Below are 57,288 nucleotides of genomic sequence, written 5' to 3' on the forward strand. Positions count from 1 at the left end.
GTTCGCTTTCGAACCGCACGGCCCCCGAATCGTTGCCGGCGAGTTCGGCGAAGATGCGCCGGCGCTCGACGTCGGCGGTGTCGCCGGCCAGGTCGAAGCCGTCGAGTCCCCGTAGCTGGTCGAGCGAGTACCCCACCAGGCGTTCGAAGGCCGGATTGGCGTCGATGATGCGGCCTCGGGCGTCGCCGATGGACATGGCCACCGACGCGTGGCGGAACGCGATCTCGAAGCCGTCGGCGGCGTGCGCGGTCACCGACTCGGAGGTGAGACTGCGCCCGACGCCGAGGCCGAACCGCGAGGCCAGGCTCGTCAGAACCTCGGGTGGCGCTCCGGCGTGCCGGCAGACCTCACGCAGGGTCGGCAGCGAGGCGTCGATGACAGCGGGGGAGCGGAAACCGAGATCGGCGACGGCGATCCCGAGGTTTTCGCCGATGGCGGGATCCCACGCGGGGTTGGCCAGCGCGACCAGCACTCGGGCCAGGAGATCTTCGAGGACGTCGACGAGCTCGTCTTCGCCGCGTACCGGGATGTTCACCGCAGCCAGGCGCGCGGCCCATTGCCGGGCGAATCGTCGAGCGGGCACCGTCGATGACACCTCCGTAGACTCCGATATCTCCTTCGAGCAGTAAAGCAAGGATCGCCTCACCGCATGCGAACATCGGATCAGCCGGGCGTCATCGTGTGCAGCGGACATCGGTTCGGGTGGCGGGCTCGCGGGTTCGTCACCGGCCCGTGGTGGTCGGTGGAGCAGGGCTGGTGGGCGCGGTCGTCGCGCCGGTGTTCGGCGCGGCCGGGCTGCCCGGCACCGCCTCGTTCCCGTAGAAGGTCGGCAGCATGCCCTTGACCAGCACCAGTGCCGACCCTTCGCCCGACGGCACCGTCGCGAGGTTCGTGGCGACCACGATCGTGAGGTCGGACTCCGGGTCATGGCCCATGAAGGTCATGTACCCCGGAATCTGACCGTCGTGTCCGAACAGATGCAACCCGAATCGGACGATGCCGAGACCGTATCCGGCGACATCGGGGGCGGCCGGATCGATCGGCTGGATGCTGTCCATCCGCACTCGCTGCATCTGCTCGTCCAGCAGGTCGCCCTCGACGAGTGCCCGCACGTACGTGGCCACATCACCGACCGTCGAGATCGCGGCACCCGCGGTCCACGTCCACGACGGGCTCTCGTCGGTCGCGTTGTTGGGTTGCAGCGTGCCCGCGAGCGCGGCGGCCTGCTGCTCGGGCGGCAGGGCGAAGGTGTCGATGGTGGAGACATTGGTGCCGAACGCGTACCCCTGAGGGTGCGGATCGGGGATCGAGTGGTCCGCCGCCGCGGGCAGCGAGGTGTGCTTCAGGCCGAGTGGTTCGAAGATCCGCTGCTGGAAATTCTCGGCGGCCGTCATCTTCGTGATCTTCTCGATGACCAGGCCGAGCAGGATGATGTTGGTATTGCTGTAATCGAATTTCTCCCCCGGTGCGAAGTTGACCGGATGGGAGAAGGCGATGGCGAGCAACTCCTCGGGCGTCCACACCTTGTTCGGGTCACTGTCGAGCATGGCATTGAACTGTGGGTCGAACGTGTAACTGTAGAGCCCGCTTCGCATTTCGGAGAGCTGGGCGATGGTGATCTCGTCGCCGTTCGGCACATCCGGCCAATATTTGGCAATCGGGTCCTCGAGTGCGAGTTTTCCCTCCTGTACCAACTGCAGAATGACGGTCGACGTCATGGTTTTGGTGTTGCTGGCGATGCGGAAATAGTCGTCCACCGACATGGGGTCGTCGGCCCCGATGACCCGGGTGCCGAATGTCTCGGTCCAATCGCCCTGCTTCGGCGATTTGACGACCACGACAGCGCCGGGAATGACGTTGTCCTTCATGAGCTGGGTGATCACCGGCCTGAGGGTGGTGGCGTAGGCGGGCTCGGCCTGCGCGCCGGCCGACGTGCTGGTGGCATCGCCGCCGGAATCCGACGATGTCGCGCAGCCCGTGGCAATGAACAAACTCGCGGTCGCGACAAACACTGCGAAACTCGTCCGGTGTCCCATGATTCTCCGATCAGCGTGTGCTCGAAGGGGTGATGTCGCGCTGTGTAACGCAACTCTGCTCCCTGTGCGCCGAGGAATCAATCAGCAACCCGGTAACAGTGGAATGGCGAGCCGAGAGCTCGCCATTTCCGGCGATCGAGGGTGGGTTCAGCTCCGGAAGTCCTCGAAATCGAAGCCCGGTGCGACGACGCAGCTCACCAGTACCTCCTCGCCACCGCACGGCCGGGCCGCCTGCCAATTACCCGCTGGGACGAGTTGCTGCACGCGGTGCCCCGACTCGATGGCTGGGCCGAGGATCACGGTCTCGGTTGTGGTGGGAGTGTCGCTGTCGCCGCCCAGCAGGAGTTCCAGTGGTCCGCCTCGATGCCACATCCACAATTCGTCGGAGCGCACGGCATGCCAGATCGACTGTTCGTGCTCGGGGAGCAGGAACAGGATGCCGGTCGCCGCGGCGCGTGGGCCCGGATAGTCAGTCGGCGCGAAAGTGTGCGCACTGCGCCAAGTTTCGCGAAACCAGCCGCCTTCGGGATGCGGCAGCAGGTCGAGGGTCTCCGCGGTCGAGGGCCGGTGCAGCAGTTCGGTATGGCGGCCTGCCGGGCCGCGCCGGGCCCACCGCACCTTCCCGGCGGGTAGGTGTCCCGCGGTCGGCGATGCCGCGCGCGGGGTGACGACGAGGATCTGCGCGGTCGGCGCCAGCGCATCGGCAACCAGAAGCGCCGACTCGTCGTCTGCCGCCCAGGCGGTCCGGTCGTCGTCGACGGGCAGCTGATCACCTCCCGACCGCCAGGCATCGAGGGTGGTCACCAACATCGGTTCGGTGTCGGTCGCGTCAGACACGAGTGGTTCCATGACATCGAGTGTTCCCCAAGATCGTGGAATGACGTGGTGCCGGCGTCGCTCGAGTCGGCGGTCGCGGATCGGAACCGGGGCACCCGCAACCCGGAACCAGTGGTGCCGACCGGGGTGCGCGACGGTCGCCGACGGATCTTGCCGTCGCGACTGCGGTCCCCTACTCTGCGAGCTGTACGAGTATTCGAAAGGCTGAGTTCGAGTATTTGTTTCGAGGCGGGTTCGCTCTGGCGAGCGAGCGCGTCGATGGCAGGAATCAGGGAGTCGCCCGTGTTCGCAAGAATGGGTCGCATCGCCGCGACCGCCGCGCTGTGTCTGACCGTGTCGCTCATGGTCACCACCGGAACCGCCGCCGCGGAGTTCGGTTCGCTACCGCCCGCGAATCCGCACCTGGGCCCGCCGGGAACCGCGACGATGCACGGGGATGCCGAGTCGTCCGACGCCACGCCTTTCGCGGGTCCCGGAACCGGAAGCATCGACAGCGACTTCCGCGAACTCGCTGCTGCGTGTCCGACCATTCTGCAAGGCGCGGACGGGATTCCGCAGGCGCTGTGCACCAAGATCATCGACCGGGCCCCGAAGGTGTTCCTGCTCGACCCCGGCAGCGGGCAGCCGCTGGCCTCCCTCGATTTGGCCAAGGGCAGCCTCCTCGGTGGTGTGTACGCCTATCTCGACAGCGACGACCGCATGGTCACCGTCGACGGCAGCGGGCAGCTGCTACGGATCGGCCACCGCAAGGACGGCGACGACTGGAAGCTGTTCGTCGAGACGAGAACCGATATAGCGCAAGCCGTCACAGGCCACTGCGGTGGTAGCGACTGCGACGCTGTGAGTTCGGTGATGCCCGACTTCGACGGCCGTGTGTGGTTCGCCACCGACAACGCGGTGGCGGGTTACTCCGATCCGGCGACCGGCGCGGCCCGGTCGATCGTGCTCGGTCCGGGGGAGAAGGTCGCCAACAGCATTTCCACCGCGCCCGAGGGCGTCTCGATCGCCACCACCCACGCGCTGTACCTGGTCGATGTCGACGAGACCGGCGGTCCCCGCATCGTGTGGCGCCAGGCCTACGACCGCGGTCCGGCCCGCAAGCCCGGTCAGCTCTCCTGGGGGACCGGTGCCACTCCCACCTTCTTCGGCCCCGGTAGCGGCACCGAGTACGTGGCGATCACCGACAACGCCGTGCCGAAGGAAAATCTGCTCGTGTTCGACACTGCCGGCGGCAATCCGGTGTGCTCGGTGCCGACGGTCAAGGGCACCGAGAACTCGCCGATCGGTTCCGGCAACAGCCTTTTCGTCGCCAGCACCTACGGGTACCCGTATCCCGCGGTGCCGGAGGGGGCGGGCGACAGCGACCCGGCGGATGCTTCGTTCACCGGGGGCATGGTCCGCGTAGACGTCAGCGGTTCCGGCTGTCAGGTGAAGTGGACCAATGATGTTCTGTCCGCGGCGGTTCCACGTCTGTCGGTGGCCGACGGCAAGATCTACACCGTCGCGCGCCACAGCATCATTTCGACCGGCAGCGCCGGGTTGACCGATACCTTCCGCTACACCGTGATCGACGCCGCTACCGGGCGCGTCGACACGGAGAAGGTCATCGGGGCCACCGCCGTGCACAACACCCTGCAGATGGTCGGCACCATCGCCCCCGACCGCACCCTCTATCAGGGCACGATGAGCGGGTTGTTCCGGATCGCACCTCGCTGAGCGGCGGGAACTAGCGCTCGGACGAACCGCTCGCCGATCCACTTCCCAGCAGGCACAACGGATTCGCCACCATCGCCGCCTGTGCCGAACCGGACGACGAACCGGTGATCCCGGAGTCGACCGGTGGCGTGCTCGGCGCGGGTAGTGCCGGGTTGCCCGAACCGCCCGTCATCATCGACTCGCCGTCGAGGTTCGCGGGCGCCGGGACATCGAGCAGATCCAGCACGGTCGGTGTGATGTCGGCGAGGGTGTAGCCGTTGTTCTCTGTGCCCGCCGCGAACCCCGCTCCCCGCGCGATCACGAAACTCGCTGTCTCGTAGGCGCTCTGACCGCCGTGCCCCCCATCCGGCTTGTGTCCGTGGTCGGTGGTGACCAGGATCGTCCACCGCTCGTTCGAATGCGCCGCCGCCCGCGCGTCCACCGCGGCGGTGATCTGCCCGACCAGGCTGTCCACGCGGCCGATGGCATCGCGATAGGCCTGCGGCCAGATTCCGCGCAGCGTGTGTCCGACGATGTCCACCTGATCGAGGTGCGTGAACAGCAGGTCGGTTCCCTGCTCGGTGATGGCCGAGACAACCTGCGCGGTGGCCGCGGAATCGGCGGTGGTCTCACAGACGCCCGCGCCGGTGGGATCGATCTGCGTGACGGTCACCCGATCGGCCTGCGGGCTGCCGGTGCGCGCGATCATGCCGATCTTGTCCCAGGTCCCGATGGAGGCCGTCGACAGCGCCGGACGCTCCCGCTCCACCTGCGTGAACACCGTCGGATATTGTGCGAAAGGTCCTGCGTTGCAGGTGGATCCATTGTCCTGAATCCCGTGCTTGGTATCCCATACGCCGGTCAGCGCCGTGGCCCACGAAACGCACGACATGGTGGTGTGCGGGGCGATGGAGGTGCGTGCCAGGGTGCCCTGCGCGGCCAGGCGGTCGAGGTTGGGGGCATCGGCCGCCGTCACCTCACTCCACAGGGTGCCGTCGATGCCGATGACCACGACCTTGTTCACGACCGGAGCCGCGGGGGCAGGCGCTGCCGTGGCGAAGGGGACAGCGGCCAGGGCCGCGGCTGCGAGGATGCGGTGAGTGCGAGACATGCGCGGCACCGTAATTGCCGAGCGCCGACGACAACCAGCGAATTGGACAATTGACCGGTACAGTCCCGCCCACTGGGACCGACGTCAGAACGCTTGCGGGCCGATCCGTTCCACCGCGACGAACACCGCCAATGCCAGCAGCACCACGGTCATCACGACATTCGACCATTCGCCGCGGCGCCCGTGCGTGACGATCGCGCCGACCATGATCACCGCCAGACCGATGGCGGCCGTGGGCACCAGCCAGGTGGCGATACCGAACACGCCGGGCAGGATCAGGCCGAGTGCGCCGGCGACTTCTGCCACGCCGATGAACTTGATCAGGCCTTCCGGAAAGGGCTCGGCCCAGCCCATTTTCGGGTCCGCGACGAGCTGTTCTTTGGATTTGGCGAGTTTCATCGCACCGGCCAGGAGAAAGACTGCGGCCAGCAGGCCGGAAACGATCCAAACGACGACATTCATGCCGCGACTCCGGTGTGCGAGGGCAGCGGGGCGCCGACCCAGGCCTCGACCTGATCGAGTATCAGTTCGCCCACTCATCGTACTGCGGCGCGGGACGGCAATCGGTGAACTTCCGGCCATTGCCGTGTGACGCGCGGTTGATTGCCATGGATTATCGCTGCGGGTCGACGCGGAAAACGACCGTAGGGTCGTCGAACATGAGCATTCGTCTCGGATATCAGATGCCCTACTTCGGCTACGCGGGCTCTGCGCGCGAACTGTTCCCGAAGGTCATCGCGCAGGCGCAGGAGGCGGAGGCAGCCGGATTCGATGCCGTGCTCTTCATGGACCACTTCTATCAGGTCTATGGGCAGCCCGACGATTGGATGCTGGAGGCCTACACGGCCCTGGCCGGGCTGGCCACCGTCACCGAGCGAATCCAGCTGGCCACCCTGATGACCTGCAACACCTACCGCAATCCGGCGCTGCTGGCCAAGATCGTCACGACGCTGGACGTGATCAGCGGCGGCCGCGCGGCCCTCGGCATCGGTGCGGGCTGGTTCGAGCTCGAGCACCGCGGCTACGGCTTCGACTACGGCAGCTTCACCGAGCGGTTCCAGCGGCTGGACGAGGCGCTGCAGATCATCTCGCCGATGCTGCGCGGGCAGCGGCCCACCTTCCAGGGCACGTGGTACCGCGCCGAGAACGCGATCAACGAGCCGCAGGTGCGCGACGACCTGCCGATCCTGCTCGGTGGCGGCGGTGAGAAGAAGACCTTCGGCCTGGCCGCGCGCTACGCCGACCACCTGAACATCCTCTGCCACACCAGCGACCTGCCCCAGAAATTGGCCACCCTGCGGCAGCGCTGCGAGGAGGCCGGGCGTGACCCACAGACTCTGGAGACCAGCTACCGCGCTGTCGTCGTCATCGACGAGAACGGCGACCGGGCTCGCAAGCTGGCGCAGGAGTTCATGCAGCGCGATGTCGTGGTGGCGATCTCGGCGGACAGCGTGTTCGCCGGAGCCCCCGACGATGTGGCGGAGCAGATCCAGCGCCGCATCCTGGATCACGGGGTCGACGGCATCATCGTGAACATGGTCGCCAACGGTCACGAGCCGGGCATCCTCGAATTGGCAGGCAAGGCCCTGAGTCCGCTGGTGCACCACTGATCAGCGACTGTGGCCGGCTGACGTCGGCGAGGGTGAATCACCGCACCGACCTTCACACTTTCGCCGGAATCAAGGGCTACAGATGGTGGTGGATGGGGTCGATCCAATGGACGGCGTCGGGCTTCTCGATCGGCTCGATGTCGAGATTGACCACGACGGCTTCGCTGTCGCTGCGCACCAGCACGCATTCCAAGGGTTCGTGGGTGCTGGCGTTGATTTCCTGGTGCGGGACATACGGTGGCACGAAGATGAAGTCGCCGGGCCCGGCCTCTGCGACGAATTCCAGCCGCTCGCCCCATCGCATCCGGGCGCGGCCGCGGATCACATAGATGACACTTTCGAGTGCGCCGTGATGGTGTGCGCCGGTCTTGGCGTCCGGATGGATCGTGACGGTCCCGGCCCAGATCTTCTGCGCGCCGACACGGGCGAAATCGATCGCGGCCGCCCGCTCCATTCCGGGTGTCTGCGCAGTGTTCGAATCCAGCTGATCGGCCTTGATCACCCGGACACCGTTGTGCCGCCAATCTTCGGCAGTCATGGTGCGCTCCTCCACGTCGATCGGTTCGAGCTGTATCGCCGAATGCGAGCGGGCCGGGGGACCGTCGCGCGCGGTTGAGGCTACGCAATCATGATTCGGCTGCCCGGTAGACGTTTTCACTCGGCGGGATCGAAAGAGGACCGCCACGCGCGGTCGCGGGGCTCGCTACAGGGTGGTGGGCTCGCCGAACACCGCTCCGCTGTCGTCGACTTCGGGTGTTTTGGTCAGCACGTAGGTGTATTGGCGGATGGTGGCAGGCCCGATGCAGTTGTCGACTTTGATGTGGAAGTCGCGGGTCACGATCTGCACGGTCTTGCCCGGGATGAGCGGTTTGCCGTCCCCGATGTCGACGTTGGTGATGTCGCCGGGTTGCAGGTCCAATTCCAGGAAGAGACCCGGGTCTATCGCGATGGAGGGCAGGATGCCGCTGAACTCCTGCACCTGTCCCGATTCGAACTCTTGTACTTGCCCGGACTCCTGGGTCTGGGACTGCACCGATTCGCCGGAACTCGACTGCTCGACAGTCTGCGACTGCGCTTGCTCGGTCGCCTGCCGCTGTACCTGTTCCGTCGCGGAGTTCTGCTGCGGCCCCTCCAGCCCGAATTCGGTGGTGGGATCGATGCCGGGGAGCACGGCACCGATCCTGGCCGGACAGCCCACGGAGTATCCGGTCTTGAGCAGGCCCTCGGCCTGCCCGTCGAGCCGTCCGTAGGCGACTGTGGAGACCAAGGCTTCACGGCTGGTGGGGGTGCTGTTCAACGGCGCGATTCGATTGATGACTTCGTCGTGCGTGCCGACGGTAAAACTGCCCATACTCGACTCGAAAGTCTTCTCGTGCGGTGGCAGATTGACGATATCGGCATGCGCGGTCGGCTGCGACAGAATGGCCAGCGCTGAGACGGCGTAACTCACTCTCCGGATGATTCGCAACATGACCCCGGACACTAGTGAATCGGCCGCCGTTTCCCTGTCGTCACGCGGGCGCGTGTCCCGACCGATGCGGCTTCTTGTTCGCCCGTTCATCCGCCGGTACACCGGTTCGCCACTGTGTGCACGCTCGAATACGGGGACGAAACGGCCCGAATCCGGCGACACAAGAAGATTTCGATATGGGTCGGATCTTTTCCACGGTGCACCGGCAGGTGCAGGATAGGAATTTGCCAGGCGAGGCCATATGCGAGGGAGGCGTTGTGAGCGTATTGTCCAGCGATCTGAAAACCTTGAGCTACGAAGCGTATGTCTACCTGTACTCCCTCGTCACGATGGACGTCACTCGCGAGCAGCAGACCAACTCCCCGGCGGACTCGACTCCGGGGTTCGGGCCCCCGAACCAGTTCCACCACATCCACGAGTTCCCTGATGTCCATTTTCGGGCGGTGGTTCGCCCGAATTTCGACACGCTCTACTCCTCGGCCTGGCTCGATCTGACCCGCGGTCCCGTGCAGATCCATGTTCCCGACAGTGGCGACCGCTATTACATGCTCCCGATGTTGGACGCGTGGACGGATGTTTTCGCCAATCCAGGCAAGCGCACCACCGGCACCGGCGAACTGGACTTCGTCGTCGTCGGCCCCGGCTACACCGGTGATCTTCCGGCTGACCTGCCCGTGATCCACGCGCCGACTCATCATGTGTGGGTGATCGGGCGCACCCAGACCAACGGGCCCGCCGACTACGTGGCGGTCAACAAGTTCCAGGCCGGACTCGAGATCACCGAGCTGGCCGCACCGGGACCGTTCGTGGCCGATCCGAGTTCGGCGAGCGAGACCGAACCGCTGCGCCAGGTCAACGCGATGTCGGCGACGGAGTTCTTCGTCCGTGCCGCTGCGGCGTTGCAGGTCGACCCGCCGCACGGCACCGACTTCTCCCAGCTCGCCCGCATCGCCCGGCTGGGTATCGTTCCCGGCCGGGACTTCGACGCCACCCGATTCTCCACCGATGAGCTCGCCGACATCGAAGCCGGTGTGCAGGCCGCGCGAGCGGCGGTGATGGCCGCACCGAAAAAGCTGGCGCCACCGGTCAACGGGTGGATCAGCGTGCTCGCCGACATCGGGGTGTACGGCAACGACTATTTCCGGCGTTCGGCCATCACGTTGGCGGGCTTGGGCGCCAACCCGCCCGAAGACGCGATCTACCCGTTGCTGGTCGCCGACGCCGACGGCCGGCCGCTCGACGGCGATACCGACTACGTGATCCACTTCGACGCGGGCGAGCTGCCGCCGGCGGCCGCGTTCTGGTCGGTCACCATGTACGACGACGAGGGGTTCCAGGCGCCGAACGAGCTCAACCGCTTCGCCATCGGCGACCGAGACGCACTGGTGCAGAATTCCGACGGCTCGCTCGACATCTACATCTCCCACACCAACCCGGGACCAGAGCGCGAATCGAACTGGCTGCCCGCGCCGAGCGGGCCCCTCGGTATCACCATGCGGCTGTATGCCCCTCGTACGGAAGCGCTCAACGGCACATGGGCGCCTCCGCCGGTCCGCAGGGCCTGATCAGCTGGTTCCGTAGAGCTCGATATGCCACATCTTGGCGATCACCCGCTCGATGCCCTGGGTGAGGTGGCGTCGGTAGGTCGAGAACGGCAGCCCGAGTAGTTCGGCGGCCCGTTCCTGGGTGGGCGCCGGACGCAGGTAGGTGCGGTCGAGGACGCGGTAGAGCTTCTCACCGCGCGAGTCCTCGCGCACCGACTCGACGATCGTGGTGAGGAGATCGCGCAGCGCGGCACCGGTGGCGGGGCCCGGTCGGTCGGCGACCACTCTCGAGCGCAGCAGCGGATTGCGTTCGAGGCCGTCGCCCCGTCCTATCCCGCGCAACGCGGAGCGGACGGCGTCGGCGAATTCGGGCTGGGACAGCACGAGTTCGGGCGTGGGCGGCACGGGTCGCGCGGGGACCCCGCCGACGACACGATCACTGGTCAGGTCGAGCCATTCGGGGATGCCCACCCGGCGCCAGTCGTGGGCGTACACCGCGTACCGCCGGCCACCGACCTCGTATTCGGCATCGTGGGCACGATGGAAATCGATGTGGGTCATGAAGGGTTCCCAGGCGTCGGCGGCCTCGAACGCGCCGATGAAGTCCCACGTCAGATCCGGACGCGACAACCAGAACTGCGTCGAGCAAGCCGTCACCACATTGATGGTCGGCGACGGACGCTGGTTGAGTTCCGCGTCGATGAGGAACCGTCCCGCGTGCACCGGTTCGCCGGGCCGTGGCCTGCCGTACCTGGTCGCGTAGTCCCACATGGCGTGGGTGCCGGGGTCAGCGGCCAGCTCGGCCTCCGTCGCGTCGTGTAGCGCCAGCCGACAGAAGTAGCCGATCGGTGCGCTGCCCGAGCCTTGCACCACGACGAACTGCTCGGGCTGACGAGCCAGCCAGAAGTCCACCAACTCGGCTTGCTCGGGGCCCTGGTGCCGCTTCGTCATCGCCAGGATCGATTCCCGATACTCCGCGCGGTATCGGTCGGGGAAGGCCCGGCCGAAGGTCGACCAGTCCCAGTACGCCGAGATCGACGGGTTGTGGCGGTGGAGGAAGACGAGGTCGGCCACCGGCCAGCGATTCTGTTGCGCGGTGGCGTCGAGGACCTCGATGAGGTGCGCGCGCACGCGGCGATGCACGTCGAGGTAGGACTCCGGATCACGCCAGCGCAAGTCGGCGTCGAGAACGTCGCGGGCGATCTCGTGCGGCGCGAGCCCGAGCGGCCCCGGCTCGATGATCGCCAGCTCGCGCAGCCACTCGAACACGTCGGCGCAGTCGGATTCGCCGAGCGCGGCCCGCAGCAGCGCCTCGGTGGTGAACCGGACGTGCGCGCACACCTCCAGTGCGGCCCGGTGACGTTTGCTCGGCACCGAATCGACGAACCGCGCGAGCAGGGCGCGCACCGCGTCGGGGGCCTCGACCAGTGCGGCGGGCAACTCGCCCGCGGTCTGGGCGAGCACGTCGACCAGTAGCGACAGCGCCAGCGGGTGGCCGTGGGTGAGCGCCAGCATCCGCTCGTGCTTGGCTTCGGGCACCTCGGCGATCCGCAGATAGGCGCGGGCGTCGTCGGGTGCGAGGTTGCGCAACGAGATCGTGCGCAACAGATCCCGCCAACCGGGGTCGTCCGACCACGCGCGGGCAGGCGGATGACGGCCGGCGATCACCACGAGAACAGTCGTGGCCAACACCGGCAGAAACGTCTCGCGCAGCCAATCCTCCAGCGGCGCGAGACGTTCGAACGTGTCGATGAACACCACCGAGGACATCGCGGGGCCCAGCGCGGTGCGCAACGACTCGGGCGACGGCTCGACCGTGCGTCCGTCGACCCGCGTCGTCGTCGCGCCCGCGAGTTCGGCGAGTTCGAGCATTTCGGCCAGCAGCGCGGACTTGCCGATGCCGCCCGGCCCGTGCAGGAACAGCACCGTGAACGGTGGTTCGTCCGCGTCGAGCGCGGTGCGGAACAGTTCCACTTCGCCCGCCCGCCCGACGAACCGCCGCCTGCGCGCCGATCGGAGCCGGTCGGCGACGGTCCTCGCGTCGTCAGTCATCTCTCAGTTCCGTTCATCCACGGTGCCCGCTGGCGATCGTCACCGGGCGAGCACCCGCGGTGGTGGCGCCACCGAGTCGCCGCGTCTGCGCATCCCGACCGATACCCGCGCGAGGGTACTCGGCCGCATCAGCCACGCGGGAGGGTCCAGCAATGCCGAGACGCGCAGGAATCGCGCGGCGACCACGGGGTCGTGCCTGCCCACTTCGAGCAGCCGACGAACGTAGGCGTTGACCAGCCGGATCTGGAGGGTGCGGGTGCCTTCCACCAGCGGTTGCGTCAGGTCGGCGCCGACAGCGAGTCGCCAGGCGACGTTCACCGGAATCGCAGAGGCACGGAAGTACCGGCGTTCCACGTCGTCCCCGCCGGTGTGCAGGCACTCGCGCAAGGCCATGGCCTGCAACGCGGCCACCGACATGCCCTGTGCGTAGATGGGATTGAAGCCGCACAGGGCGTCACCGAGCGCTATCAGTCCCCGGGGGAAGCGGCTGACCAGGTCGTAGCGGCGACGGCGGTTGGCGTCGTACCGGTAGGTCGTCACCGGGGACAGCGCCTCCGCGGCGCGCAACGCGTCGAGCACGTGCGGAGGCGCGAACGGCGCCACGAACTCGACCAGTTCGTCGAAACTCGTGCCGGGGTGATGGTCTCGATACCCGGTCGCGGTGAACAACCACGTGCCGTCCTCGGTCGCGAACAACGCCATCCCGATCGGCCGGTCGGGGGCGGGGCCGATCAGTACCAGCGTCTCCGGTTCGCTCCCCGGGCGCAGCCGCAGCGCCACGCTCGAGTACCCGATGTGCACGGAAACCCTTTCCTCGGCGGGCATGTCGAAGCCGAGCTCGGCCACCCAGGCCGGCGTGCGCGTGCCACGGCCCATGGCGTCGACGACGAGATCAGCGGCGAGTACTTCCTCGGCACTGCCTGCCGTGCGGGAGATGATCCTGACACCGGTGACCGCGGCCTCATCCGCGACCAGGCCGACCACATCGTTGCCGTCGGCGAACCGCAGGTTCGGCAACACCCGAACACGGTCCCGCACACGACCTTCCAGATGCGGCCTGGTCGGCAGATAGGTCGTGACATCCGGTTGGACGGCGGCCGAGAGCCGGTTGCCCCCGATCGAGAAATAGAAGTCGGTGTAGTCCTCGATCACCTTCGTACCGGCGCGGACGAGCTCGTCGAGCAGGCCGGGAAACAGCCGCTCGAGCGCCTGGGATCCGCTGGGCAGCAACGCGTGCACATGCTTGCCCTGCGGCACCCCACGACGCGGGGCGTACTGACCGTCGAGACGGTCTCGTTCCACCACGGTGACCCGGTCATAGGAATCGGACAGCACTCGGGCGGCGAGCAGACCTGCCATGCTCGCGCCGAGTACCACTGCGTGTTCACCTCTGCGAACCATCGCGCACCTCCTGGAGTCTCAGCGATGGTGCGAGCGTGCGACACGCGACTGCTCGATTACCAGTCCACTTCCCTGCTCACCTCGACGGGCGAGTGCCACGAAGTATCCACGGCGGTCCGATGGCGGACCCGGCTCACCGAATCGGCCACCGAGGACACCACGATCGGAGCGTCCCACGCGACCATCGCGGTCAACCGCGCACGCGACCGGTGGCCGGTTTGGTTCGCCACAGCTCGATTCCGATGTCGACGAGGTCGACTCGGTCGAGGTGCTCGATGTCGGTGAGCGGATGCCAGGCGGCGAGGTCGGTCGATCCGTTGGTTTCGTTGCGGAGTTCGCCGGCCCGAATGTGGCCTTCGTACACGATTCGTAAGCCGTGGAAGTCGGCGAATTCACCACGCGGGCGCGGGTATCGGCGGTTGATCGAGTCGATGCCGAGGAGTTCGACGAGTTCGACGGTGTACCCGGTCTCCTCGGTGACCTCACGGACGGCCGTCGCGATCGGATCCTCGCCGTGTTCCATTCCGCCGCCCGGAAGCGTCCACTGCCTGTCACCGTCGGGTGACACCCATCTGGCGAGCAGGATCTCGATCGCTCCACGGGACTCCCGAACGCAGATCGCGTAGGCAGCGACTCGAAGCTCTTTCCTCACCGGGCGAGCCTACCGGCGACCAGCGGTCAGCTTCGTGGGGCCGGGTTACCCGTGACTGTTAAATTGTCGTCGGGCAGACGAAAGGGCCGCTGATGGCGACACGCGCTGAACAGAAGGACGCGACGCGGGCGCGCATTCTGAACGCCGCGACTTCGCTGCTGGTCGAACGCGGCTATTCGGCCTTGACCACCGTGGGCGTGCAGCAGCGGGCGGGCCTGAGTCGCGGCGCGCTCCTGCACCATTTCCCGACAGCGCGCGATCTGTCCGAGGCGCTGGTGGCGAATCTGGTCGTGCTCAACGAAGCGGCGACACAGGCGGCGGCGGTGAAATTGGGCGACACGGTGGACCCGGTCGAGCGCGCGCTGACCGCGTTGTACTCGGCGATGACGCAACCGCCCGCGCGTGCCGAGTTCGAGCTGTGGGCTGCGGCGGGCACCGATCCCGATCTTGCCGCAGCACTGCGGGTGGCCGAGCGCAAGGCGGGGCGCGATCTGCACCGGGTGATCGATGGGCTGTTCGGGGCGGGGATCGTGGCGCATCCGCGTTATCCGGCCGTCCGTGACCTGACCGTCGCCATCCTGCGGGGACTCGCCGGCACGCGTGCACTACAGCTCTCAGATCAGGCGAACCGCGTCGTGCTCGAGCAGTGGGCTGACACAATTCGCATCCTGGTGGGTCACGTCAGCGACGCCGACGGATAGGGCTCGACATCCACCCGGGCACCGCGCCGATTCCGCTGCCTCCGCCGGGGACAACCGCGGTTCGTCCATGCAGTTGCATGATTCATTCCTGCTCGGTGTGGCTGCGGTCGAACCGGGCTCGTTTGTAGTCGCCGAAGGGTTCGTCGCGTTCGCGCACTGCTTCCCGGAAACCGACTGTGGCGGCGCGCATTTGGAATTCGTAGCCTTCCCGGGTGTGACGGGAGATGCCGTCGAAGACGGTGCTGACCATGCCGGAGTTGGCCACGCCTTGTGACAGCAGTGCCGAGTTGAGAGCGAGCTTGGCCATCATCAGCTGATTGACCGGCATGCGGGCGATCCGGCCGACCAGTTCCTCGGTGCGTTCGTCGAGTTCCTCCGCCGGGCACGATTCCACCGCCAGACCCCATTCTTCGGCTTGTTTGCCGCTGATGCTGTCACCGGTGAAGAGCAGCCGCTTGGCGCGGGCGTCGCCGATACGGTGGGCCCACATACCGGCTGCGGGAATACCCCAGGTGCGGGTGGGCGGGTAGCCGATCTTGGTGTCGTCGGCGCAGATGATCTGGTCGCTGAACAGGGCGATATCGGTGCCGCCCGCGATGGCGAAGCCGTGCAGTTTCGCGACGGTGGGCTTGTTGGCGTGCAACAGGCTGGCGAAGCCCTTGTTGCAGCGGCTCATCATCGCGTAGTCGATCATCGGGTCCCAGGTACCCCACGGATTGTGGTTGAGCGCATTCACCACCGGGTCGAGCACAGTGCCGTTGACATCGTCCGGGCCTTCGGCGGTTCGGAAGCTCTTCTCCGCGAACATGTCCAGGTCGTAGCCGCCGCAGAAGCCCTTCCCGCGGCCACTGACCAGGATCACGTGCACGCGCGGGTCCAGATCGGCGCGCTCGACGGCGTGGGTGAGGTCGCGTGGGGTGTCGGGGGTGATCGAATTGCCCTTTTCCGGGCGGTTGAAAGTGATGCGGGCGATGCGTCCGTCGCGCTCGTAGGTGAGAGTCGAGTACTCGTGGTCGTAGTCGGGCGCGGGTCGGTCTCGCCACGGGGAGTCCGGACCTTCGGTCCAATTGTCGTACCAGCCGGCGGGACGATGGCCTGCGTGAGGTCGGTTCTCGGACATCGACGGTCCCTTCGGATGCGATTCGGCGGACGGCAGCTCACGGGGAGGTGGTCGGCGCGTGGTCGGACCAGCCTGACCCATTCGATAGTTCACAGTCAAGTGTGACTGTGAAATTTCGCCGCGTCGTCGGCGACCGGCCGCAGTCCATGTCCGCATGACGATGAGAGTGCTGCCGCAGCAAGAGTTTCCTCACTCCGGAGGAGACCGTCGCACGCCGGACAAAGGTGTCTGCCAAGCTCCGGGGTCGGCAACAGGAAACCGGCGACCGGTCACCAGGGTGGGTACGAGTCGGATGAAGAAGTTCTTCTCCCCGGGCTGCCACGGAGAGAGGGGCAGATCCACGGTGTCCATCAGGTCACCGATCTCACGGATCCCTTCGGCTCGCCCCTTGATCACGACGCTCCAGGCTTCGTGAGACTCAGGGAGGTAACCGTCGACTTCCAAGGCGACGCGCGCATCGGACAACGCGGCGGACACCTTCGTACCTCGCGCGGATCGGAACACAATGGTTCCGTGATCGACCGCGTAGTTGAGGGGGAAGATATCCGGATGGTCATCCACCCACACGGCGAGGCGGCCTATTTCCTCGGTACGGAGTAGCGCCCAGCTTTCGTTGACAGCAAGCTCCTTGACACTCGGGTCGTCGCTTCCCATCTTTTTCCCTTCCTGTCGTGGATATCCGCCTGTCCTCCCAAGCACCTTTCCGTCTATGTTCGGGCACCTTCGTCGTATTCCTCCAAATCTAAACGCTGTGTCCCCCCCGGAACCGTCATTTGTCCTGATCCTTTCTGACAGCAGTAACCTCGCTGCTTGCGAACCGCGCCCAGAACAGCACTGCCGACACGGTGTGTGCGGGTCGCCGCCCGTCCGCAACCGGGGCCGAGGTTGGGAAGCGCTGCCCTGGGTCTGTCAGGCAGATCGCGAAGCCGATTACCGGACGACCGTGTCGGACTGGTCCGCCGACTGGTAGTCGCGCACGATCAGCGCGGACTGAAGCAACCAAATGAGCTTTGGATCATGGGCACTGAGACCCACGAGGTCGTAGATACGCCGGAGCCTGTAGTCGACGGTGTTCATATGGATATGGGTTTCACGTGAGGTGAGTCGGCGATTGAGACCGTTGCCGAGATGTGCGCGCAGCGTGCTGATCAGGTCCGGAAACTCGGCAACCGGATCGAGAAACGATGCGAGACGATCCCGCCCAGGCCCTGGCCGAGTCAGTTGGTACTCGACAGCGAGGTCTCCGATCTCGTACATGCCCGGCGGGCGATGGAGTCGTGTCGCCACATCCAAGAGTTCGTGCGCCTCCTCGGCGGCCGAGGGAATCCGATCTCGGTCGGCGGCGATCCCCACCACGGTGAGTGCGGTCAGTCCGACCGTGCCGCGGATCTTCGCGGTGGGAAATGATTCCGGCACCAGAATCGTCGCGCCGAACCGGGACTCCAAACCCGGCACAGGATGCCCGAAGCTTGTCGACAGCATCGCCCGGAAGTCGCGCGGTGATACCGCGTCGCGCGCGGACCGATCCGCTGCCACCGCGAGCACGGTGTACCGCTTATCGGGTGGCGCCCCGTGCTCACGGGTAGCTCTCGTCGTATGCCGGCCCCTGAGCAGAGTGCGCGCCACATACCCACCGCGATCGCCGCTGGGCGGTGCGACCTCCAGATAGATCGTCGATATCGTGGCGGTCACCGAGCTCAACGCATCCATCAGTCGGCGCACTTCGTCGAAGGGCGCGCAGCGGGCTTCGAGATCGTCCATGTGTAGCCGGAACCCTGCGTGAACATGGTGCTGCACAGTGTCGATCGGGACGCCGATGCTCGCCCACCGCGCAACAACCGGACGAAGACGCGGCGTCCCGAGGCCGCGGTGTGTCCGGGCTGTGTCGGACACCAGTACCAGACAGTCGGCAACGATGGCGCTGATCTCCTCGCGCAGAACGTTTCCTCGTCGGCTGCGACGCGGGATGGTTTCGAGGATCTTGTGCGCGATCCGGGCGGTCGCCGGCGAGAGTTGCGCGGGCGACCCGAGTTCGGTGTGGCTGGTCATCGGGGGCTCACAGTGTTTCGCCCTCCAGGTCAGGTTGTGGCTTCAGTCCATCGGTGATCGCGTCGGCGAGCGACGGCGAGTCCGAGGTCACGCCGGGCTCCGCGCCGGCAGATGTCGCTCCGAGTGCGTGCCCGACGGCAACCCCCACGATGAGCGCCGGGGCCACGGCGGACCGGCGCATGTGCTGCTTCATTGCAAGCATTTCCTACAAGTCCTATCTGATCGACCGCGCACCACGGATACCGGTGACTGGGACCACAATCGAGCGATCATGTGATGTAGGTCGCTGCGCAGCGGCGGCAAGCAAAGTCTGTACCCATCGGTATGTGCCGTCACTGCACTGAGGTCCAGAGTCGACAGAGGTGACCTTGTCCTCGGCGCCAAACCCTGATCAGCCTTCGTCCTGTCGACTGCTCCGGGCCCGGAACCCGAATTCCCTTTTCAGCCGAGTTATTAGGGAAATTCGCGTTATTGTTATTGTCGGAGCGGACTGTGTTATCGCAGCCCTGCATTTAACTGATCGTTCAGGGTTCGGCTACCCGGGGCCTTTGTCATACAGCAATGACATCGTCCGTTCCGGGCCTGACGCTGCACCAGCGGCTGGCCGAGGTCGCGACCGCGCACTCGCAGGTCCGCACCACGTTCTGGTCATTGTCGCAGTCGACCCTCACCTATGCCGAACTCCGGGAACGGTCCGTTGCAGCCGCTACGGCGCTGGTCGCGCGCGGCGAGCCGGTCGGCCTGCTATGCCCGCACGGGCGCCGAGGAACCGTTGCAGGGTCGGACGCACGGTTTGGTCGGAGGTGCGTTTGGGTCGTCGGGTGGTGGCGGGGGCCGGTTTGGCGGCGCGGGTGAGGTCGTCGAGTTGCAGCGCCCGGGCAAGGGCGTGGACGATCTCGTCGGAGACGCCGGTGAGGTTGCCGCGTTCCATGCGCGCGTAGTAGTCGACGCTGATCCCGGCCAGGTGTGCACGCTACGTACTTCACGTCGCCTGAGCAGCGCAAGGAACACCTCAGAATCCTCGCTCAGTCCCACCACCGAGCCGGTCAGCCGATCAAGGCTGCGCGCAGCCGGCATTGCAAGTGTCGGAGAGGCTGGCCGGTCGCGCGGTAGGCGGCAATTGACTACGTTCGCCAGGTTCGATCGTGGCATCATGTTCGACATGATCTCCAGCCGAAAGGCCCATGCCGCGTAACCGCCCATCCGAGGTCCGGGCCGCCGCTGCGTTGAGGCCCCGACCCCATGGCGCCGCCTTCGCTATCGACGGACTGTCGTCGTCGGCGAGTTCCGAGATCGCTCGCCTCGAGCGCACCCGGAACTACCTGCGGACAGGGGATGTCGGCAATGCAGTTCGTTTGTGGAAGAACCACGTTCGCCGTCCGACCCGCGAGCTGCGGCATTACTACGAGTTCGGGGATGTGCACGACTTCTGTTGTGGCAGTCCGGTGGAGGCCCGCGACCTGCTCGACATCGTGATCTCAGCGATGTCACCCCGCAGCGCGCGCGAGCTTCGCGCGATCATCGGTCGACTCGATGCCCAGTTGGAATTCTGACCGCCCACGGGCTCATGCCATTCGTCATTTGCAGGCGTTGGCCGGTCATCGGCCCGGCCCGGCCGCTTGCCCTTCCGGGGCTCCGCACTGGCCGGGTCGGTCAGCACGGTAAGCGGCATTATCGTGCGTTCCACTAGGGACGCACGCCATGGTCGCTATCCGGCCCAGAACCCGATGAGGTCTTTTCCGGCTTTCTTCGATGCGCGAAGCCATTCGACGATCGGTGTGCCGAAACCGTTGTAGCAGTTCGGATCGTCGGCAACTGCGCTCTCCCAGTGCTCGAGCTCTTCGGCGCAGTCCTCTCGGCTCATGTGGCCCCAACCATGGTCTTCGGCGAAGCCGAAGCTCTCAGCCAACGACGGAGTACCCGGAAAGGGGTCCTCCTCCATCATGCCGGTGGTCAGCATTTCGATCGGAGTGGGCAGGTCATCCCTGAAGTAGAAGCCGACGTCACCTATGTAGGGGCCCAATTGGTCGCATATCAACTTCAGTGCCACGACGTAGCCCTCGGCATGTTCTTCGTCGAACGGCCCGCCAGCGAAGATCGCTCGAAGCGCATGAGTGTTCAGCTCGCCGGGATTGACATCGTCGTCCCGGTCGCAGGTCGCTGAGAGCTCTTCGGGCTTCAGCGCAAGAATCCGGTTCAGAAGGTTCTCGTCCCTGGAACTGATCTCTGCTGCGAGCTCGGCTAGGTCGACCAGGTAGACATGCAATATCCGTGACACGTCGCGAATCCTAGCCAGCTACAACGACAACCGAGCCTGTCAGAATCGAAGGCGGTCCGGTTCGCCCCATCCGAGACCACAGCCATCGTTCATCGACTCGCTCCACCTGCTGGCTTGGAATCTCACAATTCGGCATGAGCGGACGTTCGACCGCGCGGGCAACTCGCCTGGCGACGCTCACCGGCCGTGCCCCATTCGTGCCCTGAGCCAGGGTCAAAGGGGGTAAATCCGGGTACCTCACGCGCAACCGGTTGCCAGTTCAGGCCGTTTTTCCTGGCTATTCGCCTGCTTCCCAAGCAGTGAGATCTGCCGTCGGCAGATGCGGACGTTTGTGACCGCGCGGTATGCGGCATGTGCGGATCCTCGCAGCACATGATTCGGACGGACAGACCGAACGCCCGCACAGCGATGTGAACAGTCGCAGGGGCTTCGTGTGACGATGGTGTGGTGGCTGAGGCTGATCTTTACGCTTTGATGAGTTCGCATATCCCCGAGGAACTGCACCCTGACTTCCAATTGACGATCCGGGAAGGTTTGCGGCTCCGTCACGGCAGCCAGGGAGACATGCTCATCGGATACTTCGGCGGACTTCCGGAGCTCCCGGACGGGTTCGACTGGCCCGGAGACGATCGGGGCCACTACGAGCACGTGGCCACAATCGATTTGGCGAGATTGCCCGCGTTGGATCTGGGCCTTCCAGCATCTGGCAGGATCACGGTGTTTGGCGACACCGGTGGATGGTCGGGCGCGCTGCTGTACTTCGCCGACGACGTAGTACTCCAGAAAACAGCACTGCCCGAGGACCTCGAACGTCAAAATCGACTCTTCCGACACGTTCCGATGACGTACGTGACTGTTCCGACAATTCCTTCGCGCCAGTGGCTCGAGGAGTACCTGCTCGGGGACGGCGACCACGACGACAGCGTGCACGAACGCCTGGAGTCCTTCTCCGACATTTTCTTCTCCCACTCATCGTCGTGGCATCAACTCGGTGGGTGGGCCAACGAGATCCAGGGTGAACGCGACCGCGGCCTCCTGCCTGACACGACGGCCGAGCGGCACTTCTTCCCCGACTATCCACCGCTCGGACCTGTTCTGATTGCCCAGTTCGACACCGATCACGAACTCGGTATGGGCTGGGGCGATTTCGGAACCCTCTACTGCTTCATCGATATCGAGCATCTCCAGGCTCGCGACTTCACCAACGTCGAGGTTTACTGGGAAAGCTACTGATACGAGGGTCGGACTCGTGCCGTACTCATCCGCAAATCGGCATGAGCGGACGTTCGGAGCCGGGCAACTCGCCTCGGCGACCCCGAGCACACGGTTCGCGACAACAACGATAGACAGCTGGTGACAGATGTTGTGGTCAGCCACACGGGGTACGCCAGTGTCACCACGTTGTCACAACTAGGGCAGTCCGCCCCGGATACCAGCGGACGAAACCGGCAGGCTACGGTACGTCGGAAACATCAGCAGGACTTGGCCGGACGGGCCGAAGCTGCCTCTGGAGCAGACGCGCGCCCAGCGGCATTTGCGGTTGTTTGCCGCACCTGGTGAGCAACAGTGGAATACTGCCGCGGGTGACAACCCTCGACCATTGCTTGCCACCCGACGACGCCGATAGCCGGAAGTTCAGTGATGGCGCGGCCCGAATCACCGACCATCGTGAACTCACTAGTGCCCACCGGCGTGTGGTGGTGGACGCCGCAAAGCGAGGTGACCTCACCACAGTTGAGCAGCTGCTGAGATCTTTGGACAGCGCCTTGCACTATGCGCTCCACATCGCAGCTACGAGCGGACAACCTGAGCTGGCCACTGTTTTGCTTGCCGCACACAGATTCTCGGACGAAGCGCTTGAAGAGTGCGAGGGGACGGCCTGGCAACACGATCACCATGACGTAGCTGACCTTATTGGTTTGGCAAAGATCGAGATCGACTGAAGAGCATCGGCCTATCCCAGCCGTCTCGCGCGGATTGCGGCATTACAGCGCGTTTCAGGCGAGCGGTATAGCCGCGGTTGCCCATTCAGGGAGCAGCTCGCAGCTCGCGAACCATTCGGGCGGCACGACCTCGCGGACGGGGCCGGCACCGATAATTCCACCGATGATCGCGCAGGTGGTGTCACTGTCACCACCCGCGGAGGCGGCTGTCCAGCACGCGTCAGCGAAGTCATGGCCGTGGTGAGCCGCGACCCAGAGACAGAACGCGACGGTATCGAGCGCGGAGGTGTCGTGTCCGACTCCCAATTCCGCAGCCGCAGTGACAGCATCGCGAATATCCTGGGCATCAGTGATCTTGTCTCGGACCGGGCCGATAGGCGTCCAGGCTGCGACCGTTTCGAGAAACTGACTACGACTTTGCTGCGGTTGCGTCGAGAACAAGGCTGCAGCGACAGCTACCGCGACCGCACCGGCTACAGCATCGGGGTGGGTATGAGTGACCACCGCCGACGCTGTCGCCTCTTCAACAACCCGGTCCAGGTCGTCAGCGAACCACGCACCCACCGGCGCCACCCGCATAGACGCACCATTGCCCCAGGAACCCCGACCCTCACGTGCCTGTCGAGCGAGTTCACGCCAGTGATAACCCTTTTGGCGCATGAGCCGCAGGATCCGGCTCGTCCCGGGCCCGTATCGGCGATAGATGTCGTAATGCTCGGCGAAGGAACGGGCCAGCACTTCCTGATCGATTCGACCGTGGGTACTGAGCACAGCGAAGATCGAGCACGCCATCTGCGTATCGTCGGTCCACAACCACGGCCCGGGCAACAGGGTTCGCGACCGCAACGCGCCATGATTGATCGCGTCGTCGAAACATGCCCCGAATGCGTCGCCTACCGCCAAACCACGCAACGAGGACAGTGCCCGCGCCTGTCCATCAGGTTTCATCCAACCAGTCTGACAGTCGCCGCGACCACCGGACCAAATCCGACGTTGCCCGAACGTAACGTAGACCACGTTCATGATGCCCTTGAGCCGCAACGGATCTAACCCGCCACTGCGGTCTCTGGCCAGCACCGTCAGCGCGGTATGCGGCAGAAGAGTGCGTTCGATCCGAAGCACTCTCGACGATGCCCTGCCGATCGCTCGCAGATCCGTCAGTCTCGGATGCCCGGAGGGCGGCGAAAGCGATCACGGCTTGCCAGGCGCCGAAGCCTGCGGAAGTACTGGCCGCGGAACCGACGCTGCATCGTCTCCTGATGAACGTAGTCAGGGTCAGCACACGCTTCGTAGTACGAATTCTCTGCTTCGTCCCGTCCACCGTCGGCATCGACGATTCGCGCGAGTGAGTCCTTGGACTGCGGATAGTCGGGGAACGTGACGATCCAATCGGTCTTCGATGCTTCGTCGTCCGCCACTTGATCAGTATGGCGGCACGTTCCGGGGTCACTCGTCCATCGGGTCTACTTCGGCCCTATCCTCATACCACGCACAATCATCGTCCCATTTCCGATATCTGGGATTCACGACCTCAAGGTGGATGCTCATGGCGCCGCCCATTAGGGCAATGATCCCGCTGGGCGTTGACCATTCGATCTTTTCGCCTGCGATCTTCTCGTCCGGCTCACCTAGCTCCCGGGTCAATCGGGCCGAGAATTGATCGAACAGCTGTCGAAGGTGCTCTACCTGATCCTTCGCTATGTCGGTGACATAAACCGAGATCTGCAGAATCGACTCGCGATCTCCTCCGTACTTCCTGAGCAGGAACCCGTCGCACGATACGTCGGCGTGAGGGATGTTTACATCAAGATCGGTAGCGAGAGAATAGGATTCGCGATTCCTCCCGAGGAACTCCCATCCAACTACGCTCCGGAACCGCTCGACGTCCTCGTCTGCCCAGGTCCAAGAAAAAGCCTTGGCGGCTTTCGCGACGCGAACCGCCCCTTCGATATCACCATTCAAGCCCACAGATTTCCTCAGCCTCGTCACACAGTCGGCTAGCGAGTGTAGCTCTCCAGCACCACCGCCCGGCGGTACAGACGGGCACCCCTGAAACACCTGTACCACCGGGCGCACGACCCTCAATTCGGTATTTCAGGATGCTCCGGCCGGCTCGGTGGTAGCGATGTGGTCGAGGGCTGATCCGCAGATAGTAGCGGCGACGTTGTTGTCTCCCTCCCGTTCTCTGGTCTGAGGAGTGTGTAACGGACATCTCACCCCAGCCAGGTGTGCACGCTACGTACTTCACGTCGCCTGAGCAGCGCAAAGGACACCTCAGAATTTCTCGCTCAGTCTCACCACCGAGCCGGTCAGAGATCAAGGCTGCTCGTAGGCGGCATTGCAGGTGTCGGGGAGGCTGGCCGGTCCCGCGGTAGGCGGTATGTGCGGATGTTCAGGCGTTGCTTTCACGTTCCGCAAGGAATCGATCGAGCAGGTCGAACAACACCTCGAGGATGCGGACTTCCTGCTCGGGAGTGAGATCTGTGTCGGTGTCCCGCTCGGGCAGTGCAATCTGCGTGATCAGACTCGGCCAGGAGAGGCTGCTCTCGCGATGAAGGTGGTTGGTGAGAAGCCACTCGCGAAAGCCATCCAGTCCTCGACCTCCAGACCGGCGTGCGGCGTAGTCGTAACCGTTCAGGAAGCATGTCACACCACGAACGGTGGTGAAACCGATGAACATGCCTGGGCGCGCTGCAAACTGCAGTAGGTACTCGCGTTCGGTTGGGTGGTTCGGGTCCAACGCCTTCCACCCTTTGGTGCGCCCCCACGCGGCGAAGCGTGCATCGAGGTTCGCAGGTTTCTCCACCTCGCTACTTCACCGTGTCGACGGCGACTGGGCGTAGACGAACTCACCTGTGCCAGTCCCGCCCTGACACTGCACACCGAACTCGGCGCGAGCGCGTACTCCAACGGCCCAAGATCGTCTCGGGAAGAGTGAGCGCTGCGACCGCGTCGAACCGCGCGCCTCGCGGCGGGTGCGGATTCCCATATCCACCGTCGCACAATAGATCTTGGTAGACCTGACATGTGGACATTCAGGATCTTCAAGCACGCGCCATCGAAGTGCACGACCTCTACGACGACTTGAACCTCGTCGAACGGGGCCGTACATGGACTCGGCAAGACTTCGTGCTCGGTTTCGTAGGCGACGTAGGCGACCTCGCGAAACTAGTGATGGCAGCGGAGGGTACGCGATCGATGCCAGGTGGTCGTGAAGCACTAGAACATGAACTCGCCGACTGTCTTTGGTCGGTTCTGATCTTGGCCCATCGGTACGAGGTAGATGTCGAAACCGCCTTCTCGAAAACGATGAGTGAGCTGAAGGAAACCATCTCCGCGCGGCTGGCCGAACTCCCTACTCAGCAGTGACCGCCCCGGAGAATGCGGGCCATTCGGCATTTCAGGATGCTCCGACCGACTCGGTGGTCTCGGTTGCTGGAAGATGGACGACGAGTAGCAGACCCGCTGGTTTGTGCGAAGACGGAGGGATTCGAACCCCGGTCGCTCCCGTGACGTTCGCTTCAAAGTCGAACTCCGGGTGTCTGTTCAGGTCTCTCGGTCGCCCGGGTATTCCTTCGCGAGGTGGCAAACGCCTTAGTCGGAGCTTCGTCATGTCCGGGATGTACGCGCGACTGTGACAAGGCGGTGACATCGGCACTGGGCGGCGAAGTTCACCCGCATCGGATGAGTCGGTGTGGCGGGGTGCGGCTTACCGTCCGGTTGGGTGCTGTCGTCTGCGAGGAGAGGAAGCCGTGATGTCGGGTATCGGCGGGTTCGATGGTCCGAAGATGACGCCGGAGTACGCGAGTGCGATCGGTCGTACCGCGTATCTGTGGGGATGGCCGCTGGTGAACCTGCACAACCGGCGCGTGTTCATGGAACAGCTACCCGCGCCCGGCCTGCTCGCCGGAATCGTGCCCGCCGGTCCACCCGGAACGATCGGGATGCTGCGTGACTACATCCGGCCCGAGGAACGAGTAGTAGCCTGCCCGAACCAGGATGTGGTCTACGGGTTCGGCGTGCTGGACGCCCACCACGGCCCGTCGGTGGTGCAGGTACCCGATTTCGGTGACCGGTTCTGGGTGTATCAGGTCGTTGATCAACGCACCGACTCGTTCGTCGAGCTGGGCAAGATGTACGGGACCCCTCCGGGGTTCTATCTCCTTGCGCACACCTCATGGGACGGCGAAGTACCTGCCGGAATCACGGGTGTGTTCTGCCACGACACCCGTTCGGGTGTGGTGATACCTCGGGTGTTCCTCGATGACACCGAGCAGGACCGGACCGCTGTCGCGCCGCTGGTCGATCGCATAGGGATGTATCCACTCTCGGAGTTCGACGGCACCGCCAAGGTGTTCGACTGGGCGAACGCACCATCCTACGGTGGTGATACCGCAACCGGTGATCAGGGCGAAACCCAGTGGGTGGACCCCGAAGCGTTCTTTCCCGCGCTGGGTGAGGTACTCGAGGAAGTACCGCCGCGTCCGGGTGAGGAAGCGCTCTACAGCTGGTTCCGATCGCTGCTAGAGGCCGCCGACCGGGATACGACGATCGCCGACACGCTACGTCGGACCGCTGTCGAGACCGATGCCGTGGTCACGCAGTTGTTCGAGTTCCGCAATATCGGACTGCCCGCGCCGCATCATTGGACCACTCAACGCAACGGGGCTGCGTTCGGCACTGATTATCTGTCGCGTACCGCGATCGGTAAGTCCAACATCTTCGTCAACACGCCGAACGAAACCGCCTACTACTACCAGGATTTGGACGAAACCGGTCAACGGTTGCAAGGCGCGAACACCTACACCGTGCGGTTCCCGGCCGGTGAGCTGCCCCCGGTGCAGGGGTTCTGGTCACTGACCGTCTACAACAGGCACCACTTCTTCCACCCCAACGACCTCGATCGGTACTCGCTGGGCACCAAGAACCAGGACCTGAACTACAGCGATGACGGTTCGCTGACCCTGACCGTCGGCGGCCCCGCACCCACCGAGGCCAAGTTGCTGGCGAACTGGCTGCCCGCACCCGACAACGAATTCTCGATCTTTCTGCGCGCGTATTGGCCGGACCAGACCATCCTCGACGGCACATGGCAGCCACCCGCGGTAGGAAGTAGCGAGAGGTGACATCGTCATCTCCCTCCACCGTATGCGGACAGTCGAGGAGTGTGTAACCGACATCTCACCCCGGCCAACAGGGCGACTTCCTCCCGGCGCAGCCCGGGCACGCGGCGATGCCCGGTGCTGGTGGGTAGGCCGGCTCGAGCAGGGGTGATGCGGGCTCGCCGGGTCCGCAGGAACTCACGCACCTCGCTCTGGTTGTTCATGACGTCCACGGTAAACCGCAGGTCGGTCGGGAAGCAGTGACTGCCAGTACACGGAACAGCGGTCACTTCCAGCCATGGTCGGGTCGGCGTGCAATGGGTGCATGACCGACACGATCCTCACCGGCCTGCCCGCTCGCGGTCGGGCTCGGGTTCGGCCAGGCCGGCGGGGCGTGTCAGCGCCGCCTACCCGGGTGGGGCGGCGATGCTGGCGGTGGCGCTGATCTCCGTCGTGGTGCTCGTCCGTCCCGCCGAACACGCGCGTACCCGCACTGTTGCCGCGCACCCCAGCTGATCCACCTGTTCGACCCTGTTTCCTCCATCGAAAGGAGTACTGCTGTGCAGACTGTGACCCTCAACAACGGTGTCGAGATGCCGATCCTGGGTTTCGGGGTCTTCCAGATCCCCGATGCCGATACCGAAAAAGTTGTCACCGAGGCGATCGCCACCGGCTACCGGCTGCTCGACACCGCTGTCAGCTACGGCAACGAAGAAGCCGTCGGCGCCGCGATCGCCGCGTCCGGCGTGGCGCGGGAGGATCTGTTCGTCACCACGAAACTGTGGATCCAGGACTCGCGTGACGGGTCTGCGGAGGACGCGACGAAACGCTCCTTCGAGGACTCGCTGAATCGCCTGGGCTTGGACTATCTGGACCTGTATCTGATCCACCAGCCCTTCGGCGACTACTACGGCGAATGGCGCGCCATGACCGACCTGTACCGCCAGGGCCTGATCCGCGCGATCGGGGTGGCCAATTTCTACCCCGACCGGCTCGTCGACCTCATCGAGCACAACGAGATCACGCCCGCGGTGAATCAGATCGAGACCCACCCGTTCTTCCAGCGCGCGGAATACCAGACCGAGATGGCCGAGCTCGGTGTGCAGATCCAGTCGTGGGGGCCGTTCGCCGAGGGCCGCAACAACCTGTTCGCCGACCCGACCCTGACCGCGATCGCCGACGCGCACGGCAAGTCCGTGGGCCAGGTGGTGCTGCGCTGGCTCACCGAACGCGGCGTCATCGCGATCCCGAAATCGGTGCGCCCCGAACGCATGGCCGAGAACTTCGACAGCCTCGACTTCACTCTCACCGACGCCGAGATGACCGCGATCGCCGGCCTCGACACCGGAGAGTCCCTGTTCTTCGACCACCGTGATCCCGAGGCCGTGCGCCGCCTGTCCGGCCGCAGCTACAACTGACCCGCACTGCCCGCGCCCACGCATGACGGGCGTGGGCAGGCCCTGATCGACGAGGAGTACTACGACGCCACCGCGATCACCGACAACATCGACGCCCTGTTCGACGGGATCTTGTTCACTCACTTCCCAGGGCGGCGGCCCCGACCGGCAGACCGCGATCAAGAACCCCGGTGTGCAGGGCATTGTCGCGTTCGAACCCGGCAGCGGGTTCGTCGTCCCCGAAGGTGAAGCACCACAACCGATCCCGATCCCGATATGTGGCTGCCGCCGAAGGTCGATCGGGGCGGCGCGGGGCCGACCGGTCCAGATCACTCGGATGCGTGACCCGACTTCGTGTCCGGATCGACCTTGTCCGCGCGCTCCCATTCCTTGTCCAGGTCGGCTCGCGAATCCGCGGCATCATCGCGATGCGCATGTGCCTGCTGGGCAAGCTGCTCGGCCTGTGCGGACTTGGCCTCGGCTTCGGCCTTGGCGGCGCGGCTGCGGGCGGCGATCTCGTCGGCCCGCGCCTCTCGCTGACCGACCTCGAACTCCTGTTCCGTCGCGCGGGCGCGGATGTCCTCGGCCTCTGCCCGCCGGTGTGCACGCTGTTTACGCATCAACATCAAGGCGCCGGCCACGAGCGCGACAACGACAACGACCGCGACGACGATGATCACAATCACACTGGTGGTACTCATCGTTCTGCTCCTCGCACCCCCCTCGATTCTAACGCCACCGACGGTCCCGAATTCGAGCCGGTGAAGCGTCCGTCTCGCGGCCGATGATGCGAGATTCAGACGTCGATGTGGGAGCCCATGATGACGGTGCGGTCGCGGGGCAGGCCGAAGTAGTCGGCGGCGTCGGCGGTGATGTGGGAGGTGGCGATGAACAGTCGTTTGCGCCACGTCGCCATGGTCGGCTGGTCACCGCGGCGGAGTTCGATCTTGGAGACGAAGTAGGAGGCGCGATCGAGGTCGAGCCTTCCCTCTGTCGCCGTGGCATCGAGATGCCGCAACGCCGCGGGGATATCGGGACGTTCGGCGTAGCCGTAGCGGGCGGTGACGTGAATGATGCCGTCGTCGCCGTGGCCGAGAGGGTCGACGGTGAGCCGTTCCGCGAACGGGACACGGGGCACCGGGTCGGTGGCGATGCTCACGATCGCGACGTGCTGGTGGCGGACGTGGTTGTTCTCGACATTGGCGCGCATGGCCAGCGGAGTAGTTTTCTTGCCCCGGTTGAGGAAGATCGCCGTGCCGGGAACCTCGAAGATCCTCGGTCGCCCTTCGCCGAGTTCGTCGACGAATTCCTGCAGTGGGCCTTCACGCTGTTCGCGCGCTGCGGTGACGATGTCGCGACCGCGTTCCCAGGTGGTCATGACCGTGAACGCGATGACGCCGATCAGCAACGGCAACCACGCACCGTGCACGATTTTGGTGAGGTTCGCTCCGAGGAACAGCAGATCGATACCGAGCAGCGGCACCGCACCGAGCCCGAGCAGCCAGTACGGGGTACGCCATCGGGCGCGGGCGACATAGAAGAACAGCAGCGTGGTGATGGTGATGGTGCCCGTGACCGCCATCCCGAACGCGTAGGCGAGGGCGTGGGAGCTGCGGAACGCGAAGACCAAGGTCAGCACCGAAACCATGAGCAGCCAGTTGATCCACGGGACATAGATCTGACCGATGGTGGATTCGGAGGTGTGCACGATCCGCAGTCGCGGCAGGTAGCCGAGCTGAGCGGCTTGGGAGGCGACGGAGAACGCGCCGGTGATCACGGCCTGAGCGGCGATCACCGTCGCGGCGGTGGCCAGCAGCACCATCGGGAGCCGACCCCAGCCCGGGACGAGCAGGAAGAACGGGCTGGTGATGTTGGCGGGGTCGGACAGGATCAGCGCGCCCTGGCCCATGTAGCTGAGCATGCATGCCGGGAACACCAGAAGCAGCCAGCCTCGGGCGATCGGGCGTCGCCCGAAGTGACCCATGTCGGCGTAGAGGGCTTCGGCGCCGGTCACCGCGAGGACCACGGCGGCAAGCGCGAAGAACGCGATGTGGAAGTGGCCGAACAGGAATCCCAGCGCGTAGGTCGGTGAGATCGCCTTCAAGATTTCCGGGTTGTCGCTGATGCCCGCGATCCCGGCCACCCCGATCGCGGTGAACCACGCGATCATCACCGGCCCGAATACGCGCCCGACGACCGCGGTTCCCTTGCGCTGCACCAGGAACAGGACCACGATGATCACCGCGGTGATCGGGATGATGAACTCCTCGAGCGACGGCTCGACGATCTTCAATCCTTCGACAGCCGAGAGCACCGAGATCGCCGGGGTGATCATCGAGTCGCCGAAGAACAACGAAGCACCGAAGATCCCCAGTGCCGCAAGGAAAGTCGCCGTCCGCTTGCCGCCCGGCGCGCTCCAGCGCCGCAGCAGCGTGATGAGCGCCATGATGCCGCCCTCGCCGTCATTGTCGGCGCGCATCGCCAGTGTCACATAGGTGATCGTCACGATCACCGTGACCGACCAGAAGATCAGCGAGACGATCCCGAACACGTTGTCCTGGCTCACCGGCACCGGGTGCGGGTCGGCCGGATTGAACACCGTCTGCAGGGTGTAGATCGGGCTGGTGCCGATATCGCCGAACACCACACCCAGTGCCGCGACGATCGCGGCAAGGCGCACGACCTCGCGACCTGTCCCCTGTCCGGGTGGGGTCGAGGTGGCGTGGGTGGGTGTTTCAGTCACAGGTTGTCCTTCCGTGGCGAGCACCCGATGGATGGCGCTGCCGTGACGATATCGCCTGTGGTCGCGATCGGATGGTGCGAGGCATGGCCGACCTCTACGAGACCAACCCCGACTTCCACCAGACCTTCGGCAGCCCGGCGGCCGCGGAGTTCGCCGCGAACGCCCTGCGCATCCACGTGCGGCACCTGGCTTGACGGCGTGATCGGCTGCCCGAGCGCGCGCTGCGGCCCGGCCGGCCAACTGTCGACATGAGGCACGCTCTTATCGAGGACAGCTGTCATCTAGGAAGGATTCATAGATTAGCGCTATATAAGTTACGAACTATGGCGCGCCTGCCGTGGATGCGGAGTGCTTCGGTGTATTCATCCAGAAATAGGATTTTTGGGATGAAATACCAGCTCATCGCCAATGTAGATACCTGGGATCTCCTGCGCTGAACCCTGTGTGTACGGTCTATCCCAGTCAGCAGCGGAGTGCGACACGTCACAGGGGAGGTTCAGTGTTGAGGAGGCGGGTATGCGGGCGACCGGCAGCTCTGTCAGGAGCGGTCGTCGCGGTCAGCGCCGGGCTGGTATCGGCGCCGGTAGCATCGTCGGTGCCGACCGCTGAGGTAGCCGTCGGCGACTTCTACAGCACGTCGATGCCATTGCCCGATGTGGCGGCGGGGGCGGTCATCCGGACGGAGCCCGCGCATCTGGCCCTGTCAGCGCCGGGGCAGCCGGAAATGATCCCCGCATCGGCGGCGTTGGACGCGTCGCAGCGGTGGATGACCGACAGGCTCGCGGGTCAGCCCGCACCCACGAACTGCGCGAGGCTGCCTTGACCCCAACGTTTCGATGAGGATGTCGATGCGGGTGCCGCGGCCGCGGCACCTGCTCGAGCGGTACTTGGTGCCGACGGCGGATCCGAAGCGATATCTCTGGGCATTCGGATTGGTGGCGCCGGTTTGCGCGTTGCTGCCCTCACAGCTGGTGATGCGTACCGGACTGGCGATCTTCTGGTGGATCGAACCGATTGTCGTGCTGTTCGTGATTCCGGTGCTGGATCGCCTTGTCGGTGAAGACGGCCACAATCCCAGCGACGAGGATTACGAAGAACTCGGTGCCAACCGCTACTACCGGTGGTGTACCTACCTGTTCCTTCCGGTACAGGTCGCTGCCCTGGTGATCGCGTGCTATCTGTGGACCGATTCGCAACTTCGATTCGTCGACAAGCTGGGGTTGGCTGTGACAGTCGGTTTCTTGGCGGGGATCGGTATCAACGCCGCGCACGAGCTCGGTCACCGGGTCGAGCGGCTCGAGCGGTGGCTGGCGAAGGCGGCGCTGGCGCAATCCGGGTACGGGCATTTCTACGTCGAGCACAATCGGGGCCACCATGCTCGGGTCGCCACGCCGCAGGACCCGGCCAGCGCGCGGTTCGGTGAGTCGTTGTGGAAATTCTTGCCCCGCAGCGTGATCGGGGGGTTTAGGTCAGCGCTCGAACTGGAGCGGGACCGGCTGCGACGCCAGCAACGTTCGTGGTGGTGCCCGCGCAACAATATTCTGCAGTCGTGGGCGATGACGGTGGTGCTGTTCGGCGGACTCGTCGCGACGTTCGGGTCCGGTGTCCTGCCCTATCTCGTCGTTCAGGCGGTGATAGGCATCTGGCTGCTCGAGACGGTGAACTATGTCGAGCACTACGGCCTGCTGCGAAGTCGATTGCCCAACGGTCGCTGGGCGCGCTGCTCGCCGGCCGACAGCTGGAACTCCGACCGCCTTGTCACCAACATCTTCCTGTTCCACCTGCAGCGGCACAGCGATCATCACACCAATCCCGGGCGCCGGTATCAGACCCTGCGCAGCGCGTCCGAGGCACCGCAGCTGCCCGCGGGCTATGCCACCATGATCGTCGTCGCGTCGGTGCCGGTGCTGTGGCGGCGCACAATGGATCATCGCGTCCTGGCGCACTACGACGGGGACCGCACTCGCGTCAATACGATGCCCGGCCGAGTTCGGCGTGCAGGTCGCGGGTCGAGGCGATCGCGAGGAAAGCTGGGCAGTCGTCTCGCGGGGCGATAAAAGTGCGATGAACGGCGTTGTCACCGAGTCGGCGAGGCCGTTGCTGATTAGGCTCTGCTGGTGCTGTTCGTTCGGGTGCTGGGCCCGATCGCTGTCGAGGTGGACGGCCGGCCCGTCGACCTGGGCGGCCCGGTGCCGCGCCGATTCCTGGCAGCGCTGTCACTGACGGTGGGAACCCCGGTATCGGACGGTGTGCTCACCGAACTGGTGTGGGGCGAGGATCGTCCGCGGCAGGCGGCCGCAACCCTGCGAGTCCTTGCCTCGCGGCTGCGTTCGGCGTTGGGGCCGTCGGCCCGAGAGTGCCTGCAGCGCAGCGCGTTCGGCTATGCGCTGACGGTGCACCCGGAATGGATCGATCATGGCCGGTTCGCCGACATGATCACCGATGGGGTGCGTGTGCTCGCGGCTGGGGATGCCGGGTCGGCCGCGCGGTTGTTCGAGAATGCGCTCGTGCTGTGGCGAGGGGATCCGTGGCCGGAGTTGGATCAAGCGCCGGACCTGCCCGCCGAGCGGGCCCGGTTGACGGAGCTGCGTGCGACAGCGGTCGAGGAACTGCAGGCGGCTCGATTGGCGTGTGGTGAGACCGCGATGGCGGTGGCCGATCTGAGCGAGGCGGTGTCGGCGGCGCCGTTTCGGGAGCGGCGCTGGGAACTGTTGGCACTCGGCCTGTACCGCAGCGGACGTCAGGCCCAGGCGTTGGCCGAAATCCGGCGGGTGCGTGAACTTCTCGTCGAGGAGCTCGGAGTGGATCCCGGGCCGGCGCTGCGCACTCTCGAGCAGCGAATGCTCGACCACGACCCCGGGCTGTTGCTCGTGGAATCCCCGCGACCGCGCGGGATGCGCACGGAGACCTCGCCCCGTACGCCACAGCGACCGATCGGGCGCGTGTTGTCGTCGTTTGTGGGTCGTGATCGAGAACTGAGCCTGCTGTCCGTATTGCTTGCCGAGCGGCGCATGGTCAGCCTGGTGGGTCCGGCCGGAGTCGGCAAGACAAGACTCGCCGTCGAATACTGTGCCGGGGGAGCGGATTCGCCGGATCGCTGGATCGTGCGGCTCGGCGATGTCCACCACGGTGACGGTGTCGTGACCGCCATCGCGACGGCACTGGGTCTGGTCCAGATCACCGGCGATCCCGTGGACCTGGTGCGGCGTGCCCTGACCCTGCGACCGGGGCAGTTGGTACTCGACAACTGTGAGCATCTGATCGAGCCCGTGGCCGAGGTGACCATGATGCTGCTCGCCGCCTCTCCGGACCTGCGGATTCTGGCGACCAGCCGGCAGCCGCTCGGGATCGACGGCGAACAGGTACTGGTCGTCGAACCCCTGCCCGTGTTCGACGCGGCCGGCGGCGACGGTGCCGCGGTGCAGCTGCTGATCGAGCGGGTACGCGCTGGTCGGCCCGGCTGGCAACCGACTGCCAGCGACCGGGAAACCGGACGCGCGATATGCACGAGCCTGGACGGGTTGCCGCTGGCGATCGAGCTGGCGGCGGCCCGGGAACGCGCGTTCGGCCTGCACGGTATCGCCGCTCACCTGCGCGACCGGCTCGACGTGTTAGGAACCACGCCACGCGGGTCACTGTCGCGGCATGCGAGCCTGGAGGCCGCAATCGGCTGGAGCGTCGAGCATCTCACCCCCGCTGATCGCGCAATGTTGTTGCGGCTGTGGCCGTTCGAAGGCGGGTTCACCTGGCAGGGTGCTGAAGCCGTGCGACCCGTGGGAACTGACGCCGGTGTGCTCGCCACCCTTGCATCACTGCTCGACCGCTCGGTGATCGCCGCCGACGTCACCTCCGGGGGGACCCGCTATCGGCTGCTCGAGACCATCCGCCGCTACTGCCGCGACACCGACCCTGACCCACCTGCCACCCGCGCCGCACACGCCGCCTGGGCCCGCGGATTCGTCGCCGACCAGGCCGCGCTGCTGACCGGGCACCGTGCCGGCGCGGCCTACCGTTCGCTCGCCGCCGAACTGCCCAATATCCGCGCGGGAATCGACTACGACCTCGCACACCATCCCGTGCACGCGCTCCGAAGCGCGGCGGCGCTGCAATTCGCATGGCCGGTCCTCGGCGTGCTGGTCGACGGCCGCGATGTCATCCGGACCGCGCTCGACACCGCCGCCGACGCCGGCACCGAGGATCGCGCGCGCGGACTGCTGGCCTTGTCGATTGTGTCGTTCCATGCTGGTGACGCCCGCGAGGCGCTGGGGCGGGCGGAGGCAGCCATGGAACTACTCGCCGACCCCGAGCCCGACCGAGACCTGTGGCTGCACGCGCTGATGTTCCGTGCGCTCGCGCTCACCGCGCTCGGCGATCGGGCCTCGACCCGGAGCGCGATCGACCGGCTGATCGCCGAAGTCGACCGGCTCCCGACAGCGGACTGGATCCGTGGCTGCGCACAGTTCGGGCAGGGCATCGCACTACTGCTGGAGGGCAATCTCGCCGACGCGATCGGCTGGTTGGCCTCGGCGCGGGAACTCAGCGCCGAATGCGGTCACCTGTGGTGCCAAGGCATGGCCGACGTGGTGCTCGCCTGTTCGTTGCTCACTCCGGCCGCGGACGCCGATACGGCCGCGTCGGCCCTGACCGCCATCGACCGCGCGCTGCGCGCGTTCGGCGAGCAATCGAATATTTCCGACGCGCTGGGTGCGGTCTACATTGCCGCCTACGCGCTGATGGCGCTGTCGTCGCCCGAGTCCGCTGTCGGGCTGCGGGCGGCAGCGATTCAGCATTCCGAGCGGATCGGGGCTGATCCGCGGCGCTACACACAATTCGCCCACCCCGTAGTGCTGGATCGGATGGAACGGCTGCTGCCCGCCGGTGAACAACGCGCGGCCGAGCAGCTGGGCAGGCAGATGAGCTGGACGGCCATGGTCGCTCTGGTCCGTGACTCGGTCGAGGGCATCTCAGCAGACTGAGAGGCCGATGTTCGGCGGCTTCGTCGGCGCGCGAGTCTCGACGGTCGTTGTAGCGGTATTGAAACACCTGCGCGCGATCGTTGCGACGAGCCGGCACATACCGGCGTCCGTGCCAAGCACTCACCGCTACGTCTGCGAGGACAGTCCTATGTCACACCCCACTCTCGACATCATCGCGGAGGTCTACCGGGCCTTCGACAGCCGCGACTTCGGCATGATCGAACGCCTTTTCGACCCCGACATCGACATCGACCAGGCCGCCGATTTGCCCTGGGGCGGCCGCCATCACGGGCATGTGGGCGCGGTCGGCTTCTTCACCACGCTGCTCGCGCACATCGACAGCAAGGTGATCTCCGAGCACATGTTCGCCGCAGGCGAGGACGTGGTGCAGGTCGGCCGCACGGTCGGGACGACCATCCCCGGTGGCGTCGAATTCGACCTTCCCGAGGTGCACATCTGGCACCTGCGTCAGGGGCGGATCGTCGGCTTCGACGCCTATATCGACACCCCGGCCATGCTGGCCGCCCTACGGCAGGCGCAGGCACGATGACCGGCTTCGACCTGGCCGCGGAAACGACAGTCGAACGGGCGGCTGCCAGCGTGTGGGCGCTACTGGCCGACTACGCCACCGACACGGCATGGCGCACCGGCGTCGTCGCCATGTCCGCCTCCCCGCCCGGGCCTGCCACTCCCGGCGCTCGCACCGTCGAACAGCTCCGGTTCGCGGGCCGGACCTGGCACAACAATGGTGAAGTCGTCACGGTCGAACCAGGCACCCGTATCACCTGGCGCACGCTCACCGGGGCCGACGCCGAAGGCTCTCGCACCGTAACCCCGCTGACCCGAGACCGATGCCGCGTCCGCCTCGAGCTGCGCGTCGTTCCGCACGGCATACAACGGCCGTTCGGGTGGCTGCTGGCTCGCATGCTGCAACGCAACCTGGATCGAGATATCGCAGCACTGCGCAAACTGGCCGAATCGTCGACCGACAGTGAACGAAACGTGCGGTGATGCCACGCACTTCACACCGCCGATGATTCGAGGAGTCGAAAGGCCGTTGTCCGCCAACGAAATTGCCGTGGTCGAAGGGTTCTACTCGGCTCTGGCCCGACACGACATGGACCGGGTCAGGGCGCTGATCGCACCGGAGTTCGTGTTGGACTACCCGGTCAGGTCGTTGCCGTGGCGTGGACAATACGACGGTCCGGACGGCTTCTTCGAGTTCTTCGGACTTCGGCACACTCGACTCGACACCCACCTGACTATCGAGCGAACCTTCCAGGCGGGCAACCGAATCGTCGTGATCGCATGGTTCGAAGGGACAGTCCGCGGAACCAGGACGATCATCCACGGTCACGAGGTCGCCCTCCTGGAAGTGCATGACCACAGAATCGCCCGATTTTCCCTCTTCGAAGAAACGGCAGCCATTCTCGCCGCACTCGAGCAAACTCGATAACCGGGTGCGCTCGGCGCTGCCGAGGTGTGCCTGTACCGGGGGGTCTGCACCTTGCTCAGTTTCTTGGGGCGGTCGCCTTTGCAGGATTCGCCGCGCGCCCGGTGACCACGGCCGTGTCCGGCCCGAGGAATCGGACGTCGTGTTGTTTACCGCGCGGGTGTCGCTGTAGTCACCCGGAGACGGCGATCTGCGAGCGAAGGGATTTCGATCATGGGCTCGTCGCCGGCGCGGGCTCGATACTGCGCCGCTTCACCAGCAGCACGATCGCCAGCACCGGGTAGAGCAGGATCGGTAGCAGGGTGCCGAGATAGAAGGTCTGATCGATCAGGATCGACGTGCCGGTGAGCAGGGTGAAGTCGAACAAACCGTGCAGCACCGAGTTGGCCGTGTTGCCACGCGTCACTCTCCGGGTCAGGTAGAAGAAGTAGCCGGCCAGGCTGACCATGACCGCCTGCGGCAGCGCGCTCGCGCCGTGGGTGATGCCGTTGGTCAGATGCACCGCGCCGAACACGATGCTCGACCATAACGCGACTTTGCCCTCGGTCAGCCCGTGATCGCGCAGCACCACGACACCGATCCCGCGGAACATGCCCTCCTCGCCCCAGCCGACGAACTGGGTCGCGATCAGCAGCATCAGGGTGTACAGCAGACCCTTGTTGCCCAGCGCGCTGTAGTTGATACCGAAGACGATCGCGACGAGGAACACGATCGGCACGATCCGCACCCACGGCCGGGTCGGGCGATCGTCGTGCAGGACCGGCCGTATCCAGCCGAGGTAGGCGATGACACCGTAGGTGAACGCCAAGGCGACACCGAGCGGGATGATCATGCCGTAGAACACCGCGCGCGTGGACAGGAAGTCGTCTTCGCCGGTCAGCGCGGTCATCAGCAGACCACCGAGCTGGATGATCGCCAGATACGCGATCACGACCAGCGCGAACACCGGATAGGACAGGTGTCGGCGGCCGGTCGGGGTAGCCGATAGCGCAGTTTCAGGACGGCTCATACGGGCAAAATATCCGCTGGGAGAGCTGGACGCTTGATATTTGGGGCCGTGTCGTTCACCGCTGTGGCCGCGACCAACGGAACGCTCGGTCGCTGATCGATCCGACCAGCGACCGAGCGTTGCCTTCCTCGGAAGGGCCGTCGCAGGTTGTGAGCGCTACGGAAACCAGCCCTTCACCCAGGAATTCGACGGCCGGACCCCTTTGGATGACTCCGCCTGCCCGGTCGGTCGGGCGTCGATCTGAAAAGAGCTGAAGGTGGCTGCGAAGCGGGAAGACGGCGCAGGCGCGCCGGGAGTTCAGACCGCGAGGGGGACTTGGTCGTCGGTGGTCTGCGCACGCAGATCACCCAGCAGTCTGGTGAGCTTGCGAGACACGCTCATCTGAGAGACACCGAGGCGCTCGGCGATCTCACCTTGGGTGAGTGTGTCGTAGAACCGCCAGATCAGCAGCTGGCGGTCTTCCGGCGGCAGCTGTGCCAGCAAGGGCGCGACGGTGATCGTGTCTTCAGCCAGTTGGTAGCGAGGGTCTTCATCGCCGAAGGTGTCGGCGATGGTCATGCTGGGATCGCCGTCGGTATCACGTGCGGGGGTATCGAGGCTGCGCGTCTGGAACGCGTTGGCCGCCACCAGAGTACGGGCGATATCGGTAACCGGAACATCGAGTTCGGTCGCGATTTCTTGCGCGGTGGGGGAGCGGTGGAATCGACGGGTCAACTCGTCGGTCGCCACCCTGACTTTGCCCTGTAGCTCCTTTTCGCGACGCGGCACATGCAACGGCCAGATGTGGTCGCGGAAGTGTCTGCGCACTTCACCCATGATGGTGGGGACCGCGAAACCCAGGAACGGCGATCCGGTGGTCACGTCGTAGCGGTCGACTGCCATGACCACGCCCAGCCGCGCGGTCTGGAGCAGATCCTCGAACACTTCACCGCGACCGGCGTATTTGCGAGCGATGTGCTCGGCGAGCGGGAGGCAGACCTCGATGATCTCCTCGCGCAGAGCATCGTGTTCAGGGCTGCACGGGTCGGTCAGTGCCAGGTGCGCGAACAAGGGCTCGGCGTGTTCGTAGGTGGGGCGGGCGGCGGTGGTGGACATGCGGATAAGCTCCTGGTCTGCGACATGCTCAACGGCGGGGAGGAGGTGAACTAGAGGCTGTTGAGGCCCAGCATTTTGGAGGACATCGTCATCGCCGCACCCAGGCCGACGGCGTCGAAGAAGGCGACGGTCGGCGACCCGGTCAAGGCGGCCAGGCCCAACAGAAAGAACACGCTGGTCGCCAACACGATGGTGGTGCTGGTCAGATCCATGCTCGGCGTACTCGGTACCCGATTACGTGAGGTGGTCATGAGCAAAGGGTTGACCGTCGTGGAGGCGAATAAACCGGAACCGGTCGATGATGTTGATACGGAGGCAGTTTCGTACTTCAGGATTGAAGTACCTGTCCCATGGGAAGGCATCAGCACACGTCTCGCCCGGAGTCGGTGGCCCGCGGCGTCGAGCCGGGAAGACTCTCGCCGCTCCTCGTCCGGCGCTACCTCAGTCCCGAAGTGGCGGGGCAAGTCGGATCAGCATCCGTAGGCTGAGTGATCACGAGGTTCTCAGCGGAGGGGGCAGGTTGAACGACTACGGCAGTTTCGCTACCCAACCGTTGCCGGTGCAGTACAGCGCTCCACGTGCTGTCGCGCCGGTGCCGTTGAAAGGCGTGCGTGGTCACGGGGGCTCAGGGTCTTCCGGGTTGGTGCGGTCGGGTGGCTATGTCGCGGTTGCCGGCGTGGTGAGTCGCGTGACCGGGTTCGTGCGCACACTCGTGGTAGCGGCGGTGCTGGGGACCGCGGCGGTCGGGGACGCCTACAACGGTGCCAACAATCTGCCGAACATGGTCTACGAGTTGCTGCTGGGCAGCGTGCTGGCCAGTGCGGTCATTCCGGTGCTGACCCGGGCCCGTCGTCGGGGCCGTAAACGTTCACGCGAGTTCACTCAGCGACTGATGGTCGCGACCATGATCGCCCTGGCCGTGGTCACGGCCGTCGCGGTGGCGTGTGCGCCGTGGATCGTTCGCGGCTTCGTCGCCGATGCCGAGCAGCGGCGCCTGGCGACCTGGCTGGCGTATCTGCTACTGCCGCAGATCTTCTTCTACGGCATCGCCGTCGTCGTGGGCGCGGTACTCAACGTCCGTGACAGCTTCGCCACCGCAGCGTGGGCGCCGGTCGTCAACAATGTGATCCTGCTGGCGACCTGTGCTGTGTTCGTGGCCCTCCCCGGCCCGGTCACGCTCACTCCGGCATCGATGACCACCGCGCAGATCCTGACCCTCGGTATCGGCACCACAGCCGGGATCGCCGGGCAGGCAGTCTGGGTCGTGGTGGCGTTGCGCCGAGACGGGTTCACCTGGAGCTGGCGGGTGCGGCCTTTGCCCTACACCTGGCGCCCGGTCCGGTCCGGTCTGCCGGTGATGGGCTGGCTGCTGGTCTACGCGGTGATCAGCCAGATCGGCGTCGCGATCACGATGCGAATCGCCTTCGACCACGGCGGTGTATCGGTCTACACCTACGCCGAATTGCTGTTCCAGGTCCCCTACGGCATTCTGGCCGCCTCCGTGCTGACCGTGCTGATGCCGCGTATCTCTCGCGCGGCCGCCCTCGGCGACCGGACCGCGGTCGTGGCCGATCTCGCCCGCGGTGCCCGATATCTGTCGGTGGCACTGATTCCGATGACGATGGCCATGAGTCTTCTCGGCCCCGGGTTCACGACGGTGGTGTTCACCGGCCGTGTTGATGTCGAGGCCGCCACCCTGATCGGCACCGCAGTCGCCTGTTCCGCATTCGGGCTGGCGCCGTTTGCTTTGGTGATGCTGCAGATGCGAGTGTTCTACGCCTACAACGACACCCGCACCCCGGCCGTGCTCAACCTTGTCATGGTCACCACGAAGGTCAGCATCCTCGTCCTGGCCGCCACGATGCTGGCAGACCGAGCCGTCATCGTCATGCTCAGCGTCGCGAGCTCGTTGGCCTACGTCGTCGGCGCTGTCGCCGGTCATATCCTGTTGCGGCGCCGACACGGGTTGCTCGGGTTCTCCACTGTCGCAACCACCGTCGCCCGCGTCGCGGCGGCCACCGTTCTCGCCGGGCTGGCAGGACTCGGTGCCGTCGCGCTGACCCGCACCTCGATCAGCGCGGGCGCAGTCGAACAACTCGCGGCCACCGCGGCCGGTGCCATCGCTGCCGTACTGGTGTTTGTGCTCGCCGCCCATGTCATCGGTATTCCCGAACTGCGCGCGGCGCGAACACTTCTACGCCGGGCGTGAGGAGGCCGATGGCGGTTCTGAAACCCTGTGATGGCGGCGAATATGCAAGGTTCGACAACCCTTCAACACAACTCGACGCGGCTGCCACGACGATCGCCGCGCTTCACCACGACAACACCCTGCTGCGCCAAGAACGTCACCGCACAGGCGATCTCATCACGCTCGACGACCACCGCACCATCCCGCCGATCTGTTCGTCATGATGATCCGATGGACAAACTCCTGGTAAGAAAAGATGTGGTGGACAGCCACACGGTCTGACCAAGCCACCCACACCGACGGACGACCTATTCGGATCGGCTTGTCTGGACAGCTGGCGGGATCGGCGAGTTACGTTCCACCCTTATGCGCGGGTTTCTCGAACGCATACCGCGCCGGTGCTCACATTGGCCGAGACTGCCGAGATGACCGCGTCCAGGTGTTGTTCGGTGCGCGCCAGTTCGATGATGTTCTGGCGCAAGTGATCACGCTCCACCTCGAGGCGGCCGAGTAGGGCAGGGGTGGCGCGGCCGTTGATCAGATGTGGCGTGAGCTCGCCGATGGTCCGGCTGGACAGGCCCGCTGCATACAGCTGCTGAATCAGCAGTACCTGATCCACGGCGGTGTCGGCGTAGTGGCGCTGACCGCTGGAACTGCGCTCGGCATGTAGCAGGTTCTGCTGTTCGTAGTACCGCAGGGCCCGGGCTGAAACCCCGGTCCGGCGAGCCAATTCGCCAATACGCATTCCGGCCCTTCGCGTGATCCATGCCACAAACGCTTGCCTCTGACATCGACGTCAACTTCTAGCGTAGTCGAGGTACCCATCCGCGACGAAAGTCCTGGCAGCGAACCGAAAGAATATTTCACTCATGGTCATTCACCCCGTCACCGGCCTGGTCGACCCCGCGCCCGCGCCGACCGTCACCGTCAAACCACTCAGGGTGCGCAGGTCCGGCCGTGCTGAAGACCTCCAAGTGAGGGTTTCCGCCCCGGTCACCGGCGACAACCTACCGGTCGTGCTTTTCGCACACGGGTTCGGCTCGAACTTCGACGCCTACGGGCCGCTGGTCGACTATTGGAGCTCGCACGGATTCGTGGTCGTTCAGGCTACGCATTTGGACTCGAAGCGGATCGCCTTGGCAGCCGAGGATCCGCGCAAGCCGCGACTGTGGCGTCACCGGGTGCAGGACATGAAGAGCATTCTCGACGAACTTTCCGTATTGGCGGCATCGGTGCCTGGTTTGCGCGGTCGAGTCGACCACGACCGGATCATCGCCGCGGGACATTCCTTCGGTGGGCAGACCGCGGGAATCCTGGTCGGTTTGCGCGTCACCGACCCGGAAACCGGGATCGCGGAAGACCTGTCCGACCGGCGCGTCATGGCCAGTATCCAACTCGCCACCGCGGGACGCGGCGGCACAGAACTCACGGCCTTCGCTCGCGAACATCTTCCGTGGCTGCGCGACCAGGACTTCTCGCACATCAACGCCCCAGGTCTGGTGATCGCTGGGGACGATGACAACCTCCCGCTGTCCACCCGCGGGCCGGCCTGGACGACCGATCCTTACACGCTGAGCCGGGCGAACAAGAGCTTGCTCACTGTGTTCGGCGGCCAGCACTTCCTTGGCGGTATTTCCGGCGAACACGTCAGCGAGACCACCGACGAGAACCCCGACCGGGTCGTGCTGATACAGCAGGTCACCCTCGCCTACCTCCGTCACGTCGCCGATATCGATCACCGCGGCTGGACTATCGCCCAGGCCGTACTCGCGCCCGCCCACCCCCTGGGACGGCTGGAATCCAAATAGCGGGCCTGTCGAACTACTGTGAGGCGGTATTTCGGTGCAGGCACCGAGTGTGGGGCAAGGCTGAGAAAGGGTGCGATGACGAGGGTGATCCGCGCGGCGCTGACGGCGCTGGTGATCGTGTCGGCAACGGTGGGCTGCGACGATGGCCCGGGCGCGAACGTCGTGCACGATAACCCTGTGAATCGAATGCTGCCCGAGGGTGAATCACTACTGCTGCGAACAGATTTCAACGACGATGCGGCCTGGCGCGAGACACTCGACGCGGTGAATCGGTTCTATGAAAGCGAAGGCGTCGAGTACGGGCTGACCGTTATCGACACCCCTGACTTCCGGGGAGTGACGGCCGGAGACCTCGAGAAGCTGCTCACATCGCAGTACTACATCTACATCATCGACGAACAGACCATCCGCGATCCAGAGCACCCGATCCTGGCAGTCGACAACAGCGGCGGCGGTGAACCCGCCGCAGGCCTGCCGACTTTCCGGATCTTGCCAAGAGAAGTAGGGCCGGCCGAAGTCAACCTCACGCTTGCGAACATGGACTTCGAGGACTTCGCATCAGCGGTGGACGCGGACGGGGTGTTTCGCGGCTTCTGACGCCGGGCCGACTTGCGGTGCACATGTTTCGTCGTCGGTGCGATCGGACGGGTGATCGGTTGTGTCATCCGTGGTCTGATCGACGGGATAGCGTCTGTGGGGCGACGACGTTGAGATCCGCGTGGTATCGGCGAAGCGTGACGGTGATATGTGAGGTGCCTCGCGGGCTGGTCATGAGGACAGAACCGGTGGTGGCGTGAACGGTCAGGGCTCGGCGGCGGCAACGTGTGTCACCGCGGAGGGCCCGTTGGGCATGGGGCGCGCCGCGGCCGCCGGTGGCGTGCTCGTGGCCGCGCCGGACGACCGCGAGTAGCTCGGCGCGGACAGTGTCGCTCCGCGCACCAGAACCACCCAGTAGCCCACGAGGACAGCGCAGTAGAGCGAGTGTGTCACGGCGGCGGCGACGCTGCTGTGGGGCGGCAACTCCACGGTGAAGGACAGCGGGAAGACCGGCACCGCGAGCGCGATGGCGGTGAGCTCGCCGCGGCCCAGCGTGATCAGCACGAGCACGCCCGGCCACAGCAGCATCAGGTAGTTGTGCCACGCGATGGGCGAGAACAGCAGGGCCGCGGCGAGTACCGCCCACAGAGCGGTGCCGCCCGGGTCGACGCGGTCGCGGTGGCGCCCACACCACCACAGCGTGCCTGCCAGCACCGCTAGCCCGAGTACCGTCCCGATCGCGGAAGGCAGTCCGAAGCGCACCGCCAGCCCCGGCAGCGATGCGTTGTCCACCCAGCCCGACACCGGCTCGGACCAGGCGATGCGCAGCCAGCCCCCCGCGCTCGACGGCCCGGCGACGAGCACCCCGATCAGCGAGGCGACGGCCGCGCCTGCGATTCCGGCCTTGAACGGCAACCACTGCCGCTGCACGGCCGCGAGCAGCAATAACGGTGCCAGCGACGGCTTGAGCGCCACCACGATGCCGAACAGAACCGACGCGAGCACCGGCCGCTCCCGCCGCTGCGCGATCCACCCGGCAACGAGCCCGACCAACAGCAGCGGGTAGATCTGGCCGAGCATCAGCGTTCCGAACAGTGGCGTGGACGCGAGCACGGCCAGCGTCACCAGCGCAGTGACAGCCGGGCGCAGCCGCAGTTCCGAGCACACCGCCAACACCGAGCCCAGCATCATGAGCAGTGTCAGCACCACGAAGATGCGGTAGGCCGTGACCGCATCCAGCGCGGCGAACGGCGTGAGCAGCGTCGAGAGCAGCGGTGGGTTGAGATTGTTCAGCTTCGCCGGGGTCTCGTAGATGTCGGTGCCGTGGGTGAGGGCCACGGCCGAGGTCCAGAAGGTGTCGAAGTCGACGTGGACCTCGTCCATATCGTTGGACAACAGCTGCGCCACCCGCGGGTAGGGGCTCAATACGCGCAGCACCACCTCGAGGATGGTCGCGAGCACGAGCACACCTGCCACCACCCGTATGGCGGCGGTGAGACGGCTGGGCTGCGCTACATTTTCTGGTGACACGGCCCCAGACGCTATCCGTACTTGTCCGGTTTTGTAGAACTGCTCATGTCCGGTGCGTGGAAGGAGGCCCGTCCCCACATCGAGCTCCGATGCCGCGCAGGGCTATTGGTCTGTACCGGCCTGGGCGGTGCGAAATGGCGCGATCGGCGCGGTCTCAGCATCGGGCGCTGTTGGACCTGTTGCTGACCGGAATGCTGGGCGAGCGTGCGCAGTTGGTGTTCACGCTCGCTGATCTCGAGGCCCGCCGGTATCGAGCGCGCCGTGCCTATTCGGTACCTACCCGACTGAGTGATCGGATCGGGTTGCCGGGTCGACGTGGCACGAGGCGCCTCCGCTTCGCTGTAGCCACGTCGACCGGCCACCACCCGGTCGCTGCGCAGCCAACGACCGGGCATCAGTCATTCGCAGTCGTTGTCACTCCGGATCGGCGCTATCGAATACTCGCGGTCAACGTTGTCCGGCAATGAAAGTTGCTGAGCCTCAACACCTTTCTCCGCCGGGGTTGTCGAGCTCGTTATTGTTGTCAACGATCTCGCGGGCGCGCGATCAGTAGTTGGGTCGGGAGCTCGATTCAGCGGACCTGGGTCGTCTCGAGAATGCCATGTCGCCGCGCACGCCCTGCGCACCAGCGGAGCCGACGCGGTTCTGTCGTTCGCACCGGCGACTCCGACCTGACCCCGATTCCTGTATCCCGACGCGCGCGGTTCCCGTAAGCTTCGTCGCGTACGTGCAGGTCAACCGGCCGACGATGGAGTCTCATGACGTCCACAGCACTGAAGAAGCCACCACCCACACCGGTTCTGCGAGCCGTCGAGCGAGTGCGCGACGCGCTCTCGGCGCTGCATCGCCGACTGGTTCCCGGCCATATCGCACTACTGGAACTACAGATCGCCGGATTCCTCTCGCAGGCGATCAGTGCCGCGGCCGAGCTGGGTATCGCCGACGAACTGGCCCGTGGGCGGCGCGGGGCGGCCGAGCTGGCCGCGGCGGTGGGCGCCGACGAGGGCGGCGTGCGCAGGCTGATGCGTCTGCTGGTGAGTTTCGGGGTGTTCGCCCAGCATCGCGACGGTTCCTATGGGCTCACCAGGATGGGTGAGTCGCTGCGCTCCGACGGCGAGGTGACGTTGCGCGACACGTCCCTGTTCTTCGGTTCGCCGTTTCACCGCAACCACTGGACCCACCTGACCGACGCGGTACGTACCGGCGAAGCCGTCGGCCCCGCTCTCGACGGTGCGAGCTTCTTCGAGTATGCCGCGACGCACCGCGAGATCGGCGACCTGTTCGACCGCGCGATGACCAGCATCAGCACGCTGTCCATCGAACCGCTGCTGGCGGCTTACGATTTCGGCCAGTTCGGCACCTTGGTGGATGTCGGCGGCGGGCGTGGCAGCCTGCTGGTGGAGATCCTCGACCGCTACCCGGACGCCGAGGGCATCGTGTTCGACCTGCCCGACGTGGTCGCGAACCTGGACAGCGAACTCGCGGCGCACGGGCTGGCGGGGCGCTGCGCGGCGCGGGAGGGGTCGTTCTTCGACGAGATTCCGGCAGGTGGTGACGTCTACCTGCTCAAACACATCCTGCACGACTGGTCCGACGCCAAGGCCGAGCAGATCCTGCGCACGATCCACACCGCGATGGATCCATCTGCCCGGCTGCTGGTGATCGAACTGGTGCTGCCCGATCATCAGCGCCCGCACCCGGGCAAGTTCATCGACCTGGAGATGCTGGTCAACACCGACGGCGGCCACGAACGCACCGAGGCACAGTTCCGCGAGCTGCTCGCGCGCGGCGGTTTCACCCTGCTGCGGACGGTGCCCACCGCCGCGCCGGACTGTGTGCTCGATGCCCGCCCGCGCTGATCGCGCCAGACTCGCTTTCCGACTCGACAATCCGCGGCGACAAGGTGTGGGTGATCGCTAGATTGCGGGTAGCTGCTCGCCTTGTACGACTTCGATGTCGAGTTCAATTTTGACGGTGGTCCCGACGGCGGCCACGCCCGTGCGCACAATCGCGTTGTAGTCGATCGCGAAATCGTTGCGGTGCAATAGTGTTTCGGCGTGGAACGCGGCGCGTACACCACCCCACGGATCTGGCCCGAACCCACCGAAGGCCACCTCGAGATCGACCGAGCGGCGCTGCCCGTGCATGACCAGCTCACCCGGCATCACCCAGGTGTCACCCCCGGTACGACGTAACCCGTGACCGGTGAACGTGATCATCGGATACCTGTCGACGTCCAGGAACTCCGGCGAGCGCAGGTGATTGTCACGCATCGAGATTCCGGTATCGATACCCGCCGCCTTGATCTCCGCGTACCCGGTGGATCGCTCGAACGGCTCAGCGATATCGAGTCGCCCACTCACCTCGGCGAATCGGGCTTTGATGCTCGCGATTCCCAGATGACGCGCGGTGGCGATCACTGTCGAATGCGCCGGATCGATCGTCCACGGCCCGGTCGGGGGCAGCGCCACTGCCCCCATCGTCGGCACCAGGACCACCTCACCGAGCGCGCCCGTCCCGGTGGAAGAGATCTGCGCGATCCGTGCCACCGGCTCGAACCCGACAGCGGTGAGCACCGCGGTGTGAGTACCCGCGGGCATCAGGCCGGTGCTCACCGCGCCGGTTTCGTCGGCAACCGCACGGGCGATCTGGCTGCCCGTCATATCCGTCACCGTCAACACCGCGTCCGGCACCGGCCACCCCTCCGCGGTGCGAACACGACCGGTCAGCCCGCTCATCAACGATCCCCGAGGTCGTAACCGAGCCGCAGGTCGTAGGCGGCTTCGCTACCGGTCACGGTGACCTGCCCGGTCACCGGCGGATAGCCACGAGCGACCACGGTGTACTGCCCTTCGACGAGATCGGTCACGACGTAGCGGCCGTTCTCGTCGGTGCGCGCCGTCGCGGTCACCTCACCCGCAGCGTCGAGCACAGTGACCAGCACGTCCGGCGCCGCCCGCTCGCCGTCGGCCCGCGCCGATCCGGTGAGCACCGCCATCGCGGTCAACTCGATGTCATGACGCATGACGCCACTGTTGGGCACCGTCAATGTGATTGCGCTGGGACGCATGTGCTCAGCCGCCGCGACCAAGGTGTAGACACCCGACACCACGCCGTGGCACAGGTAGGTGCCGTCGCCGCCCGTGACCGCGGCCCCGACCACCTCGCCACGCAGATCGGTCAAGGTGACGGTCGCACCCGACAACGGCGAGCCGTGCGCCGCGGTGCGGACGACACCTGACAACTCACCGGAACCCACCAAGGTCAGATCCATGCGCAGGGGCCGCCGGCCGACCGAAACATTGACCGCGGCCGGTTGGTGCCCCATCGCCGACACGATCAACACATGACCCCCCAACTCCGGCGCACTGATCGCATAGCCACCATCAGCGGCACTGCACGCCCGCGCGACCTGACGGCCACCCTGATCGATCAACGTCAACACCGCACCCGGTAACGGCTGACCATTCTCGCGGCGGACATGACCGTCCACCGCTCCACCGCCGATGCCCGAGCCGGACAACTCGCCGGTGGACGGAGCGGACTGCGACGACGCGTCGGCCTGGTAGGCCCGATGACCGTTCTGAGCTACCGGCGCGTGCCGTCCGGCCGAAGCAGTCGACACCAGCTCTGACTCGGACAACACTCGCTCGGCGCCTTCCCAGACCGGGTCTTCTTCCCACCTCGGGTCCGCGAGTACGGCCAATTCGGCGTCCAGCGCTGCCATTCTGTCGGCATCGGTCGGATTGTCCTGCGACGCAGACTCTTTCACGGTCGGGTCGAGCGCCGGATCGATGTCGATCGTGCTGCGCAGCGGACGATTCGGAAGCCACATGGTCGCGAGGAAGGCGACGACCGCTGCCCCGGCGGCGATGAGGAAGATCCGGCCGGTCGCATCGCCGTAGGAGGCGCGCACGATCGTCGCGATCGGTGCGGGTAGGCCGTGCAGGTTCAGATTGCTGCCGCCGGAGGAACTGGTTGTCACACCGATCTTCGCGAAACCCTCTGTCGACAGCTCGCTCACACGGGTAGCCAGGACCGACCCCAGCACCGAGACACCGATCGCGCCACCGAACGTGCGGAAGAACGCGACGCTGCTCGATGCCGCGCCGATATTGTGCACGCTCACGGTGTTCTGCACGGCCAGCACCAGGTTCTGCATCATCATGCCGACACCGAGCCCGACAACGGCGATATAGGTGCCGACCAACCACAGGTTGGTGGCGTGATCGATCGTCGAGAGCAGCCCGAACCCGACCACCAGCAGCGCACCGCCGGTGACGACGAACGACTTCCATTTCCCGAACCGGGTGATCAGCTGTCCGGAACCGGTCGACGCGACGAGCATGCCCGCGACCATCGGGATGGTCAGCACACCGGCCACCGTCGGTGAGTATCCGCGCGCGGTCTGGAAGTACTGGCCGAGGAAGGTGGTCGCTCCGAACATCCCGATTCCGACCGCGATCGAGGCGATGATCGCCAGACCGGTGGTGCGCTCGGTGACGATCGAGAGCGGGATGATCGGCGACTTGGCTCGGGATTCGACCAGCAGGGTCGCGAGCAGCAGCACTACGCCCACGCCGACGTACAGGGCCGATTCGCGGGAGAACCACGCGTAGTAGTCCGCCTTCCCCGCGAACGACACCCAGATGAGCAGCACCGACACACCGGCCGTCATCAGGGCGGCGCCGAGCCAGTCGATCGACACCCCAGCCTTGCGTTCGGTCGGCAGCCGCAGGGTCCGCTGCAGCAGCACCAGAGCGATCACGGCCAGGGGCACACAGACGAAGAAGCACCAGCGCCAGCCGAGCGGACTGTCGACGATGACACCGCCGAGGATGGGTCCACCCGACATCGACACCGCCATCACCGCACCCATGTAGCCGGAATAGCGCCCGCGTTCACGCGGCGAGACGATGGAACCGATGATCGCGACGACGAGCGCGGTCAAGCCGCCCATGCCGATGCCCTGGATGACTCGTGCCGCCAACAGCATGGGCACATTGCCCGCGACGCCCGCGATCACCGAACCGATGACGAAGATGACGATGGCCGACTGGACCAGCAGCTTCTTGTTGAACAGATCGGCGAACTTGCCCCAGATCGGGGTGGACGCGGCGTTGGCCAGCAGTGCTGTGGTGATGACCCAGGCGTATGCGGTCTGCGACCCCTCCAGGTCGCCGATGATCGTGGGCAGCGCGGTCGCCACGATCGTGGTGCTGAGCAGTGCTGTGAACAGCGCCGCCAGCAGCCCGGTCATGGCTTCCAGGATTTGACGATGGGTCATCGCGACCGGGGCCCGCCGCGTCCCCGACTCGACTGGATCAGACATCCGTTTCCTGACTTTCTGTCGAAACCGGCCGGCGCGTGCCCACCGCGGTGTGGGGCACGACTGCGGCCAGTGAATTCCTGAGTTTGCGAACGACCGAGGTGGCCTGTTCGGCTTCGTCCTCGCTCCAATCGGCGAGAGCGATCTGCAATCCCTGTGCTCGCGATATTCGGACTCGCCGCAGCAGATCGCGTCCTTCGTCGGTGATCTGGATGAGAGTGGCCCGGCCATCGCTGGGATCGGCGTGGCGGGCGATGTTGCCGGAGCGCACCAGCTCGGCGACATGTCTGCTCAGTGTCGACGGGCTGATACACAAGTCCACAGCGAGATCCACCTGCCGGCACGGACCCCTGGCCTCGAGCGAGCCCAGCACGCCGATGCCGCCTGGAAGCAGGTCCCCTTCGTCGGGATGGGAGAGGGCAGCGCGGATGGTCCGGCCCATGAAATAGAGCTCTCTGATCAGGCTCTGAGCCGTATCGGGTGACACTGCCATGACTACTCCCAGACGAGAATATTTACTTGCAGAATGCAACTATACATTACATTACTTGTGCTAATCAACTAGCTGGCATGGAGGGCTGTGCGGCTTGGTGCGACGGCTGCGACAACAACGGCGGGAACGGCAGGCAAGCCCGGTTGGCACGATCCGGCGCGACGTGCTCTACGGCCCTTCTGTGAGAAGTGGGCCGGTGCCGGGCGTGCGGCTTCCTCGGATATGCGACGACCGAGGGGGCGATCGCGGTGGGCGTCGGTGTGCCGGGAACTTCGCGGGCCGCCCGGTTCGCGCCGTCTCCCTCGACGCTGTGAAGCGTTGGGGCAGAACATGATCAGTCAACGAGCGCGGGGGAGGGAATTCGGATGGCAACTGCGGCAACAGGACACGCAGATGATTGATGTCGATGTAGCATAACTGCTGAGCGGGGGGCTCGGATCTGATCCCGCTATGGCTCCCTTGCTTGTCGCGAAACTGTTCTGCTGCCGTGAAATACACCAATTCGACAGGAGATCGCCATGCCAGAAGCTCGCCCGGACCGCCTGCGTCTACTCGCCCCCGATCAGGAAGCCGCCGCGTTCGCCGTCGTTGCCGATCTGCTCACCGGGAACGCGGCCGGCGTCCCCGACTACTTGGTCGATGACATCGCCGCCGTCCGCGGGCGGTGCCGGTTCGCTCAGGTCCAGATTCCCGGCTACGACGGCGATCTGCTCGACGCGATGGCCGCCTGGCCGACCAGCGGAGGCCCGCATCCGCTCGTCGTGCTTCCCGCCGGTTTGGACCCGGCGGGCTGGAAAATGTACTCCGGGGCGCTGATCAGGCTGCTCATGCGCGGCTACGCCGTCGTCGCCTATACCGAGCGCGGCTTGCCCGGTTCCGGTGGCGAGCTGACAGTGGCCGGTCCCGAAGACGTCGCGGACGGGTCGCTGGTGATCAGCTGGGCGCTCGAGCACCCGGAAATCGAGGTGGACCCGGAGCGTATCGGCATGGCCGGCATCTCCTACGGCTCAGGCATCGGCCAGCTCGTCGCTCAGTCCGATCAGCGCGTGAAAGCGGTTGTCGCCCTGAGCACATGGGCTGACCTCGGCGAAGCGTTGTACGACAACGGGACCCGTCACATCCTCGCCGCCGAAGCGCTGGCCGCGATCAGTGAGAAGCCCAGCGCCGAACTGGTGAAGGTGCTCGAAGACTTCCGGACGAACACCGACATCGAAGGCGTGCTGGAGTACGCGCGACGGCGGTCACCCGCCCACATCCCGGATCAGCGCCGCCCCGTGCCGACCTTCTTCACCAGCTACTGGCACGAGACCATTTTTCCCCAGAACCAGCTGCTGAGCTACTTCGCCGAGTTCCCCGGCCCCAAGCGCCTGGATCTGGCAATCGGAGATCATGGGGCAGTGGAGATCCCGGGCTTGCTGCTCGGTGTGTACACCCGCACCACCGAGGCCGCATACGACTGGCTCGACCACTATCTCAACGGTGTCGACAACGGCATCGATGACGACGGTGCCGTGCACACCGAGACTATGCACAGCTTCACCGTCTCCTCCTTCGCCGGTGTGGAAGGCTGGTCGTCCAATCCGATCCGCACCTACTATCTCGCCGCACCTGCGAGCGGATCCGGCGATGGTGCGCTGGTTCTCGACCCGCCATCGGAGTTCAGCCGGAATATCCGGTCCGGTGCCCCGAATGTCCGCGCCGTGAATCAACTGGTCATGGATGGCTTCCGCGAGCGGTTGCTCATGCCCGTGCGTCACAAGCTCGCCGAGGTCGACCGATCCGCCGCAGCGGTGTGGACGAGCGCTCCGCTCCCGTCGCCGCACCACATCGCGGGCATCCCGCGAATTCGTGTGACGGTGACGCCCACCACGAAGACCGCCACCGTCGTCGCCTACCTCTTCGACCTGGACGTGGTCACCGGCAACCTGAAGATCATCACCCATGCCGCGACCACCGTGAGCAACGCCGTACCGGAACATCCCACCGCAGTCGAACTGCGCCTGCAGGCCACTGACTATCGGGTCCCCGCCGGCCACCGGCTTGCCGTCATCCTCGCCACCGAGGACCCCTTGTACGCCGGCGAGACCGAACCTGGCGCCGTGGTGACGCTGTCCGCCTTCCATGGTGCCGCGGGTATCGATATCCCGTTGGCTGACTGATACCACCGGTGACTGATTGCCCGGGACAGCGCGGTCTCCGGCAATCAGTCCGCCGCGGCCGACAGCCGGCTTCACATCACGCTGATGAGGAAACGCGTCAGAACCTCGACCAGGTCCTCGAGTTCGGCGGAGGTTCCCTCGATGCTCCACTGATGAACCAGCGCCATGAGCGCTCCGATGAAACCTGTTGCTGCGGCACGGAAACCGCCGGCGGGAACGAAGTCCGGGTCTCGCGCCTGCTTCAGTTCTGCCGTGAAGAACTGTACCCAGATCTCACGCTGGTCGACCCGGTGCTTCTCGACATCGGCGCTCACGCCGACGATTTCGACGAAAGATACCCGCGCACGATGGGGGTTCATCCCGATCGATTCGGCGTAGGCACGCACAGCGATGCGCGCCCGCGCGGGCGCGTCAACCTCGCCGGCCTCGCTCAGCGCCTCGACCACCGCCCGGCGCGCATCAGTCTGAACCAGGTCGTAGACCGCCAGCAGTAGTTGCTCGCGGTTGCCGAAATGCTCATAGAACTGCGCGCGGGCCAACCCAGCGGCCTTGCACACCATCGTGATGGATGCGCCTTGATATCCCTGCTCGCCGAACACGGCGAGACCGGCTGCGATGAACTGCTCCCGCCGTTCGGCCCGGCGATCCTCGACCGGGCGACCGTCGTAGATGCGTGGGGACCCGCTCGCAATCACGCCGTCAACTCTAGTGGCCCGAGCGCGGCCGGTTCGCGGCAGCCGATGGACAGTTCGGAAGAAGCCGATGATTCGGTGGTCCACTCCGAGCTGGCTCGACTATTTGGCTCCGATCGGTTTGCCGAAGAACGACGCGATCGTCTCGCCGAAGATGGACGCGAACAGGGTCATTCCGTCCGGATTCAGGGCTAGCCAGCCCGCATCGGTGATGCTGCACCCCGGCTGAGCGGGAACTCCGTCGAGTCGATCCTTCAACCACAGCAGCGCCGGCGCGGCCCCGGAGATCTCCGTTGTGATGTGCTCGGCAAAGTGCTCGCGCGTGTATTGCACTGTCGCCGTGGGGCTTTCGCAGTACGTATTCACCAACGTGTTCACCGGACCGACCGGGATGAGTTCGTCCGGGTTGGCGTTCCAGATATACATCGGCATGTCGGGAACAGACTTGCCCATGCGGGTCTTGTCCAGGGTCGCCATGACAACGGGGTCGCGCAGAGGGTCGCCGCCGGGGACGCGCAGCATGCCCGAGATGTTCAGGAAGGGCACCAGCGCGGTGTTGTACTGCACGCACAGCCCGCCCTTTACCGTCGCCAGACCTTTGCCCAGCGGGTCGAGATCTCGGTTCAACATGTCCGCGAACTCCGGATACTCACGCGAAAGGCCGAGTACCGCGGCGTAGATGATCCCGGCCCACGCCCCGTTGTTGCCGTTGCTGAGCACTGCGCCGAGATCGGCGGGAACACCGCCCTCGGCGGCACCCACGATATCGATCTCGGGTGCGTAGCTTTGTTTCAGCTCGGCCGCGTGGCCAGTGGCGATCGCGCCACCGGAGTATCCGTACATGCCGATGCGCGCGTCCGGCGTGACTCGTAGCGGCTCGAAATTCCGGGCGGCCCGAATGCCGTCGAGGGTGATGCGACCGGCCAGTGGCCCGGCCGCGTACGCGCTGTCGGGCCCCTGATGGTCGGGGATCACGACGGCCCAGCCCTGTTGCACCGCCGCTTGCGCGATCACGAACTCTGCCGGAGCGACGATCTGGCCGGCCAGAATGGCAGGCGACCATTGCTGCACGGCATAGGACGGCGCGCAATACCCGGCCAGCGAATCCTCGGCGATCTGCATCGACACCAGCTTCGACGGTGTCGAATTCCGCGGCTCGAGTACCGTCGCGACGGCCGGGACGGCCTCGTCGCGGCTGTTGTTCGACCGGTAGGACACCTGCCACGCATCGACATTGAGCGGGATGACCCCGACGTTGGCGACGTTCACCTGGCGCGCGGCGATGATCTCACCGGGTGCTTTCGCCGCAACGACGTCGGCGGCTGGTCGGTAAAAGGCGGGATCGAGCTCCGGCGGGGCCGGAATCGGAGTAGCGGGCTGAACCACAGTCGGCTCGGCCGTGCTGGGGGCAGCGCCGGCGATCATCGCGATTGCCATCGCCCCCGCCGCCAGCCCCATCAGACGGCGGCTAGCCGCTCCTGGACGAAAGTTCATCTTCCCCAACCTCTCGAGTGTGCCACTGCACTGACTCAGACGCTGTGTGTTCCAAGTCGCAGCGAAACAGTAGACGTCATTGTCTATGTATGTCCAATCTCGATCAAGTCGCCGGTGGTCTAGTGCTCACCGCGCTGGTAGCAGCTTCATTTCGGTCTACACGCAATGAAATCGATGCGCTTGGGGTGGCGAAGGCGTTACGTCTGAGTGTCTGGGTCAGTTGGTCATCACCGCCGCACCTCTGAGGCGGGATGGACCCATTCGTGGAGCCAACTGTGACTTGCCTCATCTCTCGCTGGATGGGTAATGTGCCCCACATCTTAGATATTCGCGTCCAACAATGATGCTGGGAGTGCTCGATATGGCCGCAGTGAACTGGCGCCCGCCGGTGAGAGACCGCCACAGCCGGACAAGGTCGCGGGTGCGGGCCCGTTCGCTCGCCTTCGCCGTGATGATGGTCGCGGGGACCGCCACGGTCGTCGCCGCGCCGGCCTCAGCACTGCCGTTCGACGGAGTCGTGCAGCCCGCGCCGCCGTTCGTGAGTTCACCGGCGATACCGGAGTTCGATTCCTTCTACCGCCCGCCCGCGGACGTCGTCGCAGCCAAACAGCCCGGCGAGATCATCGCCGCGCGGCAGGTGAACGTCGCGACCTACAACGTGCTGCCGCTCAACGTCGATGCCTGGCAGCTGTCGTATCGGTCGAACAACAGTCGCGACGAACCGATAGGCGCTGTCGCGACGGTGCTGAAGCCGCGCGGAGAAGTGCCACGCGGGTCGCGAAA

The 57,288-nt window shown here is 65.5% G+C and carries 55 protein-coding genes and 2 pseudogenes (2 of these 57 running past the window's edge); 23 read left to right on the forward strand and 34 right to left on the reverse strand.

Features of this window, described 5'->3' with window-relative positions; genetic code table 11:
• From ACFVVI_RS06015 to ACFVVI_RS06025, 3 genes are all read right to left on the reverse strand, one after another.
• On the reverse strand, positions 1–583 hold the beginning of the coding sequence (locus ACFVVI_RS06015; RefSeq protein WP_387443556.1) for a diguanylate cyclase domain-containing protein. The gene continues 635 nt to the left of window position 1, outside the view; only the first 583 of its 1,218 coding nucleotides appear in the window; it begins with the start codon at positions 581–583; its stop codon lies beyond the left edge, outside the window.
• Between the two features lie 139 nt (positions 584–722).
• Positions 723–2,012 carry a serine hydrolase domain-containing protein gene (locus tag ACFVVI_RS06020; protein WP_387443558.1) on the reverse strand — a complete coding sequence of 430 codons (1,290 nt, stop codon included), beginning with the start codon at positions 2,010–2,012 and terminating at the stop codon, positions 723–725.
• Between the two features lie 171 nt (positions 2,013–2,183).
• On the reverse strand, positions 2,184–2,612 hold the full coding sequence (locus ACFVVI_RS06025) for a cupin domain-containing protein (RefSeq protein WP_387444464.1): 429 nt from the start codon (positions 2,610–2,612) through the stop codon (positions 2,184–2,186).
• A gap of 555 nt (positions 2,613–3,167) precedes the next feature.
• On the opposite strand from ACFVVI_RS06025, the gene ACFVVI_RS06030 reads away from it, so the two are divergent.
• Positions 3,168–4,589, forward strand: coding sequence for a hypothetical protein (locus ACFVVI_RS06030; protein WP_387444467.1), 1,422 nt, complete (start codon positions 3,168–3,170; stop codon positions 4,587–4,589).
• Positions 4,590–4,599: 10 nt separating this feature from the next.
• Here the strand turns inward: ACFVVI_RS06030 and ACFVVI_RS06035 are convergent, their stop codons facing one another.
• Positions 4,600–5,679 carry an alkaline phosphatase family protein gene (locus tag ACFVVI_RS06035; protein ID WP_387443561.1) on the reverse strand — a complete coding sequence of 360 codons (1,080 nt, stop codon included), beginning with the start codon at positions 5,677–5,679 and terminating at the stop codon, positions 4,600–4,602.
• Between the two features lie 84 nt (positions 5,680–5,763).
• Positions 5,764–6,141, reverse strand: coding sequence for a DoxX family protein (locus ACFVVI_RS06040; RefSeq protein WP_387443564.1), 378 nt, complete (start codon positions 6,139–6,141; stop codon positions 5,764–5,766).
• 197 nt (positions 6,142–6,338) lie between these two features.
• On the opposite strand from ACFVVI_RS06040, the gene ACFVVI_RS06045 reads away from it, so the two are divergent.
• The gene (locus ACFVVI_RS06045) at positions 6,339–7,289 is read left to right on the forward strand and encodes a TIGR03560 family F420-dependent LLM class oxidoreductase (protein ID WP_379314218.1); all 951 of its coding nucleotides are present in this window, start codon (positions 6,339–6,341) and stop codon (positions 7,287–7,289) included.
• A gap of 76 nt (positions 7,290–7,365) precedes the next feature.
• Here the strand turns inward: ACFVVI_RS06045 and ACFVVI_RS06050 are convergent, their stop codons facing one another.
• Together ACFVVI_RS06050 and ACFVVI_RS06055 are read right to left on the reverse strand one after the other, a co-directional pair.
• Positions 7,366–7,827 carry a cupin domain-containing protein gene (locus ACFVVI_RS06050; RefSeq protein WP_378987585.1) on the reverse strand — a complete coding sequence of 154 codons (462 nt, stop codon included), beginning with the start codon at positions 7,825–7,827 and terminating at the stop codon, positions 7,366–7,368.
• Positions 7,828–7,992: 165 nt separating this feature from the next.
• Entirely contained in the window at positions 7,993–8,739 is a 747-nt protein-coding gene (locus ACFVVI_RS06055) for an MspA family porin (RefSeq protein ID WP_387443567.1), read from the reverse strand.
• Between the two features lie 278 nt (positions 8,740–9,017).
• On the opposite strand from ACFVVI_RS06055, the gene ACFVVI_RS06060 reads away from it, so the two are divergent.
• On the forward strand, positions 9,018–10,325 hold the full coding sequence (locus ACFVVI_RS06060; RefSeq protein ID WP_387443570.1) for a DUF1254 domain-containing protein: 1,308 nt from the start codon (positions 9,018–9,020) through the stop codon (positions 10,323–10,325).
• On the opposite strand, the gene ACFVVI_RS06065 is transcribed toward ACFVVI_RS06060, so the two are convergent.
• From ACFVVI_RS06065 to ACFVVI_RS06075, 3 genes are all read right to left on the reverse strand, one after another.
• Positions 10,326–12,356: an ATP-binding protein gene (locus ACFVVI_RS06065; RefSeq protein WP_387443572.1), complete on the reverse strand. Its 2,031-nt coding sequence runs from the start codon at positions 12,354–12,356 to the stop codon at positions 10,326–10,328.
• Positions 12,357–12,395: 39 nt separating this feature from the next.
• Entirely contained in the window at positions 12,396–13,757 is a 1,362-nt protein-coding gene (locus ACFVVI_RS06070; protein WP_387443574.1) for an FAD-dependent oxidoreductase, read from the reverse strand.
• A 190-nt stretch (positions 13,758–13,947) separates the two neighbouring features.
• Positions 13,948–14,409: an NUDIX hydrolase gene (locus tag ACFVVI_RS06075; RefSeq protein ID WP_378987570.1), complete on the reverse strand. Its 462-nt coding sequence runs from the start codon at positions 14,407–14,409 to the stop codon at positions 13,948–13,950.
• Positions 14,410–14,501: 92 nt separating this feature from the next.
• On the opposite strand from ACFVVI_RS06075, the gene ACFVVI_RS06080 reads away from it, so the two are divergent.
• Positions 14,502–15,110 carry a TetR/AcrR family transcriptional regulator gene (locus ACFVVI_RS06080; RefSeq protein ID WP_387443576.1) on the forward strand — a complete coding sequence of 203 codons (609 nt, stop codon included), beginning with the start codon at positions 14,502–14,504 and terminating at the stop codon, positions 15,108–15,110.
• Positions 15,111–15,192: 82 nt separating this feature from the next.
• Here the strand turns inward: ACFVVI_RS06080 and ACFVVI_RS06085 are convergent, their stop codons facing one another.
• The 6 genes from ACFVVI_RS06085 to ACFVVI_RS06110 all read right to left on the reverse strand — a co-directional run bounded on the left by ACFVVI_RS06085 (position 15,193) and on the right by ACFVVI_RS06110 (position 20,557).
• Positions 15,193–16,230: a crotonase/enoyl-CoA hydratase family protein gene (locus ACFVVI_RS06085; RefSeq protein ID WP_387443579.1), complete on the reverse strand. Its 1,038-nt coding sequence runs from the start codon at positions 16,228–16,230 to the stop codon at positions 15,193–15,195.
• Between the two features lie 189 nt (positions 16,231–16,419).
• Positions 16,420–16,884 (reverse strand): pyridoxamine 5'-phosphate oxidase family protein, encoded by a 465-nt coding sequence (locus tag ACFVVI_RS06090; RefSeq protein ID WP_387443581.1) that lies wholly within the window; start codon positions 16,882–16,884, stop codon positions 16,420–16,422.
• 276 nt (positions 16,885–17,160) lie between these two features.
• The gene (locus tag ACFVVI_RS06095) at positions 17,161–18,279 is read right to left on the reverse strand and encodes a PucR family transcriptional regulator (protein WP_387443583.1); all 1,119 of its coding nucleotides are present in this window, start codon (positions 18,277–18,279) and stop codon (positions 17,161–17,163) included.
• 7 nt (positions 18,280–18,286) lie between these two features.
• Complete coding sequence (locus ACFVVI_RS06100; protein ID WP_387443585.1) at positions 18,287–18,472, reverse strand: hypothetical protein; 186 nt, start codon at positions 18,470–18,472, stop codon at positions 18,287–18,289.
• A gap of 513 nt (positions 18,473–18,985) precedes the next feature.
• A complete protein-coding gene (locus tag ACFVVI_RS06105) occupies positions 18,986–19,210 on the reverse strand; it encodes a hypothetical protein (RefSeq protein ID WP_387443588.1) in 225 nt (74 codons plus the stop codon).
• 777 nt (positions 19,211–19,987) lie between these two features.
• On the reverse strand, positions 19,988–20,557 hold the full coding sequence (locus ACFVVI_RS06110; RefSeq protein ID WP_387443591.1) for a hypothetical protein: 570 nt from the start codon (positions 20,555–20,557) through the stop codon (positions 19,988–19,990).
• A gap of 447 nt (positions 20,558–21,004) precedes the next feature.
• On the opposite strand from ACFVVI_RS06110, the gene ACFVVI_RS06115 reads away from it, so the two are divergent.
• Complete coding sequence (locus ACFVVI_RS06115) at positions 21,005–21,790, forward strand: DUF1963 domain-containing protein (protein WP_387443593.1); 786 nt, start codon at positions 21,005–21,007, stop codon at positions 21,788–21,790.
• A 350-nt stretch (positions 21,791–22,140) separates the two neighbouring features.
• Positions 22,141–22,500 carry a hypothetical protein gene (locus ACFVVI_RS06120; protein ID WP_387443595.1) on the forward strand — a complete coding sequence of 120 codons (360 nt, stop codon included), beginning with the start codon at positions 22,141–22,143 and terminating at the stop codon, positions 22,498–22,500.
• Between the two features lie 54 nt (positions 22,501–22,554).
• On the opposite strand, the gene ACFVVI_RS06125 is transcribed toward ACFVVI_RS06120, so the two are convergent.
• The 4 genes from ACFVVI_RS06125 to ACFVVI_RS06140 form a co-directional block, all read right to left on the reverse strand.
• A complete protein-coding gene (locus ACFVVI_RS06125; protein WP_387443598.1) occupies positions 22,555–23,622 on the reverse strand; it encodes an ADP-ribosylglycohydrolase family protein in 1,068 nt (355 codons plus the stop codon).
• Between the two features lie 35 nt (positions 23,623–23,657).
• Positions 23,658–23,918 (reverse strand): hypothetical protein, encoded by a 261-nt coding sequence (locus ACFVVI_RS06130; protein ID WP_387443600.1) that lies wholly within the window; start codon positions 23,916–23,918, stop codon positions 23,658–23,660.
• Positions 23,919–23,946: 28 nt separating this feature from the next.
• Positions 23,947–24,489 carry a DUF6301 family protein gene (locus ACFVVI_RS06135; RefSeq protein WP_387443603.1) on the reverse strand — a complete coding sequence of 181 codons (543 nt, stop codon included), beginning with the start codon at positions 24,487–24,489 and terminating at the stop codon, positions 23,947–23,949.
• Positions 24,490–24,892: 403 nt separating this feature from the next.
• A complete protein-coding gene (locus ACFVVI_RS06140; protein ID WP_387443604.1) occupies positions 24,893–25,306 on the reverse strand; it encodes a hypothetical protein in 414 nt (137 codons plus the stop codon).
• A 221-nt stretch (positions 25,307–25,527) separates the two neighbouring features.
• On the opposite strand from ACFVVI_RS06140, the gene ACFVVI_RS06145 reads away from it, so the two are divergent.
• A complete protein-coding gene (locus ACFVVI_RS06145) occupies positions 25,528–25,869 on the forward strand; it encodes a MazG nucleotide pyrophosphohydrolase domain-containing protein (protein WP_387443606.1) in 342 nt (113 codons plus the stop codon).
• Between the two features lie 386 nt (positions 25,870–26,255).
• Positions 26,256–27,626, forward strand: a complete 1,371-nt coding sequence (locus ACFVVI_RS06150; protein WP_387443608.1) for a DUF1214 domain-containing protein — start codon at positions 26,256–26,258, stop codon at positions 27,624–27,626.
• Between the two features lie 56 nt (positions 27,627–27,682).
• Here the strand turns inward: ACFVVI_RS06150 and ACFVVI_RS06155 are convergent.
• Positions 27,683–27,826, reverse strand: a pseudogene (locus tag ACFVVI_RS06155) (transcriptional regulator); the annotation flags it as partial.
• Positions 27,827–27,923: 97 nt separating this feature from the next.
• Here ACFVVI_RS06155 and ACFVVI_RS06160 point away from each other — a divergent pair.
• Together ACFVVI_RS06160 and ACFVVI_RS06165 are read left to right on the forward strand one after the other, a co-directional pair.
• On the forward strand, positions 27,924–28,118 hold the full coding sequence (locus ACFVVI_RS06160) for a hypothetical protein (RefSeq protein ID WP_387443610.1): 195 nt from the start codon (positions 27,924–27,926) through the stop codon (positions 28,116–28,118).
• A 44-nt stretch (positions 28,119–28,162) separates the two neighbouring features.
• Complete coding sequence (locus ACFVVI_RS06165; RefSeq protein WP_387443612.1) at positions 28,163–29,020, forward strand: aldo/keto reductase; 858 nt, start codon at positions 28,163–28,165, stop codon at positions 29,018–29,020.
• Positions 29,021–29,328: 308 nt separating this feature from the next.
• Here the strand turns inward: ACFVVI_RS06165 and ACFVVI_RS06170 are convergent, their stop codons facing one another.
• Together ACFVVI_RS06170 and ACFVVI_RS06175 are read right to left on the reverse strand one after the other, a co-directional pair.
• Positions 29,329–29,700, reverse strand: coding sequence for a hypothetical protein (locus ACFVVI_RS06170; protein ID WP_387443614.1), 372 nt, complete (start codon positions 29,698–29,700; stop codon positions 29,329–29,331).
• 95 nt (positions 29,701–29,795) lie between these two features.
• Complete coding sequence (locus tag ACFVVI_RS06175; protein WP_387444469.1) at positions 29,796–31,679, reverse strand: potassium transporter Kup; 1,884 nt, start codon at positions 31,677–31,679, stop codon at positions 29,796–29,798.
• 658 nt (positions 31,680–32,337) lie between these two features.
• Here ACFVVI_RS06175 and ACFVVI_RS06180 point away from each other — a divergent pair.
• The 6 genes from ACFVVI_RS06180 to ACFVVI_RS06205 all read left to right on the forward strand — a co-directional run bounded on the left by ACFVVI_RS06180 (position 32,338) and on the right by ACFVVI_RS06205 (position 38,174).
• Positions 32,338–32,565 carry a hypothetical protein gene (locus ACFVVI_RS06180; protein WP_378987508.1) on the forward strand — a complete coding sequence of 76 codons (228 nt, stop codon included), beginning with the start codon at positions 32,338–32,340 and terminating at the stop codon, positions 32,563–32,565.
• 25 nt (positions 32,566–32,590) lie between these two features.
• Positions 32,591–33,799: an alkane 1-monooxygenase gene (locus ACFVVI_RS06185; RefSeq protein WP_387443616.1), complete on the forward strand. Its 1,209-nt coding sequence runs from the start codon at positions 32,591–32,593 to the stop codon at positions 33,797–33,799.
• Positions 33,800–33,859: 60 nt separating this feature from the next.
• The gene (locus ACFVVI_RS06190; protein WP_387443618.1) at positions 33,860–36,718 is read left to right on the forward strand and encodes a BTAD domain-containing putative transcriptional regulator; all 2,859 of its coding nucleotides are present in this window, start codon (positions 33,860–33,862) and stop codon (positions 36,716–36,718) included.
• Positions 36,719–36,866: 148 nt separating this feature from the next.
• Positions 36,867–37,268 carry a nuclear transport factor 2 family protein gene (locus ACFVVI_RS06195; RefSeq protein WP_387443620.1) on the forward strand — a complete coding sequence of 134 codons (402 nt, stop codon included), beginning with the start codon at positions 36,867–36,869 and terminating at the stop codon, positions 37,266–37,268.
• Entirely contained in the window at positions 37,265–37,729 is a 465-nt protein-coding gene (locus ACFVVI_RS06200; RefSeq protein WP_387443623.1) for an SRPBCC family protein, read from the forward strand. Before ACFVVI_RS06195 ends, ACFVVI_RS06200 begins: the two co-directional genes overlap by 4 nt.
• A 46-nt stretch (positions 37,730–37,775) precedes the next feature.
• A complete protein-coding gene (locus ACFVVI_RS06205; RefSeq protein ID WP_378987494.1) occupies positions 37,776–38,174 on the forward strand; it encodes a nuclear transport factor 2 family protein in 399 nt (132 codons plus the stop codon).
• Positions 38,175–38,382: 208 nt separating this feature from the next.
• Here ACFVVI_RS06205 and ACFVVI_RS06210 read toward each other — a convergent pair whose 3' ends face one another.
• From ACFVVI_RS06210 to ACFVVI_RS06220, 3 genes are all read right to left on the reverse strand, one after another.
• Positions 38,383–39,180 (reverse strand): CPBP family intramembrane glutamic endopeptidase, encoded by a 798-nt coding sequence (locus ACFVVI_RS06210; protein WP_387443625.1) that lies wholly within the window; start codon positions 39,178–39,180, stop codon positions 38,383–38,385.
• A 297-nt stretch (positions 39,181–39,477) separates the two neighbouring features.
• Entirely contained in the window at positions 39,478–40,275 is a 798-nt protein-coding gene (locus tag ACFVVI_RS06215) for a SigB/SigF/SigG family RNA polymerase sigma factor (protein WP_387443627.1), read from the reverse strand.
• Positions 40,276–40,325: 50 nt separating this feature from the next.
• Entirely contained in the window at positions 40,326–40,526 is a 201-nt protein-coding gene (locus tag ACFVVI_RS06220; protein ID WP_387443629.1) for a hypothetical protein, read from the reverse strand.
• A gap of 392 nt (positions 40,527–40,918) precedes the next feature.
• Here ACFVVI_RS06220 and murJ point away from each other — a divergent pair, with 392 nt between their 5' ends.
• Both murJ and ACFVVI_RS06230 read left to right on the forward strand, forming a co-directional pair.
• Entirely contained in the window at positions 40,919–42,484 is a 1,566-nt protein-coding gene (murJ, locus tag ACFVVI_RS06225; protein WP_387444472.1) for a murein biosynthesis integral membrane protein MurJ, read from the forward strand.
• Between the two features lie 8 nt (positions 42,485–42,492).
• Entirely contained in the window at positions 42,493–42,687 is a 195-nt protein-coding gene (locus tag ACFVVI_RS06230; protein ID WP_387443630.1) for a hypothetical protein, read from the forward strand.
• Between the two features lie 140 nt (positions 42,688–42,827).
• On the opposite strand, the gene ACFVVI_RS06235 is transcribed toward ACFVVI_RS06230, so the two are convergent.
• Entirely contained in the window at positions 42,828–43,208 is a 381-nt protein-coding gene (locus ACFVVI_RS06235; protein ID WP_387443632.1) for a MerR family transcriptional regulator, read from the reverse strand.
• Between the two features lie 124 nt (positions 43,209–43,332).
• On the opposite strand from ACFVVI_RS06235, the gene ACFVVI_RS06240 reads away from it, so the two are divergent.
• Together ACFVVI_RS06240 and ACFVVI_RS06245 are read left to right on the forward strand one after the other, a co-directional pair.
• The gene (locus ACFVVI_RS06240; protein WP_387443634.1) at positions 43,333–44,271 is read left to right on the forward strand and encodes an alpha/beta hydrolase family protein; all 939 of its coding nucleotides are present in this window, start codon (positions 43,333–43,335) and stop codon (positions 44,269–44,271) included.
• Between the two features lie 75 nt (positions 44,272–44,346).
• Positions 44,347–44,868, forward strand: a complete 522-nt coding sequence (locus tag ACFVVI_RS06245; RefSeq protein ID WP_387443637.1) for a DUF6924 domain-containing protein — start codon at positions 44,347–44,349, stop codon at positions 44,866–44,868.
• A gap of 204 nt (positions 44,869–45,072) precedes the next feature.
• Here ACFVVI_RS06245 and ACFVVI_RS06250 read toward each other — a convergent pair whose 3' ends face one another.
• Positions 45,073–46,338 carry a glycosyltransferase family 87 protein gene (locus ACFVVI_RS06250; protein WP_387443639.1) on the reverse strand — a complete coding sequence of 422 codons (1,266 nt, stop codon included), beginning with the start codon at positions 46,336–46,338 and terminating at the stop codon, positions 45,073–45,075.
• A 758-nt stretch (positions 46,339–47,096) separates the two neighbouring features.
• On the opposite strand from ACFVVI_RS06250, the gene ACFVVI_RS06255 reads away from it, so the two are divergent.
• Complete coding sequence (locus ACFVVI_RS06255) at positions 47,097–48,197, forward strand: methyltransferase (RefSeq protein ID WP_387443641.1); 1,101 nt, start codon at positions 47,097–47,099, stop codon at positions 48,195–48,197.
• Between the two features lie 57 nt (positions 48,198–48,254).
• Here ACFVVI_RS06255 and ACFVVI_RS06260 read toward each other — a convergent pair whose 3' ends face one another.
• The 4 genes and pseudogenes from ACFVVI_RS06260 to ACFVVI_RS06275 form a co-directional block, all read right to left on the reverse strand.
• The gene (locus ACFVVI_RS06260) at positions 48,255–49,076 is read right to left on the reverse strand and encodes a YceI family protein (protein ID WP_387443644.1); all 822 of its coding nucleotides are present in this window, start codon (positions 49,074–49,076) and stop codon (positions 48,255–48,257) included.
• Positions 49,076–50,065, reverse strand: coding sequence for a collagen binding domain-containing protein (locus ACFVVI_RS06265; RefSeq protein WP_387444475.1), 990 nt, complete (start codon positions 50,063–50,065; stop codon positions 49,076–49,078). The genes ACFVVI_RS06260 and ACFVVI_RS06265 overlap by 1 nt, the downstream gene beginning before the upstream one ends.
• A 48-nt stretch (positions 50,066–50,113) precedes the next feature.
• Positions 50,114–51,625: pseudogene (locus ACFVVI_RS06270) on the reverse strand (MDR family MFS transporter); the annotation flags it as partial.
• 37 nt (positions 51,626–51,662) lie between these two features.
• Positions 51,663–52,160: a MarR family winged helix-turn-helix transcriptional regulator gene (locus ACFVVI_RS06275; protein ID WP_387443646.1), complete on the reverse strand. Its 498-nt coding sequence runs from the start codon at positions 52,158–52,160 to the stop codon at positions 51,663–51,665.
• Positions 52,161–52,678: 518 nt separating this feature from the next.
• Here ACFVVI_RS06275 and ACFVVI_RS06280 point away from each other — a divergent pair.
• Entirely contained in the window at positions 52,679–54,319 is a 1,641-nt protein-coding gene (locus tag ACFVVI_RS06280) for a CocE/NonD family hydrolase (RefSeq protein ID WP_387443648.1), read from the forward strand.
• Positions 54,320–54,390: 71 nt separating this feature from the next.
• Here the strand turns inward: ACFVVI_RS06280 and ACFVVI_RS06285 are convergent, their stop codons facing one another.
• Entirely contained in the window at positions 54,391–55,014 is a 624-nt protein-coding gene (locus ACFVVI_RS06285) for a TetR/AcrR family transcriptional regulator (protein WP_387443650.1), read from the reverse strand.
• Between the two features lie 99 nt (positions 55,015–55,113).
• Positions 55,114–56,448, reverse strand: a complete 1,335-nt coding sequence (locus ACFVVI_RS06290; RefSeq protein ID WP_387443651.1) for a lipase family protein — start codon at positions 56,446–56,448, stop codon at positions 55,114–55,116.
• A gap of 508 nt (positions 56,449–56,956) precedes the next feature.
• On the opposite strand from ACFVVI_RS06290, the gene ACFVVI_RS06295 reads away from it, so the two are divergent.
• Positions 56,957–57,288 carry the start of a lipase family protein gene (locus ACFVVI_RS06295; RefSeq protein WP_379314070.1) on the forward strand. It continues 1,033 nt past the right edge of the window, so only the first 332 of its 1,365 coding nucleotides appear in the window; it begins with the start codon at positions 56,957–56,959; the stop codon falls past the right edge of the window.

The sequence above is a fragment of the Nocardia sp. NPDC058114 genome (assembly GCF_042884695.1).
In the GTDB taxonomy this organism is placed as follows: Bacteria; Actinomycetota; Actinomycetes; order Mycobacteriales; family Mycobacteriaceae; genus Nocardia.

What these genes read in the sequence shown, in the direction of transcription:
- ACFVVI_RS06030 (WP_387444467.1), top strand. Translation starts at nt 3,168, where the DNA reads ATGGGTCGCATCGCCGCGACCGCCGCGCTGTGTCTGACCGTGTCGCTC.
- ACFVVI_RS06035 (WP_387443561.1), bottom strand. Translation starts at nt 5,679, where the DNA reads ATGTCTCGCACTCACCGCATCCTCGCAGCCGCGGCCCTGGCCGCTGTC.
- ACFVVI_RS06040 (WP_387443564.1), bottom strand. Translation starts at nt 6,141, where the DNA reads ATGAATGTCGTCGTTTGGATCGTTTCCGGCCTGCTGGCCGCAGTCTTT.
- ACFVVI_RS06045 (WP_379314218.1), top strand. Translation starts at nt 6,339, where the DNA reads ATGAGCATTCGTCTCGGATATCAGATGCCCTACTTCGGCTACGCGGGC.
- ACFVVI_RS06050 (WP_378987585.1), bottom strand. Translation starts at nt 7,827, where the DNA reads ATGACTGCCGAAGATTGGCGGCACAACGGTGTCCGGGTGATCAAGGCC.
- ACFVVI_RS06065 (WP_387443572.1), bottom strand. Translation starts at nt 12,356, where the DNA reads ATGACTGACGACGCGAGGACCGTCGCCGACCGGCTCCGATCGGCGCGC.
- ACFVVI_RS06070 (WP_387443574.1), bottom strand. Translation starts at nt 13,757, where the DNA reads ATGGTTCGCAGAGGTGAACACGCAGTGGTACTCGGCGCGAGCATGGCA.
- ACFVVI_RS06080 (WP_387443576.1), top strand. Translation starts at nt 14,502, where the DNA reads ATGGCGACACGCGCTGAACAGAAGGACGCGACGCGGGCGCGCATTCTG.
- ACFVVI_RS06085 (WP_387443579.1), bottom strand. Translation starts at nt 16,230, where the DNA reads ATGTCCGAGAACCGACCTCACGCAGGCCATCGTCCCGCCGGCTGGTAC.
- ACFVVI_RS06090 (WP_387443581.1), bottom strand. Translation starts at nt 16,884, where the DNA reads ATGGGAAGCGACGACCCGAGTGTCAAGGAGCTTGCTGTCAACGAAAGC.
- ACFVVI_RS06095 (WP_387443583.1), bottom strand. Translation starts at nt 18,279, where the DNA reads ATGACCAGCCACACCGAACTCGGGTCGCCCGCGCAACTCTCGCCGGCG.
- ACFVVI_RS06100 (WP_387443585.1), bottom strand. Translation starts at nt 18,472, where the DNA reads ATGAAGCAGCACATGCGCCGGTCCGCCGTGGCCCCGGCGCTCATCGTG.
- ACFVVI_RS06105 (WP_387443588.1), bottom strand. Translation starts at nt 19,210, where the DNA reads ATGGAACGCGGCAACCTCACCGGCGTCTCCGACGAGATCGTCCACGCC.
- ACFVVI_RS06150 (WP_387443608.1), top strand. Translation starts at nt 26,256, where the DNA reads ATGTCGGGTATCGGCGGGTTCGATGGTCCGAAGATGACGCCGGAGTAC.
- ACFVVI_RS06170 (WP_387443614.1), bottom strand. Translation starts at nt 29,700, where the DNA reads ATGAGTACCACCAGTGTGATTGTGATCATCGTCGTCGCGGTCGTTGTC.
- ACFVVI_RS06185 (WP_387443616.1), top strand. Translation starts at nt 32,591, where the DNA reads ATGCGGGTGCCGCGGCCGCGGCACCTGCTCGAGCGGTACTTGGTGCCG.
- ACFVVI_RS06195 (WP_387443620.1), top strand. Translation starts at nt 36,867, where the DNA reads ATGTCACACCCCACTCTCGACATCATCGCGGAGGTCTACCGGGCCTTC.
- ACFVVI_RS06200 (WP_387443623.1), top strand. Translation starts at nt 37,265, where the DNA reads ATGACCGGCTTCGACCTGGCCGCGGAAACGACAGTCGAACGGGCGGCT.
- ACFVVI_RS06210 (WP_387443625.1), bottom strand. Translation starts at nt 39,180, where the DNA reads ATGAGCCGTCCTGAAACTGCGCTATCGGCTACCCCGACCGGCCGCCGA.
- ACFVVI_RS06215 (WP_387443627.1), bottom strand. Translation starts at nt 40,275, where the DNA reads ATGTCCACCACCGCCGCCCGCCCCACCTACGAACACGCCGAGCCCTTG.
- ACFVVI_RS06220 (WP_387443629.1), bottom strand. Translation starts at nt 40,526, where the DNA reads ATGACCACCTCACGTAATCGGGTACCGAGTACGCCGAGCATGGATCTG.
- ACFVVI_RS06230 (WP_387443630.1), top strand. Translation starts at nt 42,493, where the DNA reads ATGGCGGTTCTGAAACCCTGTGATGGCGGCGAATATGCAAGGTTCGAC.
- ACFVVI_RS06235 (WP_387443632.1), bottom strand. Translation starts at nt 43,208, where the DNA reads ATGCGTATTGGCGAATTGGCTCGCCGGACCGGGGTTTCAGCCCGGGCC.
- ACFVVI_RS06240 (WP_387443634.1), top strand. Translation starts at nt 43,333, where the DNA reads ATGGTCATTCACCCCGTCACCGGCCTGGTCGACCCCGCGCCCGCGCCG.
- ACFVVI_RS06245 (WP_387443637.1), top strand. Translation starts at nt 44,347, where the DNA reads ATGACGAGGGTGATCCGCGCGGCGCTGACGGCGCTGGTGATCGTGTCG.
- ACFVVI_RS06255 (WP_387443641.1), top strand. Translation starts at nt 47,097, where the DNA reads ATGACGTCCACAGCACTGAAGAAGCCACCACCCACACCGGTTCTGCGA.
- ACFVVI_RS06260 (WP_387443644.1), bottom strand. Translation starts at nt 49,076, where the DNA reads ATGAGCGGGCTGACCGGTCGTGTTCGCACCGCGGAGGGGTGGCCGGTG.
- ACFVVI_RS06265 (WP_387444475.1), bottom strand. Translation starts at nt 50,065, where the DNA reads ATGGCAGCGCTGGACGCCGAATTGGCCGTACTCGCGGACCCGAGGTGG.
- ACFVVI_RS06275 (WP_387443646.1), bottom strand. Translation starts at nt 52,160, where the DNA reads ATGGCAGTGTCACCCGATACGGCTCAGAGCCTGATCAGAGAGCTCTAT.
- ACFVVI_RS06280 (WP_387443648.1), top strand. Translation starts at nt 52,679, where the DNA reads ATGCCAGAAGCTCGCCCGGACCGCCTGCGTCTACTCGCCCCCGATCAG.
- ACFVVI_RS06290 (WP_387443651.1), bottom strand. Translation starts at nt 56,448, where the DNA reads ATGGCAATCGCGATGATCGCCGGCGCTGCCCCCAGCACGGCCGAGCCG.